Here is a 57,671-nt window from a genome sequence, read left to right on the forward strand (position 1 = left end):
ACGCTCGCCCATGCCATGCGGATCGACCGAGACCGTGGTCAGCGCCGGCACCGCGGTCTTGGCCTCGATCACGTCATCGAAACCGATCACCGCGAAATCCTCGCCGGGCTCCAGCCGGCGCGCACGCAGCCCGTCGCAGACGCCGAAGGCGACGGCATCGTTAAAGCAGAGGGCCGCGGTCGGCCGCTCCTTCAGCATCATCGCCTGCTCGATCGCCGTCACCCCGCCGGCGCGCGAGGGCGCCGAACCGATGACCAGGTCGTCTGAGACCTGGAGGCCGGCCTCCCGAAGGGCATCGCCATAGCCGCGCATGCGCGCTTCGAAGACCGCGGTATCGGCGAAGCCTCCGAGGAAGGCGACGCGGCGATGGCCACGCTCGACCAGATGGCGCACGGCGGCAACGGCGCCGGCATGATTGTCCGAAGTCAAAGAGGATACACCGGCGCCGGGAATGTCGCGCACGACGAGCACGACCGGAATGCCGGCGGCAACGAGCGGCGCGAGATCCGCGGCTTCCGTTCCGCGCGCCGGGGATATGATGAGCCCCGACACCCCGTGCTCGCGCATCGAGGCGATGACCTCGCGCTGGCGGTCGAGCTTTTCGCTCGTATTGGCGAGGAACTGCACGAAACCGGCGGCCTGCACGACCTCATCGACGCCGACCGCGAGCTCCGCAAAGAAGCTGTTCGTGAGATCGTTGACGACGATGCCGATGATCTTCGATCTCGCCTGGCGCAGATTGGCGGCGCTGCGATTGTACACGTAGCCGAGCTCACGGATCACTGCATTGACCTTAGCCCTCGTCGATTCGTTGACGAGCGGACTTGCCTGCAGGACGAGCGACACGGTCGACTTCGACACGCCGGCGGCGCGCGCGATGTCGACAACCGTCACCCGCTCCTTCCCCATGAACATCCTCCCCGAATTTCGTCTCTCTCCTCCTTAATAATTGGAACGTTCCAATTACGTCAAGAGGCGCCTGTTCACATTTTTGCCGACGCCCTGGCAACGCACGGCACTGCAGTGCTCCCTTAAGTAGCTGTTATAACTAACCCGAGAGGATTACCTCATCTCGAAAAGACAGCGATTCCCCGAGGGAGCGCCCCTGCTGCAATGAGAGAGTTAAATTTTCGTCTTGTAATTTGGAACGGTCTAAATTATTCGATGCGATGAGTTAGAGGAGGACAAAAAGCCGATGACCAGCGTTTTTCTGCCGCGCCAGGACGGTTCGCTCGAAGAGTACCGGCTTCGGGGCGAACCGATCACCCGACCCCGAGCGGCCCCGACCTTCAACCGCATCGCCTATGCGGCCGCGCATGTGGTTTCCGATCCGCTTCGCGATAGCGATCCCTGGGGCAATCCGGCAATCGACTGGGAAGCGACGATGGCCTTCCGCCATCACCTGTGGGGCCTCGGCTTCCGGATCGCCGAGGCGATGGATACGGCGCAACGCGGCATGGGACTTACATGGGCGGCGGCGCAGGAGCTGATCCGCCGCTCGCTCGCCGAAGCGCGAAGCGTTCCGGGCGCCGATCTCGCCTGCGGCGCCGGCACCGACCACCTTTCGCCGGCCGACGCGCGCTCGATTGACGATGTCATCGCGGCCTATGAGGAGCAGGTCGGCTTCGTCGAAGCCGAGGGCGGCCGCGCGATCATGATGGCGAGCCGGGCGCTCGCGCGCGTGGCGCGCTCCCCCGACGACTACCGGCGTGTCTACGGCCGCATCCTGTCCCAGACCAGGGACAAGGTCGTACTCCACTGGCTGGGCGACATGTTCGACCCGCAGCTCAAAGGCTATTGGGGCTCGGAAAACTTCGGGCAGGCACTCGAAACCGTGCTGGCCATTATCGGCGAGAACAGCGCCAAGGTAGAGGGAATCAAGATTTCGCTGCTCGACAACGCCAAGGAATTGGCGCTGCGCAGCCGGCTACCCGAGGGCGTGCTCTGCTTCACCGGCGACGATTTCAACTATGCGGAACTGATCGAGGGCGACGGCAACACGTACAGCCACGCACTGCTCGGCATCTTCGACGCCGTCGCGCCGTCGGCCTCGAAGGCGCTCGCGGCCCTCGCCGAAGGCGATCTTGCGACCTTTCGCGGCGTCATAGAGCCGACCGTGCCGCTCTCGCGCAAGATCTTCGAGGCGCCGACGCAATATTACAAGGCCGGCGTCGTCTTCCTGGCCTGGCTGAACGGCCACCAACGGCATTTCACCCTGCCTGCCGGCCTGCAATCGGCTCGCGGATTGCTCCACTATGCCGATATCTTCCGCCTGGCGGATCAGGCCAATGTGCTCGACAAGCCGGAGCTGGCTACTGAGCGGATGCACAATCTGCTGGCTGTGCTGGGGGTGGAGCAGGCGTAGATCTCACCTGCCTTCATCGGGCCGGTTGTGCCCCCTCGTCGCCTTCGCGACCTTCTCCCCGCAAGCGGGGCGAAGGGGCGACGGCGCGCGCGGTCCCCCTCCACACCATAGGCGTAGCCGCAATGAGATCGCCCGTGTGGCGCGTCCCCTCCCGCCGCTTGCGGGGAAAGGATCGGGGGCAATCACCCCCTATATTCTCAAAGACAAGACCCTAAGCCGCCAGCCCCTTCTTCGCCAGCATCGCATCCGGGCTCGGCAGCTTGCCGCGGAAGGCCTTGTAGGCGTCTTCCGGATCGACGGACCCGCCGACCGAGTAGATATTGTCCTTCAGTCTGGCCGCCATCGCCGGGTCGAAGGGATCGCCGGTCTCCTCGAAGGCCGCGAATGCATCGGCGTCGAGCACCTCCGACCACATGTAGGAGTAGTAGCCGGCCGAATAGCCGTCGCCGGAGAAGACGTGAAGGAAATGCGGGCTGCGGTGGCGCATGACGATCGACTGCGGCAGGCCGATCTTCTCGAGCGTCGCCGCTTCGAGCGCCATCGGATCGCCGACCGCTTCCGCCGTGTGATAGGCCATGTCGACGAGCGCCGAGGCGGTAAACTCGACCGTCGCGAAACCGGAATTGAACGTCCGCGCCGCCAAGACCTTGTCGAGCAGCGCCTGCGGCATCGGCTCGCCGGTCCTGTAGTGCACCGCATATTTCCTGAGAATGTCCGGCACCGTCAGCCAATGCTCGTAAAGCTGCGAGGGCAGCTCCACGAAATCGCGCGCGACACCGGTACCCGAAACCGAGGGATAGGTGACATTGGAAAGCATGCCGTGCAGCGCATGTCCGAATTCGTGGAAAAGCGTGCGGGCGTCGTCGATCGAGAGGAGCGCCGGCTTGCCCTCGGCGGGCTTGGCGAAGTTGCAGACATTGTACACGATCGGGATTTCGCCAATTGTGCCGTTCCCGAGCTTCAGCCTGTGCTGCGACTGAAAGGAGCTCATCCATGCGCCGGAGCGTTTCGAGGAGCGCGCGAAATAATCGCCGAGGAAAAGGGCCGTAAGTCTGCCTGAGGCGTCGCGTATCTCGAAGACGCGGACGTCCGGGTGATAGGCGGGAACGCCGTTCTTCTCGGTTGCGGTGATGCCGAAGAGGCGGCCGGCGACGGCGAAGCAGGCGTCGATGATCTTCTCCAGCTGCAGATAGGGCTTCAGTTCGCTTTCCGAAAAGCTGAATTTCCGGGCCCTGAATTTTTCCGCATAGTGTCGCCAGTCCCAAGGCATGACCTCGTGGTTGCGGCCCTCTTCGGCAATGAGCGTGGCGAGTTCCGCCTCCTCTTCCCGGGCCCGCGCCACCGCCTTTTCCCATACCTGCATCAGCAGGCCGTTCACGGCTTCAGGCGTCTTCGCCATGGTATTGTCGAGCTTCAGCGCCGCATAATTCTCATAGCCGAGCAGTTTCGCCTTCTCCGCCCGGAGAGCCAGCGTTTCGGCGATGATGCCGCGATTGTCGGTCTCGCCGCCATTTTCGCCGCGCGCCGTCCAGGCCCTGAAAGCCTGTTCGCGCAGTTCCCGCCTTTCGGAGAAGGTCAGGAACGGCTCGATGATCGAACGCGACAGCGTGACCGCATATTTATCTTCCTCGCCGCGCTCGCGCGCAGCCGCCGCCATCGCATCTCTCAGGAAATCCGGAATCCCCGCCAGGTCCTCTTCGCTCGACAGGATGAGCGCCCAGCCCTTCTCGTCGGCGAGAACGTTCTGCCCGAACCTGGCACCGAGGCCGGCGAGCTTCTCGTTGATCGCCGCGAGACGCTCCTGCTCGGGCTTGTCAAGCTTGGCGCCCGCCTTCACGAAGCTCTTCCAGTGCCGTTCCAGAACGCGCATGGCTTCGACATCGAGGCCGAGCTCTTCCCTTTTCTCCCAGAGTGCGTCGATGCGGCCGAAGAGTGCCGGGTTGGTGCCGATCTTCGAATAATGGCGCGACATTTTCGGTGCGATCTCGCGCTCCAGCGCCTGAATCACCTCGTTCGTATGGGCGCCCGCCTTGCTCCAGAAGAGAGCGGAGACGCGCGAAAGTTCATCGCCGGCGATTTCCAGCGTGGCGACGGTGTTGTCGAAGGTGGGCTCCTCCGGATTGTCGGCAATGGCCTCGATCTCCGCCTCGTGACGCGCCAATGCCGCATCGAAGGCAGGCGCGAAATCCTCGTCCATGATCGCCTCGAACCGGGGCAGGCCCTCGTGTCCGGTCCAGTTGACGAGGGCGGGATTGAGCGAAGCGCTGTCGGTCATCAGGATTCCTTTCGAATGCGGGAGCGCGGCGAAAACCGCAAAGCAGGTGCTTGAAGTGGTCGATCGGCGCCGGACCGTCAAGGTTTGCGCAGGGCGAAAAGGCCGGGCGCTGCGTGCCAGACCGCCTGCGGAAAGGCACCGAAAAGAAGCGTTTCCGACATGGTGAAATCCCCGGTTGAGTTCAGCCATTCGAGCGCCGGCGCGCGATTCCGTCAAGCGGAAACAGGGTAGCGGTGACACCGGAGCACGCACAATTCTTTCGCAGACGCAATTTCCCTTGATACGAAGTTGCGCTAAGAACCCGGCCGAGTTTTCACGCGAGAAGGACTATCCATGACTGTGCGCAATCTCTTCCTTCTGCCCGGCGACGGCATCGGCCCGGAAGCCATGGCGGAAGTCCGCAAGATCATCGCTTACATGAATGCCGAGCGAGACGCCGGCTTCGTGACGGACGAGGGGCTTGTGGGTGGCTCGGCCTATGACGCCCATGGCGCGGCGATCTCCGAAGGGGATATGGCGAAGGCGCTTGCCGCCGATGCGGTGCTCTTCGGCGCCGTCGGCGGACCGAAATGGGATGCGGTGCCCTATGAGGTGCGGCCGGAAGCCGGGCTCCTGCGCCTGCGCAAGGACCTCGAGCTTTTCGCCAACCTTCGCCCCGCCATCTGCTACCCGGCGCTTGCCAACGCATCGTCGCTGAAGCCCGAGCTGGTCGAGGGCCTCGACATCCTCATCGTGCGTGAGCTGACGGGCGGCGTCTATTTCGGCGAGCCCAAGGAGATCATCGATCTCGGCAACGGCCAGAAGCGCGGCATCGACACGCAGGTCTACGACACCTACGAGATCGAGCGCATCGCCGGGGTCGCCTTCGAACTCGCCCGCACCCGCAACAATCGCGTCTGCTCGATGGAAAAGCGCAACGTGATGAAGTCGGGCGTGCTCTGGAACCAGGTCGTGACCGAGACGCACAAGGCGAAGTATTCCGACGTCCAGCTCGAGCACATGCTGGCGGATGCCGGCGGCATGCAGCTCGTGCGGCAGCCGAAGCAGTTCGACGTGATCGTCACCGACAACCTTTTCGGCGACATGCTGTCCGACGTCGCCGCCATGCTGACCGGCTCGCTCGGCATGCTGCCCTCCGCCTCGCTCGGCGCACCGGATGGCAAGACCGGCAAGCGCAAGGCGCTTTACGAGCCGGTGCACGGCTCGGCGCCGGACATCGCCGGCAAGGGCGTCGCCAATCCGATCGCCATGATCGCTTCCTTCGCCATGTGCCTGCGCTACTCCTTCAACCTCGTGAAGGAAGCCGACGGCCTGGAGAAGGCGATCGCCAACGTGCTCGATCAGGGCATCCGCACCGGCGACATCATGGCGGAAGGCTGCCGGAAAGTCGGTACGGCCGAGATGGGCGACGCGATCCTCGCCGAGTTCAAGAGCCTTTCGGCCTGACGACTGCGCATTCGCTCGCGCCCGAATAGTCAAACCGCACCTCCGGCCTTGCCGGGGGTGCTTCGCGTTTACGGGGTCTTGATTTTGCCGGCCGAGCCTTCACATCCATAAGGCGAAGGAAGGAGCAAAATGAACCGAGCGCTTTCACTGACCGTCTGGATCTGGCTGATGACGGTCGTCCTCGTCGTCGCCTTCACCCCTTTCGACCCGCATCTTTCCGAATGGGCGCAAGGTCTGCCGAAGGAGATCGTCGGCTTCAACCGCGCCATCACCGATATCGGCACCTTCGCCTGGATGATCTACAGCTCGGCCCTGCTGCTGCTGATCGCCTTCGTCGTCCGCCGATCCTCCGCGCGCGACACCTTGCGGCAGAGGGCGCGCGCGGCGCGCAATCTGTCCGCCTATTTCCTGCTGACGATCGGCACGGCGAGCGCGCTGGTGCATGGCCTGAAATTCCTGATCGGCCGCGCCCGTCCCGAGCTCCTTGCAGATTACGGCCCCTACAGCCTCACGCCGTTTACCGGCGACACGCTGTTCGAAAGCTTCCCGTCGGGACATTCCACGGCGGCCGGCGCCTTCTTCGGCGCCTTCGCGATGGTGATGCCGCAGCTTCGGCCGCTGTTTCTGCTGCTGGCCCTGCTCGTCGGCATCTCGCGCGTCGTGGTCGGCGCGCATTATCCGAGCGATGTCGCCGCCGGCCTGCTGCTTGGGCTCTGGGTCGCGCTGATGATGGCTTTCCTCTTTGCCCGGCAGGGCTGGCTGTTCAAGCGCGGTGCGGCCGGCTGGCCTGTGTTGAGGCATGTGGAGCACAAGGCCGAGGAAAGGGGAGCCGAGTAGATCGAAAAAAGCCGGCGCGGAAGCCGCGCCGGAGTCAGGAGAGCTGTTGAGATGGCGGAATGGGAAACACGCTCCCATCCCGCTCCCGTAAGCCGGCTCACTCCATCGTGTGGATATCCCGGTCCTTCGTCTCGGGCAGGAACAGAAGACCGATCACCAGCGTGATGCCCGCGAAAACGATCGGGTACCAGAGGCCGTAGTAGATATCGCCCTTTGCCGCGCTCATCGCGAAGGCCGTTGCCGGGAGCAGCCCGCCGAACCAACCATTGCCGATATGGTAGGGCAGCGACATGCCGGTATAGCGGATGCGGGTCGGGAAGAGTTCGACGAGCAGCGCCGCAATCGGGCCGTAGACCATCGTCACATAGATGACGAGCACGGTCAGTACGGCAATGATCACCGTCCAGTTGACGCGGGCCGCGTCGGCCACCATCGTGAAGGCGCCGCCCTTGTCTATGCTGTAGACCGCCATTTCGGTGGCGCTGCCGACTTCTTCCTGGGTGAGCAGCTTGTCGGCGACGAGCTTGTCGGCCGGCACCATGGCCTTTTCCCCGGCGCGCACGGCAGCGGCGTCGAGGGCAAGTTCCGGATTGGCAGCGACGAAGGCGTCGAGCTTCGATTCCGGAACCTTGGCAACACCGCGCACCAGCGGATAGCCGGAGGCCTGCAGCGCCATGTTGATCTGCTTGCCGAAAGCCGCTTCCTCGGCCTTGGCCCTGTCGCCGGCCGCAATGGCGTCGAAGCTGGTGATCGTCGTTTCGCCGATCTTCACCGTCGCCGGCGTACCCGCAGCCGCCGTGGTCACGACGTCATAGGGAACCGAGTTCTTGGTCAGGAAGGCGGTGGCGATGTCGCAGGAGGTGGTGAACTTCGCCGTGCCCGTCGGGTTGAACTGGAACTTGCAGTCGCCCGGAGCCGCGGTGACGGTGGCGCGAACGTTCTGCTGCGCTTCCGCAAGCGCGGGGTTGCCGGCCCAGGTCATCGCCTTGAACAGCGGGAAGTAGGTGAGCATGGCAAGCAGGAGGCCCGCCATGATGATCGGCTTGCGGCCGATCTTGTCCGACAGCCAGCCGAAGAAGACGAAAAAGCCTGTGCCGAGAAGGAGCGAGGCGGCAACCATCAGGTTTGCCGACTGGCCGTCGATCTTCAGAATGCTCTGCAGGAAGAACAGCGCGTAGAACTGGCCGGAATACCAGACCACAGCCTGGCCGACGACCGCGCCGAAGAGCGCCAGAAGGGCGATCTTGGCGTTGCGCCACTGGCCGAAAGCTTCCGTCAGCGGCGCCTTCGAACCCTTGCCCTCTTCCTTCATTTTCTTGAAGGCAGGAGACTCGTTCATCTTCAGGCGGATCCAGACGGAGACGCCGAGCAGCACGAAAGAGAGCAGGAAGGGTATGCGCCAGCCCCACTCGGCAAAAGCTTCCTTGCCCAGCATGTACTGGACCAGAAGGATAACCACCAGCGAGAGGAAGAGACCAAGGGTCGCCGTCGTCTGGATCCACGAGGTGAAATAGCCGCGGCGGCCGTGCGGCGCATGCTCTGCCACATAGGTTGCGGCGCCCCCGTATTCACCGCCGAGCGCAAGACCCTGCAGGAGGCGGAGCACGATCAGGATGATCGGAGCCGCAATGCCGATCGAGGCGGCACCGGGCAGGACGCCGACGAGGAAGGTCGACAGGCCCATGATCAGAATGGTGACGAGGAACGTGTATTTGCGGCCGACGAGGTCGCCCAGGCGGCCGAAAACCAGCGCGCCGAACGGCCGGACAAGGAAGCCGGCGGCGAAGGCGAGAAGCGCAAAGATGTTGCGCGTGGTCTCGGGATACTGGCTGAAGAAGGTTGCACCGATATAAACGGCAAGCGAACCGTAAAGATAGAAATCATACCATTCGAAGACGGTACCGAGCGACGAGGCGAAGATGACCTTCTTCTCCTCGCCGGTCATCGGGCCGGCTTTTGTGCCGCCCGCTGTCACGACGTTTGCCATTTTGATATCCTCCACTCCAAAATCGGTCTATTGGAGCGCCCATTCCCCGGTCCGGACATTCCTCCCTGAACGTCGGGTCCCCTTTGACATCCGGGCGTGGTGCGCCTCGCAACAAGATGTCAGAAAAGTGGCACGTGAGGCAGGGATGCTTTGGGCTTATGACTTTCGTCTAATGCCGGGATCCCACGCTCGCGCCCCGCACCTCATGAAGTCTTCCCTCGTGCGGCCGCCAGCGCTGCCTTCCGTGCCGACCACTAGGGAGGCTCCGCGGCTTGACTCTTGCCGAAAAGCCGGTAAGAGCAGCGGCGAACGAGGAAACCGCCATGGGACCGAAGGGTTCGTCCATCGCTGCGCTGAATTTGCCGGCCCATACCGCCGGGCGGATCAGCCATTTCTCGCTCGCGCGCAAAACCACGGCCAAAACGACGACGAAAACCGTCTGACGTCTCTGGCCTCCGCTCTCTCCCCGGTAAGGCCGGGGACAGGAACTTCGCGGTCGCACCGCGCAGTTTCCCCCTCCACCAGACGAGGAGAGACAGAAAGAGAGCTTAGACCATGGGTTTCAAAATTGCTGTCGCAGGCGCCACCGGCAATGTCGGCCGGGAGATGCTGAACATTCTTTCCGAGCGCGGCTTTCCGGCCGACGAAGTGGTGGCGCTCGCCTCCTCGCGCTCGGTCGGCACCGAGGTCTCCTACGGCGACAAGACGCTGAAGGTGACGAACCTCGACACCTATGATTTCTCCGACACCGACATCTGCCTGATGTCGGCCGGCGGCGCCGTCTCGCAGAAATACTCGCCGAAGATCGGCCGGGAGGGTTGCGTCGTCATCGACAATTCCTCGGCCTGGCGCTACGACGCCGATGTTCCGCTGATCGTACCGGAAGTGAACGCGGACGCGATCGCGCAGTTCTCCAAGAAAAACATCATCGCCAATCCGAATTGCTCGACGGCGCAGCTCGTGGTGGCGCTGAAGCCGCTGCACGACCATGCCAAGATCAAGCGCATCGTCGTTTCCACCTATCAGTCGGTTTCCGGCGCCGGCAAGGACGGCATGGACGAGCTCTTCAACCAGACCCGCGCTGTCTTCGTCGCCGATCCGATCGAGAGCAAGAAGTTCACCAAGCGCATCGCCTTCAACGTCATTCCGCACATCGACGTCTTCATGGAGGACGGCTACACCAAGGAAGAGTGGAAGGTACTGGCCGAAACCAAGAAGATGCTCGACCCGAAGATCAAGGTGACCTGCACGGCCGTGCGCGTTCCGGTCTTCATCGGTCATTCGGAATCGGTCAATATCGAATTCGAGAACGAGATCACCGCCGACGAGGCGCGCGAGATCCTGCGTGAAGCGCCGGGCTGCCTGGTCGTCGACAAGCATGAGAACGGCGGCTATGTGACGCCTTACGAATGCGCCGGCGAGGACGCGACCTACATCTCGCGCATCCGCGAGGATGCGACGGTCGAAAACGGCCTCAACATGTGGATCGTCTCGGACAACCTGCGCAAGGGCGCGGCGCTCAACGCGGTGCAGATCGCAGAGCTGCTGATCAACCGCGGCCTGATCAAGCCGCGCAAGCAGGCGGCTTGATCGGCCTCGGCCGGGCAAAACTTTAAGCCCCGCCTGCCTCGTTACGGCGACAGGCGGGGTTCGCAGTTCGTCGGCGGCCAATGGATTCACGTGAAACCATCGTGCCGGCGGCGAGCGGATGACGAAGCGGCATTTCGAAGGCAACAAATTCGGGCAATCGACGGGGTAATCCATGCATAGGGTGAAGAGCGCAGCAGCGGGCCTGGCGGCCCTGATCTCAACCGTAATTCTTCCGGCGGACGCCTCTGCGGCGCAGTGCGGCAATGACGGCAGCGGCTTCTCCGCCTGGCTGTCGGAATTCAAGCGCGAAGCCGCCGGGAACGGCATCAGCCCTTCGGTGATCGACCAGGCACTCGCCAACGTCTCCTACAGCAGGGCGACGATCCGCGCCGATCGCGGCCAGAAGAGCTTCAAGCTGTCGCTCGACCAGTTCATGCAGAAGCGCGGCGGTCAGGTGATCATTTCGCGCGGCAAGAAGCTGCGGGCGCAGAACGCCAAGCTCTTCCAGAGCATCGAGCAGCGCTACGGCGTTCCCGCCGGCCCACTGATCGCCATCTGGGGCATGGAGACCGGCTTCGGCTCGTTCCTGGGCAAGGAACACACGCTTTCCGCCGTCTCGACGCTCGCCTATGATTGTCGCCGCTCCGACTATTTCACCAACCAGCTTTACGCCGCCCTCCAGCTCGTCGAGCGCGGCGACCTCAGCCCGGCCGCCCGCGGGGCGGCGCACGGCGAGATCGGGCAGACGCAATTCCTCCCGGTGAACGTGCTGAAATACGGCGTGGACGGGGACGGCAACGGCCATGTCGACATGGTCCGCTCCAAAGCGGATGCGCTTGCCTCAACCGCAAATTTCTTGCGCGGCCATGGTTGGCAGCCGGGCGGCGGCTATCAGCCGGGCGAGGTCAACTTCGCCGCCATCCAGGGCTGGAATGCCGCCAGCGTCTATCAGCAGGCGATCGCCATCATCGGCGCCGAAATCGACGGCAGGTGACAGTGCGTTTGCCCCTCAGCCCGCTGCCGCGACTTCTCTCCCGCTAGCGGGGGGAGAAGGGACAGGCGGGCGGATGAGGGGCCTGAACGGCGACCGTTACGTTCCCGGTCGGGAAAAATCGCCGGTCTTCGCGTCCATCACCCAGAGCTCGCCGGTCGAGATGTCGAACCATGCGCCGTGGAGACGAAGCTTTCCCTTCGACTCCAGAACGTTCACGCAGGGGAACGTCCTCAGATTGGCGATCGAATTGCGGATCGAGACCCGCTCGAGCGCACGCTGTCGTTCCGCCGGAGTCATCACGTCATTGCTCTGGATCTGCTCGGCGGCCGGTTTCAGGAGGTTCATCCAGCGGCCGATGAAATCGCCCGGGGAGAGGGGCTCGGCGTCCGGGTCGAGTGCCGCCTTGATGCCGCCGCAGCGCCCGTGGCCCATGACCACGATGTTGGTGACCCGCAGCGACTGGACCGCGAATTCGAGCGCGGCCGAGGTCGAATGATAATGTCCGTCCGGTTCATAGGGCGGCATCATGTTGGCGACGTTGCGCACGACGAAGAGTTCTCCCGGGCCGGCATCGAAGATCGTTTCGGGCGCGGCGCGGGAGTCGCAACAGGCGATGACCATCGTCCTCGGTTTCTGACCGCTCTCGGCGAGGGTTTTGTAGCGCTGCTGCTGTTCGGTGAAGCGCCCGCTCATGAAATTGCGGTAGCCGGTCAGAAGATGTTCCGGAAAGCCCTGTATATCCATCGGTAACCCCGTTTCATCCACTCGTTCCTGCTGCATCGTCCTGGTGCTCCTGTCTTTGATCGGAATTCAAGGAAACATGCGGGTAGCGTGTCTGAAAGACGCACCGGGAACCATGAAGCGTCGAACTGTTACAGCGTGCTCCCGCCATCCGAAAGGGCGAAATGCGTCTATGAGGCAATTCTTCCATATCTGACGCTATTTCTTCCGCGCCTGGCTCGGATGCATGAGGCGGCGCATCTGCACCATTGCCATCGGCGTCGCCAGGCTCGATGCATCCTGTTCGAGCGTCAGCTCGTCGGAATCGCGCTTACGGCTTCTCGCAATGATCTCGTAGACGCTGGCGGTCGCCATCTGCAGCGCGCGTTCCTCCGGAAGCCCTTCCAGCAGGCGCGCCAGGAATACGGCCGAGAGCAGATCGCCGGTGCCGTTCGGAGGATTGTCGATCAGGCGGTGCTCGGCAAGCAGCGCATGGCGTCCGGACAGGTAAAGATTGCCCGTGCCGCCGCTCATCATCGGTATCGCCGATGTCACCAGCACGCGTGACGGCCCGAGGTCGACCGCCGCGTCGAGGATGGCCGCATTCGTCTCGAGCGAAGCACCTGCCAACCAGGAAAGCTCGAACCGGTTGGGCGTGGCCAGCGTCGCAAGCGGCAGCAGCAGGTCGCGGATGGCGCTGGCGATCTCCACCGGGACGTAGAGGCCACCCGCATCGCCAAGAATCGGATCGCAGGCATAGAAGAGCGCGGGATTGCGCTGGCGCAGCGCCTTCACGAGGCCGGCAACGACCGCCGCCTGTTCGGGGGAACCCAGATAGCCGGACAGCACCGCGCGCACCTCACCGATCCAGGGCGCAGCGACGAGATCGTCGATGATCGAGCGGAAGTCCTCGTCCGGCATGGTCACCCGCGTCGACCGACCGTGTCCCGGATGCCAGGGAAGCACGACCGTCGGCAGGGCCCAGACCCGGTGGCCGAGCATTTCCAGCGCGAAGACGGCAGCGCGGTTGCCCACCGCGCCGCGCACCACATGACTCGAAATGACGATGACGGCACCGGGCGCGGCAGGCGTGTCGGACATTGGGAGACCCCGTTATTCGCTTTCGAAGTGTGATCGCCCGCCCCTCACGGACTGTCAACTGCCGCTCGTGCAGACCCACGTGACAGAAACTTCGGCGTTTTCGTTCGTTTTTGCGGTTTTTCGGGAAATTTTTGCAAAATCGGCTTCGATTTAAATGGATTTAGGTCGAATCTACGTGATTTTCTCCAAAATCCGGCTCGATTTTGCCGAAATCCATCATAAAAACGGTCGCCATTGGGCATGGTTCTGCTAGGTTCAACCATCATGAGTGGAGAGCGATTTCATGGGCGTGAAGCATAATCCGAAGCGGGACCGGCACATCGATGCGGCCCGGGCGGCAGGGTCCAGATTCGGGGCCGAGACACTGCCACCGGAAATCCTCTTCGGCGGAGCGAGCAACGACGACCTCGACCGTTACACGCCTGAGATGCTGGCGCTCACCGCTGCCCACGCACGCAGCGAACTCGCACGCTGGGACGGCGGCAAGCCGCAGGTCTCGGTGGAGACGGTGGCAGGGGTCGCACCGGGCGGTATCGAGGTTTCGATCATCGCGATCACCGAACGCAACATGCCCTTCCTTTACGATTCGGTGATGGGAGAGGTGACGAGCACCCACCGCGACATCCACCTGGCGATCCATCCGATTCTGGTGATGGAGCCCGGCAAACCCGTGAAGCTGTTCGATCCGGACGAGGAAAGCGCGCCCGAACACCGCGTCAGCCACATTCAAATCCACTTGAGCAGGCTGACTCCGCTGGAGGCACGCTCATTGAGCAAGCGCATCTCGGATGTGCTGGAGCAGGTTCATCAAGCCGTACACGACTGGCCGGCGATGACCGCTCTGCTCGACCAGGCAATGCGGGAGCTCGAGGACTACAACGCTTCCCGCAAGAAGAGCGACCGCGACGAGGCGCTGGCGTTCCTTCGCTGGCTAAGGGATAGCAACTTCACCTTCCTCGGAATGCGGGAATATACCTATTCCGGCAAGGGCGAACGGGCGACGGTCGAGCGCGGCAAGGGCAGGGGCCTCGGCATCCTGTCCAATCCGGACGTGCGGGTCCTGCGCCAGGGCAAGGATGCGGTGCTGACCACCCCGGAAATCCTCGCCTTCCTCGAGGGGCCCGACTTCCTGATCGTCACCAAGGCCAATGTGAAGTCGGTCGTCCACCGGCGTGCCCACATGGACTACATCGGCATCAAGCGTTTCGACGCCTCCGGCAACGTCGTCGGCGAACTGCGCATCGTCGGTCTGTTCACCTCGACGGCCTACACGCGGCAGGCGTCGGAGATCCCGCTGCTCAGGCACAAGATCGAGAAGATCGTCGATCATTTCGGCTATGATCCGCAGAGCCATTCCGGCAAGACGCTGGCCAACACGCTGGAGGCCTATCCGCGCGACGATCTTTTCCAGATCGATATCGGGCTGCTCGCCGCGTTCTGCGAACAGATCAACGAGCTCGGCGACCGGCCGCGGGTGCGGGTGCTGCCGCGCATCGACCACTTCGACCGCTTCGTCTCGGTCATCGTGTTCGTGCCGCGCGAACAATACGATTCCGACGTCCGCGAGAAGATTGGCGACTATCTGAAAACGGTCTATGACGGCCGGGTCTCGGCCTATTACCCGGCCTTTCCCGAAGGCGGGCTTGCACGCGTCCATTTCATCATCGGCCGCTCGGGCGGCAAGACGCCACGGGTTCCCCAGGCGAAGCTCGAAGAGGCGGTCCGCGCCATCGTCACCCGCTGGATCGATCGGTTCAATCTGCTCGCCCGCAAGGAGGGCAAGGAGATATCGGTCGGTGAAGCCTATCAGGCGGCCTTCACACCCGCGGAAGCCTATGCCGACCTCGGAGACATCGCCGCCTGCACGGCCGGCGACCCGATCCGCATCTCCTTCTACCACCGGCACCAGGAGCGGCCGGATACGCTGGAACTGAAGATCTTCCATGCCGACACCCCCGTTTCGCTGTCGCGCCGCGTGCCGCTTCTCGAAAATCTCGGCTTCCGTGTCATCAGCGAGCAGACCTACGACATCGGCGTGCACGTCCATGGGGACGAGCCCCGCGAGGTCGTCCTTCACGACATGGAGCTGATCCATCGCGACGGGCACACGCTCAATCTCGCCAGGATCGGCCCCGCCCTGGAGGAGGCCTTCCTGGCGGCCTGGAACGGCACGACGGAGGACGACAACTTCAACCGGCTGGTCCTGCTTGCCGGGCTCACCGCCCGCGAAATCACGGTGCTGCGCGCCTATGCGCGCTATCTGCGCCAGGCCGGCATCACCTATTCCCAAGGCTATATCGCCGATACTCTGAACAAGTATCCGACGATCGCCGCCGACATCTTCCGCCTCTTCTCCACGCGCATGGATCCGACGACGGAGGGGAAAGCGCGCACCAAGAAGTGCAACGCCTTGCTGTCGGGCATCGAGGAGGCTCTGTCGGCCGTGCCCAGCCTCGACGAGGACAGGATCCTGCGCCGCTACGTCAATGCGGTCCAGTCGACGCTCCGGACGAACTATTTCCAAAAGGACGCCGAAGGCAGGCCGCGCGCGGTTCTTGCCTTCAAGCTCGATCCGAAACAGCTCGAAGGCCTGCCGGAACCGCGGCCTTTCCGCGAGATTTTCGTCTACGGCACGGAAGTGGAAGGCGTCCATCTGCGCTTCGGCAAGGTGGCGCGCGGCGGCCTTCGCTGGTCCGACCGGGCGCAGGATTACCGGACCGAGGTGCTCGGCCTCGTCAAGGCGCAGCAGGTGAAGAACGCCGTCATCGTTCCGGTCGGCGCCAAAGGCGGCTTCTATCCGAAGCAGCTGCCCGTCGGCGGCAGCCGCGACGAGGTCTTCAAGGCGGGAACGGAGGCGTACAAGACCTATATCCGCACGCTGCTCTCCGTCACCGACAATATCGTCGGCCAGGACGTCGTTCCCCCGGAGGACACGCTGCGGCTCGACGGCGACGACCCCTATTTCGTCGTTGCCGCCGACAAGGGAACGGCAACCTTCTCCGACACGGCGAATGCGCTCGCCCAGGAAGCGGACTTCTGGCTGGACGACGCCTTCGCTTCAGGCGGCTCCGCCGGCTACGACCACAAGAAGATGGGAATCACCGCGCGCGGCGCGTGGGAGGCCGTCAAGCGGCACTTCCGCGAAATGGACGTCGACATCCAGACGACGCCCTTCACCGTCGCCGGCGTCGGCGACATGTCGGGCGACGTCTTCGGCAACGGCATGCTGCTTTCGGAAAAGATCCGGCTGATCGCCGCCTTCGACCACCGCGACATCTTCATCGATCCCGAGCCGGATATCGATCTCTCCTTTGCCGAGCGCAAGCGAATGTTCGCGCTTTCGCGCTCCAGCTGGCAGGATTATGACCGTAAGGCGCTCTCGCCCGGCGCGATGATCATTTCGCGTTCGGAAAAACTGGTGACACTCACCCCCGAAGCGATGGCGGCGATCGGCATCGACAAGCCGAAGGCGACGCCCTTCGAGATCATGAGCGCAATCCTGAAGAGCCCGGTCGACCTGCTCTGGTTCGGCGGCATCGGCACCTATGTGCGCGGCACCAACGAGACGGATGCCGAGGTTGGCGACCGTGCCAACGACGCGATCCGCGTCTCCGCCGAGGATGTGCGGGCGCGCGTGATCGGCGAGGGGGCCAATCTCGGCGTCACCCAGAAAGGCCGGATCGGCTTCTCGCTCAATGGCGGGCGTTGCAACTCCGATGCCATCGACAACTCGGCCGGCGTCAATTCCTCCGACGTCGAGGTCAACATCAAGATCGCGCTTGCCTCCGCCATGCGCGAAGGCCGCCTGACCCGGCCCAAGCGCAACACGCTTCTGGCATCGATGACGGACGAGGTGGGACATCTCGTGCTGCGCAACAACTACCAGCAGTCGCTGGCGATCTCGCTCACCGAGATGCAGGGCCTCGCCAACCGCACCCCGCTGGCGCGGCTGATGGCGCGGCTGGAGGCCGACGGCCACCTCAACCGCAAGGTCGAGACCCTGCCGACCGACCAGGCGATGAGCGAGCGCTACCAGGCGGGCCGGCCGCTCACGCGCCCGGAGATCGGCGTGCTGCTCTCCTATGCGAAACTGGTGCTCTTCGACGAGCTGCTCGTCAGCGAGCTTCCGGACGACCCCTATTTCACGGCGACCCTGGAGCGCTACTTCCCCGCAAAGATGCGCAAGGCCTATGCCGGCGACATTCACGGGCACCGGCTGCGCCGCGAAATCATCGCGACCGTACTCGCCAACGAAACGATAAACCGCGGCGGCCCCGCTTTCGTTTCGACGCTGACGGATGCCACCGGCTTCCTCTCCGCCGATGTCGTGAAGGCAGCGGTGCTGGCCCTGGATGGCTTCGATCTGCCGCGCATCTACGGCGAGATCGACGCGCTCGACAACAGGATCAGCGGCGTGATCCAGAACCGGCTCTATCACGAGGTGGGGCGTATCTTTGCGCTCGTCGCCGAACGGGCGCTGCGCACCCGCGCCTCCGAGGGCTCCGTGGCCGAAGCGGTTGCCCGGCTTCGCGACGGGCTGCAGAAGCTGCGCGGCACCATGCGGGCGGCGATATCCAGGGAGGGTGCCGAGGAAGCTCGCCTGAGGGCGGCCGGCTTCATCGAAAACGGCGTGCCGGCAAAGCTTGCCGAGGAAATCGCCGAACTGTCGCTCATGACCCTGGTCCCTGAGATCATGCAGATCGCCACGGTAACCGGCGAGCCGCTGAGCCGCACCGCCCAGGCCTATTTCACCGTCACCGAAAGTCTGAGAATCAACCGCCTGCTGGCGGCCGCCGACCGCGTGCCCGCCACCGAGCAGTTCGAGTCGATGGCGCTCTCGCGGGCGGTCGGCGATATCGGCACCGCACGCCGCGATATCACCATCGCCGCCCTGGTCGAGCATAAGGGCGAGCGAAACCCCGTTCTCGCCTGGCAGGATCGCGATCGCCAACGCGTCGCCACTGTCGGCGACCAGCTGAGGCTCCTGACCGAAAAGGGCGAAACGACGCTCGCCAAGGTCACTGTCGCAGCCGGTCTCCTCAGCGATCTTGCACGCGGCTGGACGAAATGACACAGTCCCTCCGGCCATAACTCGGCCGGAGGAACCAATTCCGCTCCGGTCGAAGGTTGTTCTTCATTGCCCTGCCCGCCGCCCCCGAACGCGGCGCGCTTGCGCAAGTGCCGGGGAGGGATGAAGTGGATATCGCGGCTGGGCGAATGGAGGAGCGGCCTCGGACTTCCCGTCTCGGCATTGCCGGCTGGATGCTGTTCGACTGGGCCGCGCAACCCTTCTTCACCGTGATCACCACCTTCATCTTCGCGCCCTATTTCGTTTCCCGGCTAACGGCCGATCCCGCCCAAGGGCAGGCGGTCTGGGGCTATACGCTGACCATTGCGGGGATCGTGATCGCTCTGCTTTCGCCGGTCCTCGGCGCCATTGCCGATGCGGCCGGCCCGCGAAAGCCGTGGATCGCCTTTTTCGCCGCCGTGAAGATCATCTCGCTCGCCCTGCTCTGGAACGCGGCGCCGGGCTCGTCCCTGATCTATACGGCGGTCTTTCTTGCGCTGGCGACGGTGGCCGCCGAATTTTCCATCGTCTTCAACGATTCGATGATGACGCGGCTCGTGAGCGAAAAGGAAGTGGGGCGCATCTCCAACATCGCCTGGGGCCTCGGCTATCTCGGCGGCATGATCGTGCTGATCGCCGTGGTCGCGCTGATTGCCGGAAGCCCGCAGACCGGCAAGACGGCGATCGGACTCGAACCTCTGTTCGGGCTCGATCCGGCAAAGGGCGAAGACGCCCGCATCACCGGCCCCATTTCCGCCGCCTGGTACATGGTTTTCATCCTGCCAATGTTCCTCTTCACGCCGGACGCGACCAGGGCAACGATGTCGATGGCGAAAGCAACCGCTCGGGGCTTCGAGGAACTGAAGGGCACGCTTGCCGAACTCAAGGAGAGGGCCGGCATCTTGCGGTTCCTGATTGCCCGGATGATCTTCCAGGACGGCGTCAACGGACTGCTCGCGCTCGGCGGCACCTTCGCGGCCGGGATGTTCGGATGGCAAACGATGGAACTCGGGCTCTACGGCATCATCCTGAACGTCGTGGCGATTTTCGGCTGCCTTTATGCGAGCAGGCTCGATGCACGGCTCGGCTCCAAGACGATCGTCATCGCAAGCCTCGTCTCATTGACGATCGCCACGCTCGGCATCGTCTCCACGGGGCCCGGTTTCACGCTCTTCGGGCTTGTCCCGCTTGGCTCGACGGACTCGGGCGGCCTCTTCGGCACCGCCGCCGAAAAGGCCTATATTCTTTACGGCCTGCTCGTCGGCGTCGCCTTCGGGCCGGTCCAGGCCTCGTCCCGATCCTACCTCGCGCGCAGTGTTTCGCCCGACGAAGCCGGGCGCTATTTCGGTCTTTACGCCCTTTCCGGCCGCGCCACCTCGTTCCTGGCGCCCGCCTCGGTCGCGACGATCACGCTTATGACCGGTTCGGCCCGGATCGGCATGATGGCGCTGGTGGCCTTTTTCGCCGTCGGTCTCGTGATCCTCCTGCGGACTCCCTATCCGGCGCACCGGCCGCGATAGGAATGTCGAGCAGGAGGCCGGAGCGGGATGCGGTTTCCTCCGCATCCGGCGTCTTAACGGCTTGGAATCGATCGCGTTCATGTTTCAGGTCGAAACGGCCTAAGGAGGGTTGCAATCTCTCCTCATCCTCATCCCTGTGCTCGTCACAGGGATGAGAGCAGCGCCGCGTCTGCGGCGCGGGAAGCGTTCTTTCAGCCCAAGGACTTGGTCTGGCTGGATTCCTGTGACGGGCACAGGAATGAGGAAATCAAATAAGCCGCGGCGGTATCTTAGGGCCTTAGAGCACTTCCAGGTGTCACGGTTTTCCGCCCGGAAGTGCATTAGACAAAAGGCCTCTAGTGCCGGAAATGCCGCATGCCTGTGAAGACCATCGCGACATTGTGTTCGTCCGCCGCCGCGATCACTTCTTCGTCGCGCATCGAACCACCCGGCTGGATGACGGCGGTTGCGCCGGCCGCGATGGCTGACAGAAGACCGTCGGCGAAGGGGAGGAAGGCTTCCGAGGCGACGGCCGAACCGCGCGTCAGCGGCTCGGCGAGGCCGAGCGCCTTGGCTGCTTCTTCCGCCTTTATGGCAGCGATGCGCGCGGAATCGACGCGGCTCATCTGGCCGGCGCCAATGCCCGCCGTCTGGCCGTCCTTGGCATAGACGATGGCGTTGGACTTGACGTGCTTCGCCACCTTGAAGGCGAACTTCATGTCTTCGAGCTCCTGCGCCGTCGGCGCGCGCCTGGTGACCACCTTGAGCGTCAGGTCCTCTACCATACCGTTGTCGCGCGTCTGGACGAGCACACCGCCGGCGACCGTCTTCGCCGTCAGGCCGGGCGTGCGCGGATCCGGCAGGCCGCCGGTCGCAAGCAGCCGCAGGTTCGGTTTGCGGGCGATGACGGCTTTCGCCTCGTCGCTGACCGACGGCGCGATGATGACCTCGGTGAAGAGTTTGACAATCTCTTCCGCAGTCTCGGCGTCCAGTTCCTGGTTGAGCGCGATGATGCCGCCGAATGCCGAGGTCGAATCGCAGGCGAGCGCCCGGCGATAGGCTTCCGCGAGCGAGGACGCGGTCGCAACGCCGCAGGGATTGGCATGCTTGATGATGGCGCAGGCCGGTGCCTTTTCCGGCAGGAATTCCGCCACCAGTTCGAAGGCGGCATCGGTATCGTTGATGTTGTTGTAGGAGAGCTGCTTGCCCTGCAACAGCGCCGCCGTGGCCACTCCCGGCCGTTTCTCGCCGGTCACGTAGAATCCGGCTTTCTGGTGCGGGTTTTCGCCGTAGCGCATCTCCTCCTCGAGCACGCCGCCGAGAACCCGGTGGCGCGGCATGGGCGTGTCGAGCACCTCGGCAAACCAGTTGGAGATCGCCGCATCATAGGCGGCCGTGCGGGCATAGGCCTTGGCCGCCATCTTCTGGCGGAAGGCGTAGCGCGTCGTCCCGTCTGCGATTTCCTCGAGCAGCGGCGAATAGTCCGCCGGGTCGGTGACGATCGTCACATAGGCATGGTTCTTGGCCGATGCCCGGATCATTGCGGGGCCGCCGATATCGATATTCTCGACCGTCGTCGGATAGTCGCCGCCTTTGGCGCGGACGTCTTCGAAGGGATAGAGATTGATGACGGCGAGATCGATCGCGGTGATGCCGTGCGCGCTCATGGCGTCCGCATGCTCCGCGTCGTCGCGGATCGCGAGAAGACCTCCATGGACGCCGGGGTGAAGCGTCTTGACGCGCCCGTCCATGATTTCCGGAAAGCCGGTCAGCTCCGAGACGTCGCTGACGGGAAGGCCGGCATCGGCAAGCGCCTTGTGCGTACCGCCGGTCGATACCAGCCGTATGCCCTTGTCGTTGAGGGCGCGGGCGAGTTCGACGATGCCCGTCTTGTCGGAGACCGAAAGGAGGGCGGTTTTGATCCGGACCTCGTCCGGGGCGGGGATTTTCTTGGAGGCGACAGCCATCGACCTTGCTCCTTTGGCAGCGCCGGACGCGTGGGCAAGAGGTTCCGGCGATTGGGATGGCTGCCCGTTAGCATAGCTTGTTGCCGGAAGGAACCTTCGGCGCCGCAACAACCGGAAAATAGGCCCGGCGCAGTTTCGACGTCATCCCTCCCGCGTGAAAGTCCACTGGATCTCCGGCTGCGAGGCGGCGGAGAAGGTCACGCTTATCTGCGACGAGGCGCGAACGCCGGAGGGATCGGCGAAGAAGATATCCTCCTCGATCGCGAGCGCACCGTCGCGACAGGCGAAGAGCCATGTCTCTCCGTCGGGCGCCGTCAGATATATCTCGCTCTCGCTGTGCCGGCGCATGCCGATTGCCGGGTGGATGTGGAAACGGGCGACCGCGGCCGCGTCGTCGTCATTTGCCGGATCGCTGCCATCCTCCAGCAGCAGGCGGTCGCGGCCGCGGATCAACCGCCCGCCATTGAGAATTCCGATGTCGCGCTCGTGGATCAGGCCGAAGGGCGCAAGGTAGCCGTCGTGACTCGCTTTGACCTGCTCGATGCTTCCCGGCTCGTCCTTTCTCTCGACCGCGACGCGCGAAGGGCCGCTGATCATGATCGGGCCCAGAAACCGCGACTGCGAAAAGCGGCAGGAAGACGTGTCGTCGACGGTGACGGTGGAATGCGCGGCGGTCGTGCGCGCCATCTGCCTGAATCGTTCGCCGGCGAATTTCGGCGCACCGGAGTTGACGACGAAGCGATTCCTGCCGGAGGACATCTCGAAGGAGAGGCAGCCGGCATGGGCGGTTCGCGACAGGTCGACCGAAAGCGGACGCCCAGTGTCCATGATGATGACCGTATCGCCCATCGACAGGCGTTCGTAATGGGCGTGCGGCAACGACCGGAACGGCTCGCCGGACGTCTCGTCATATCTGAGCACCGAGGCGAGCTCATGGGCGAGAACCGATGTCGCGCCGTTGAAGAGGGCGAGCTCCCCGCTCTGGTGGCGAAAGAAACGCAGCGCCGGATACATGCGGTCGATGCAGGGAATGAGCCTCGAGGGCACGTCGTGGCCGAGATTGACATAGGTCTGGCGCAGCGGAAGCAGATCGAGCAGCAGCTCGAGCCCGGCCCGGGGGTTTCGGGAGAAATGCGCCCCGTCAGGCAGAAGCTGCCGCTCCAGCTCCAGATCCAGATTGCGCGACGCCTTGCGGATAGCCGAAGCCGTAGCCGGCATCGAAACGGAGGCCATGGCGAGTGCCAGGCGAACCCTCAGGCGCGCCTCTCCGTCGGTCACGGTGTCGGCGACATTCCGGAGGTAGCGGACCTGAAGGGCAAGGCTTCTCAGGAAGCGGCGATAGAAACCGTGCTCGGCATTACGCAGCACCACCGGCGAATGGGACAGCCAGGCGATGACGCGCTGCGCGACCACATCCGCTTCCCACGAGATTTCGCCGATGCTTCGGCCATGGCAGCCGATCCAGTCGTCCATGATCTGGCGCAGCCTGATAGAGCCTGCTTCGTCCTGAATCGCCCGCATGTGCCGCAGCCAGCCGAAGGAATGAAGGCGAACCGCGAACTCGTGCGACGGCAGGTCGATTTCGAAAGGCGACTCGCCTTCGGTATCCAGAACGCGGCCGGCGAGCGGAAAGCGACCCGCGAGAATCTCTTCGGCGGCGAAGGGATCGATGGCCCGAAGATCCGTGGGTGCGACGATCAGACGGGCGGGCGTGGAGCCTGCAACGCGCAGCGCCGCCGTCTTCCCGCGCGAAAGCAGGCGCGCCAATCGGCGTTGGCCTTCGCGCAAATACAAATATAGGAGCCTGGTTTTACTGGAAAACGGCATCGGCGCCCGTGGGTTTCCTCTTCAACCGGAGCCGATTCGAGGATCATGCAGAAGATCGGAATCGTGCGGGAAAGATCATTAAATATTTATCAACCCTGTCGCCATTGATAGGCGGGCCGTCCGAGGGCGTCAATTGTCACAGCAAAACAGTCTGTTGATGAGCGCCCTCAGGCTCCCGCACGGCGCAGCACGGCGGCATAAAAGCCATCGAGGCCACCGGCGAAGGGCGGTTCCAGTGGAAGCATCGCAGGTGTCGTGCGGAACTCTCCAAGCGCGGTGATCGCCTTTTCGAGCCCCGGCCAATCGGCTGCGTCGATCGGCACCCGTTCGCATCCGCCGTCGGCGACGACGCGGGCGACGACCTCCTCGCCCTCCAGAGGGTCGAGCGAGCAATTGGAAAAGACGATGAGGCCGCCGGGCTTTACCAGGGTAAGCGCATGCCGCAGCAGCCGTTCCTGCAGCCTGGCAAGCTTCTCGACGTCCGGCGGGCCTTTCGTCCAGAGCACGTCGGGATGCCGCCGGGTGGTGCCCGTCGAGGAGCAGGGGGCGTCGAGAAGGGCCGCGTCAAAGAGCTCTTCCGGCCGGAACTCGGCCATGTCGCTCTCCTTGGTCCGGGCCTCGAAGCCCAGCCGCTCGAGGTTCGCCTTGAGCCGCCGCAACCGGCTTGACGACTGATCGAGCGCGGTCACCTCCGCCCCCGCGAGGACGAGCTGCGCCGTCTTGCCGCCGGGCGCAGCACAGAGATCGACCACCTTTTTCCCGTGGACATCGCCGAAAAGGCGGGCCGGAATGGAAGCGGCCGCGTCCTGGACCCACCAGGCGCCTTCCGAAAAGCCTGAAAGCGACGGGATCGAACCGGAGAAGTCCTGAAGACGAACGGAGCCGGTCGGCAACACGGTGCCAGCGAGCCGTTCCGCCCAGGACGCCGCATCGGATTTCACGGTCACGTCGATGGCGGCGGGTACGAGCTGCGCCTCGGAGATGCGCTCGGCCTGGTCGGGACCGTAACAGGCGACGAGCCTGTCGAAGAACCAGCCGGGCATCGCCGGCACTTGCTGCAGCTTTTCGAGAATTTCGTCCTTTTCACGCGAAAGCCGCCGCAATACGGCGTTGACGAGGCTTGCGAAACGGCGGTTGCGCGGGTCGGACTGGGCCTGTTCCACTGCGAGATCGACCGCCGAATGATCCGGAACGTCGAGATAGAGAATTTGCGCGGCGGCAACGGTCAGCACGTGTTCGAGAGCCCGCGCACCCTCGGGCAGAGGCGTTTGCAGAAGCGAGTCGATGGCCGCGCGAATGCGCGGCAGATGGCGGAGTGCCGAGTTGAGAATGGCGCGCACCAGCGCGCGGTCTGCTTCGCTCAACTCGCGATAGGCCGGGTTCCCGCGCTCCGGATCGAGCATTCCATCGAGCGGCGTCTTGCGGTCCACCACCGCCGCCAGGATCTTGGCAGCCGCCTGGCGGCTCTTCAGGCCCGGTTTGGCCGCGGCATCCGCGCCGGGCCGGGCTCCCCCCGCTCCGGAGCGGTTGCGCTCGCGGGATCGTTTCGGACGTGAATCGTTCTTGTTGTTTTCGGGCATCAGGACCAGGGGCCTTTCGGCGGTTCGGAACCACCGCGACCCCAGCCGGTTCTCGGGACAGAGCGCGATTTGCGCCCTGCATTATCAGGGCGGACCGGCGCCGTCGAGCCCGTGGACGTCTCGCGGGCCATTCTCTCCAGAGCCGCCACCCGGTTCTCCGTGTTCGGATGGGTCGAGAACAGATTGTCCATCCGCTCGCCCGAGAGGGGATTGATGATGAACATATGCGCCGTCGCCGGATTGCGCTCGGCGTCATTGTTAGGGATGACCTGCGCGGCTCCGGCGATTTTGCGAAGCGCCGAGGAAAGCCAGAGTGGATTGCCGCAGATCTCCGCGCCGCGGCGGTCGGCGGAATATTCGCGTGTACGGCTGATCGCCATCTGTACCAGCATGGCCGCGAGCGGGGCGACGATCATCGCGATGAGTACGCCGATGAAGCCGAGCGGATTGTTGTTCTCGCGGTTGCCACCGAAGAAGAAGGCGAAATTGCCAAGCATGGAAATCGCACCGGCGAGCGTCGCCGTCAGTGTCATCGTCAAAGTGTCGCGATACTGGATATGGGCGAGCTCATGCGCCATCACCCCGGCAACTTCCTCGTAGGAAAGCGAATGCAGCAGTCCCGTCGAAGCGGCGACCGCAGCGTTCTCCGGGTTGCGGCCGGTGGCGAAGGCATTCGGCTGGGGGCTGTCGATGACGTAGACGCGCGGCATCGGCAGGCCGGCATTCTTCGCCAGATCGCGGACGATCCCGTAATATTCCGGCGCGCTTCGCTCGTCCACCTCCTGCGCCCGGTACATCCGCAGGACCATCCGGTCGGAATTCCAGTAGGAGAAGAAATTCATGCCCGCGGCGATGACGAGGGCGATCATCATGCCACCGCGGCCGCCGATGACATAGCCGACGGCCATGAAGAGGACGGTCATGAAGGCAAGCAGCATTGCCGTGCGCATGAGGTTCATGAATGAGCTCCAACCATATCGGTGTCCTTTCCGCGCCTCCTGGAAAGCCGCTTGCAGCCGCTTCGTTCCATTCGGTACGCGCAAAGGTTTCACGTGAATCAAGCTTTTCCGTTCACACGGAAGTGCCTATATGATGGGTATAGACGGCCAGCTCTTCAATATCGTTACGGAAACCGCGACCGGTATGCAGAACGACAACGACAATTCTCCCGACCGCCCCAAACGTCCGCTTTCCCCGGCAGCGCTGCGCGCTCTGAAGGAGGCCGAAGAGAGACGACGTGCCGAAGCGCCGAAGGAAATGCCGGCGGAACTCGGCGGACGCGGCGGCCTCGACCCGGCTCGCTTCGGCGATTGGGAGATCAAGGGCCGCGCGATCGATTTCTGAGGGCAGGTCGTTTCTATTTCGTTTCGGTAGCGAATCGAGCGCTGCGTTCGCGGCTGGTAGAGGGCGGGATTGAGCCCCTCATCCTAACCTTCTCCCCGCAATGCACCTTCGCCCCGCTTGCGGGGAGAAGGTGCGGCAGCGGGATGAGTGGCTCTCGCCACCCAGCTCACATCACGCGCGGTTCTGACGATTGGCGATCAGGTCGTCGACGACACCTGGATCTGCGAGCGTCGACGTGTCGCCGAGCGAACCGAAATCGTCCTCGGCGATCTTGCGGAGAATCCGGCGCATGATCTTGCCCGAGCGTGTTTTCGGCAGGCCGGGCGCGAACTGAATCTTGTCCGGCGTCGCGATCGGCCCGATCTCCGAACGGACGTGCTTGACGAGCGCCTGGCGCAGTTCGTCGTCTCCGACCTCGCCGGCCATCAGCGAAACGTAGCAATAGATGCCCTGACCCTTGATCGGATGCGGATAGCCGACGACCGCCGCCTCGGAAACGAGGTTGTGCGAGACGAGCGCCGATTCCACTTCCGCCGTGCCGAGCCGGTGGCCGGAGACGTTCAGCACGTCGTCGACACGGCCGGTGATCCAATAGTAGCCGTCCTCGTCGCGGCGGCAGCCGTCGCCCGTGAAATACTTGCCCTTGTAGGTGGAGAAGTAGGTCTGGATGAAGCGTTCGTGGTCGCCATAGACCGTCCGCATCTGCCCGGGCCAGCTGTCGGTGATGCAAAGGTTGCCGTCGGCCGCGCCCTCTACGACCTTGCCGTCGCTGTCTACGATCTGCGGCTGGACGCCGAAGAAAGGCCGTGTCGCGGAGCCGGGTTTGAGATCGGTGGCCCCCGGCAGCGGCGTGATCAGTATGCCGCCGGTTTCAGTCTGCCACCAGGTATCGACGATAGGGCAACGCTCGTCGCCGACAACGTGATAGTACCACTCCCAGGCTTCCGGATTGATCGGTTCGCCGACCGTTCCGAGCAGGCGCAGCGAAGAGCGTGAGGAGCGCCTGACGAAATCGTCGCCCGCTCCCATCAGCGAGCGGATCGCGGTCGGCGCGGTGTAGAAGATGTTGACCTTGTGCTTGTCGACCACTTCCCAGAATCGTCCCGCGTCGGGGAAGTTCGGCACGCCCTCGAACATCAGCGTCGTCGCCGCGTTGGCGAGCGGCCCGTAGACGATGTAGGAGTGGCCGGTGACCCAGCCGACATCGGCCGTGCACCAGTAGATGTCGCCGTCCCGGTAGTCGAACACGTATTGATGCGTCATCGAAGCGTAGACGAGATAGCCGCCGGTCGTGTGCAGCACGCCCTTCGGCTTGCCGGTAGAGCCGGACGTATAGAGGATGAAGAGCGGGTCCTCCGCGTTCATCTTTTCCGGCGGGCAATGCGGCTCCACCGTCGCGGTCTCCTGATGATACCAGAGATCGCGGCCCGGAGCCCAGCCGACTTTGCCGCCGGTGCGGCGCACGACCAGGACCTTGCTGACCATTACGTGCTGCTTGGCAGCGATGTCGACCGCCGTATCGGTATTCTCCTTGAGCGGAATCGGCTTGCCGCCGCGCAGGCCCTCGTCGCAGGTGATCACGAAGGTGGACTCGCAATCGACGATTCGGCCGGCCAGCGCCTCGGGCGAAAAGCCGCCGAAAACGACCGAATGGATCGCGCCTATGCGCGCGCAGGCGAGCATCGCATAGGCCGCTTCGGGGATCATCGGCATGTAGATGGTGACCCGGTCGCCCTTCTTGACGCCGTGCTTCTTCATGACGTTGGAAAGCCGGCAGACCTTGTCGTACAGCTCGTTATAGGTGATCTTCTTGTCGAGATAGGGATTGTCTCCCTCCCAGATGATCGCCGTCTTTTCGCCGTGCGTCTTCAGATGGCGGTCGATGCAATTGTAGGACACATTGGTCAGCCCGTCTTCGAACCACTTGATCGAGACATCGCCCTCGAAGGAGGTATTCTTGACCTTGGTATAGGGTTCGAACCATTCGATCCGCTTGCCGTGCTCGCCCCAAAACTTCTCCGGATCGGCAACGCTCTCGCGATACCATTCGAGATAGGTGGCATTGTCGAGCAGCGTGCGGTTCCTGGCCGCTTCTAGGACCGGGTAGGTCTTGACGTCCATAATTTTCCTCCCTGCGCATTTCTGGTCAGATCATGGGCGGATACCGGCGGAAAACTGCGCACAGAGTTCCTCATTCCGCCCTGGATCGGCTCCCACCGGTCCTTTGCGACAATTCATAAGCAGGTCGCTTCCGGTCCGCAATTAGACAAAAGCACATTTGAAAGTGAAGAATTGCAATTTCGAGACAAGAACGGTATAGAACCCCCAATTCCCGGAAATGAGTGGTAGACTCCACGGCCCGCGACACCGGCGCGGACGGACAAAAGGACTATATCCATGGCTCAGCAACTGCTTATGCCCAAGGCAACAGCCGTCTGGCTGGTTGACAACACCGCACTCTCGTTCGACCAGATCGCGCAGTTCTGCAAGCTGCACCCGCTCGAGGTCAAGGCGATTGCCGACGGTGAATCGGCGCAGGGTATCAAGGGCCTCGATCCGATCGCTACCGGGCAGCTTTCGCGCGACGAGATTGCACGCGCCGAAGGAAATCCGAATCACAAACTCAAACTTTCGGAGCCGAAGGTCCGCGTCCCGGACTCCAAGCGCAAGGGCCCGCGCTACACGCCGGTCTCCAAGCGTCAGGACCGCCCGAACGCCATTCTGTGGCTGGTCCGCAACCATCCGGAACTGAAGGACGCGCAGATCTCGCGTCTTGTCGGCACGACGAAGGCGACGATCGAGCAGATTCGCGAGCGCACCCACTGGAACTCCGCCAACCTGACGCCGATGGACCCGGTGACTCTCGGCCTCTGCTCGCAGATCGACCTGGACCTGGAGGTCGAGCGCGCCTCCAAGGGGCGCCCGCTTCCTTCCGCAGCCGAGACCGGCGCGACGCTCGAATCCGCGCAGGAGACCGAGAAGCTCGACTACGGCCACGATCGAGAAGAGGAAAAGGAAATCGACGCCGATGCCGTCTTCGCCAAGCTGAAGTCGCTGAAGTCGGACCGCAAGGACGACGAGGAAGACGACTACTGATCGCTTCGCCATCTGCGAGATGAGAAAACCCGGATCGCAACATCCGGGTTTTTTATTGACCGTCGTCGACCGGATCGACGCGGGCGACGCGGATTGGCGCTTTTCATCCGATCCAGAGCATTTGATTCAACGCACTTCGGACGGGAAACCGGTACACACTTTTCCTGGAAGTGCTCTAAGCGCCAATCCCCTTTGACCGCAACAGTTCGGTAATCTCGTCGAGGATCGCCGGATCGTCGATCGTCGCCGGCATCGTCCAGGGCTGGCGGTCGATGATCTTCTGGATCGTCGAGCGCAGGATCTTGCCGGATCGCGTCTTTGGCAGCCGCTTGACGCAGACCGCCGTCCTGAAGGCGGCGACCGGTCCGATGCGCTCGCGCACGAGACCGATGACCTCCTTCTCGATTTCTTCTGTTTCACGGGAAACATTGGCGTTGATGACCAGGAAGCCCGCCGGCACCTGCCCCTTGAGGGGATCGGCGATGCCGATCACGGCGCATTCGGCGACGTCCGGATGGCTGGCGCAAACCTCTTCCATGGCGCCCGTCGACAGCCGGTGTCCCGCAACGTTGATGATGTCGTCGGTCCGCGCCATGATGAAGATATAGCCGTCCTCGTCGAGATAGCCGGCATCCGCCGTTTTGTAGAAGCCGGGATATTCCTCGAGATAGGCCGCATGGAAGCGGTGATCGGCATTCCAGAGCGTCGGCAGGCAGCCGGGCGGCAGCGGCAGCTTGATCACGACATTGCCGAGCGTGCCGGTTTCCACCGGGTGGCCCGCGTCGTCGACGACCTGCACGTCGTAGCCGGGGAGGGGAACCGCCGGGGAACCGTATTTTACCGGCAGGAGGCCGAGACCCAATGGATTGCCGGCGACGGGCCATCCTGTTTCCGTCTGCCACCAGTGATCGATCACCGGAACCTTCAGCGCCCGTTCCGCCCAGCGGATCGTGTCCGGGTCGGCCCGCTCGCCCGCAAGATAGAGCGCCCGGAACCGCGACAGGTCGTAACGGCCTGCATGGGTCGCTTCCGGATCCTCTTTCCGGATCGCTCGCAGCGCCGTCGGCGCGGTGAACATGACCGCGACGCCGTGTTCGGAAATCACGCGCCAATAGGTTCCGGGGTCGGGCGTCCCGACCGGCTTTCCTTCGAAGAGGATCGACGTGCAGCCGTTAAGGAGCGGCCCGTAGACGATGTAGGAATGACCGACCACCCAACCGATGTCGGAAGCCGCCCAGAACACGTCGCCGGCATTGACGCCGAAGAAGTTCTCCATCGACCATTTGAGCGCGACCATATGGCCGCCATTGTCCCGCACGACGCCTTTCGGCTGGCCGGTCGTCCCGGACGTATAGAGGACATAAAGCGGATCGGTGGAGGCAACCGGCGTGCAAGAGGCTTCCTCACCGGCGTCTCTGGCCTGCGCGAGCGCCTCGGCGAAATCGATGTCGCGGCCGCGAATCATCGAGGCGGCGAGCATATCGCGCTGATAGATCAGGCAATGGGCCGGCTTGTGCCTGGCCGTTTCGATCGCCTGATCGAGCAGAGGCTTGTAGGCGACGGTCCGACCGGGCTCCAGCCCGCAGCTTGCCGAGACGACGAGCTTTGCCTGGCAATCATCGATGCGCATGGCGAGTTCGTTGGCGGCAAAGCCGCCGAAAACGACAGAATGCACCGCGCCGATCCGCGCTGCCGCGAGCATGGCGATCGCCGCCTGCGGAATCATCGGCATGTAGATGATGATGCGATCGCCCTTGTCGACGCCCAGCTTGCGGTAGATTGCAGCCATCGCCTTCACATCGGCGAGCAGGTCCGCATAGGAGATCCTCTCGATCCGGCCGGTGACGGGGCTGTCATAGATAAAGGCCGGCTGCTCGCCTAGGCCGGCATCGACATGCCGGTCGAGGCAGTTGTGGCAGGTATTGGTGACGCCGTCCGGAAACCAGTGGCCATAGGTGCCGCCGGCAGGCTCGAAAATGCGCGCCGGCCGCTCGAACCAGTCAATCGCCGATGCGGCATCTGCCCAGAAGCCGTGCGGATCGGCCTTCCACGCGGCATACACTTCGGAATAGCGGCTCGCCATATCCGTTTCCTCCCACTCGCTCTCCGGACGAGAAGCCCGGTTCCTCCACTTCGCAAGATAGGCGAACGGAGGTAAACGGGAACCCCGACGAAAGGGTAATGGGATTGGAACTCAGCGTGCTCCGAAAATGGCGGAGCCTACCCGCACGCCGGTGGCGCCGAAGGCGATTGCCGTTTCGAAATCGCCCGACATGCCCATGGAGAGCCTGGAAAGGCCGCACTGATCGGCAAGCTTGGCGAGCAGGGCGAAGTGCGGTCCCGGATTTTCGTCCAGCGGGGGAATGCACATCAGTCCTTCGATGTTCAGAGCCAACTCGTCACGGCAGAGCCTGACGAAGGCGGCCGCGTCTTCCGGCGCGATGCCAGCTTTCTGCGGCTCGAGACCCGTGTTCACCTGAACATAGAGGCGGATATCGCGCCCCTGGCGCTGCATTTCGGCGGCGACCGCGCGCGCGATCTTCTCCCTGTCGATCGTCTCGATGACGTCGAAGAGCGCAACGGCGTCTGCAGCCTTGTTGGATTGCAGCGGACCGATCAGGTGCAGCTCGATGTCCGGGGTCTCACGCTTGAGCGCGGGCCATTTGGCTTGCGCCTCCTGCACGCGGTTCTCGCCGAAGACGCGCTGGCCAGCCTCGATCACCGGCCGGATCGTCTCGGCGTCGAAGGTTTTCGACACGGCCACCAGACTGACGGCATTTTCCGAACGCTTGGCCGACTTCTCGCTTGCGCGAATCCGGCTCAGCACTTCGTTCAGCCGTTCCTCGACTTCCATTCCACGCTCCCGTTCAAGATCGTCTAAACATCTTCGCTTGCGGCCTATTGAAACTTGCAACGCTTGCCAAGTCCAGCGCAAGCCGGAGCGGGGCGGGTTCGCCCTGGCCGCGGCGTTATCCTTCCCGCGCTTGAAATGCCAAATCGAAGGGATCGCCCGGCGAATCCTTCAAAACTTGACGCTTGGGGCGTTTCGTGGTGAAGGTCACGCCAGCTATCACGCGCGGGCGCTCGCGCCCGGCAGAATTTCCGGAACATCGACAAAGACATGGCTACCGAACGATATAATCCGCGCGATGCCGAACCGCGCTGGCAGCACCAATGGGAAGCGGGCAAGGTCTTCGAGACGAAGAACGACGATCCGCGCGACAAATATTACGTCCTGGAGATGTTCCCCTATCCGTCCGGGCGGATCCACATGGGTCACGTGCGCAATTACACGATGGGCGACGTGGTCGCCCGCTACAAGCGCGCCCGCGGCTTCAACGTGCTGCACCCGATGGGCTGGGACGCCTTCGGCATGCCGGCGGAAAACGCTGCCATGGAGCGCGGCGTTCATCCGGCGAGCTGGACCTACCAGAACATCGCCTCGATGAAGGCGCAGCTCAAGGTCATGGGGCTTTCGCTCGACTGGAGCCGGGAGTTTGCGACCTGCGATCCCGAATATTACCAGCGCCAGCAGCATCTTTTCCTCGATTTCCTGGAAAAAGGCCTGGTCTACCGAAAGCAATCGAAGGTCAACTGGGACCCGGTCGACAATACCGTGCTCGCCAACGAGCAGGTGATCGAAGGCCGCGGCTGGCGCTCCGGCGCGCTCGTTGAACAGCGCGAGCTGACGCAATGGTTCTTCCGCATCACCGACTTCAGCCAGGATCTGCTCGACGCGCTCGACACGCTCGACGAGTGGCCCGAAAAAGTGCGGCTGATGCAGAAAAACTGGATCGGCCGTTCGGAAGGACTGTCGGTGCGGTGGGAGCTCGATCCGGCGACAGTCCCCGGCGAGGAGAAGGAAGTCACCGTCTATACGACGCGGCCCGACACGCTGTTCGGCGCCTCCTTCCTGGCGATCTCCGCCGATCATCCGCTCGCCAGGGATGCCGCAGCCAAGAACGCCGAGATCGAAGCATTCTGCGAGGAATGCCGGCGCGCGGGCACGTCGCTCGCCGCATTGGAGACGGCAGAGAAAAAGGGCATCGACACCGGCATCCGCGCGCGGCACCCCTTCGATCCGAACTGGGAGCTGCCGGTCTACGTCGCCAATTTCGTGCTGATGGACTACGGCACCGGCGCCATCTTCGGCTGCCCTTCGGGCGACCAGCGCGACCTGGACTTCGCCCGCAAATACGATCTGCCGGTCGTTCCGGTGGTGATGCCGAAGGATGCCGATCCGCAGACCTTCACGATCGGCGACGAGGCCTATGACGGCGACGGCGTGATGATCAATTCGCGCTTCCTCGACGGGCTCTCGGCGCAAGAGGCGTTCGAGACCGTCGCCTCCAGACTCGAAAACGATCTGCTGAACGGCACGCCGCGCGGCGAGCGCAAAGTCAATTTCCGCCTGCGCGACTGGGGCATTTCCCGCCAGCGCTACTGGGGCTGCCCGATCCCGGTCATCCATTGCGACGACTGCGGCGTCGTTCCGGTGCCGAAGGCAGACCTGCCCGTTACGCTGCCGCCGGACGTGACCTTCGACAAGCCCGGCAATCCGCTCGACCGTCACCCGACCTGGCGTCACGTCGCCTGCCCGCAATGCGGCAAGGACGCACGCCGGGAAACCGACACGATGGATACCTTCGTCGATTCCTCCTGGTACTTCACCCGCTTCACGGCGCCCTGGGAGGACAACCCGACGGATCCGAAAGCGGCCAATCACTGGCTGCCGGTCGACCAGTATATCGGCGGCATCGAGCATGCGATCCTGCATCTGCTCTATTCGCGCTTCTTCACCCGCGCGATGAAGGCGACCGGCCACGTGGCGCTGGACGAGCCTTTCAAGGGGCTGTTCACCCAGGGCATGGTCGTCCACGAGACCTATAGCCGCGGCGAAGGCGCGCAGCGGGAATGGATCACGCCCGCCGAGATCCGCGTGGAGGAAACAGACGGACGGCGGCGCGCGGTCCACATCGAGACCGGCGAGGAAATCGCCATCGGATCGATCGAGAAGATGTCGAAGTCGAAGAAGAACGTCGTCGACCCGGATGACATCATCGGCTCCTACGGGGCCGACACTGCACGTTTCTTCGTGCTCTCCGATTCGCCGCCGGATCGCGACGTTATCTGGTCCGAAGCAGGCGTCGAAGGCGCCCATCGCTTCGTGCAGCGCGTCTGGCGTCTTCTGACCGAGGCCGCGGAGAAGCTGCGTGCCGTCGATGCCGCACCGGCAAGCGGAGGCGAGGGGCTGGCCGTGTCCCAGGCCGCGCATCGCACTCTCAAGGCGGTAGAGGCCGACTATGACAAGCTCGCCTTCAACAAGGCGGTCGCTCGCATTTACGAACTGGTGAACGCCATGGCCGCCCCGCTGACGCAGGTCGCGAGCGGCAAGGCGGACAACGCTCTGACTGCTGCGGTAAAGGACGCCGCCACGATCCTGATCAACCTGATCGCGCCGATGATGCCGCATCTTGCGGAAGAATGCTGGCGCGAGATCGGCGGCAAAGGTCTGATCGCCGAGAAGGCCTGGCCGAAATTCGATGCTGCGCTCATCGTCGAGAACGAGATCACGCTGCCGGTCCAGGTCAACGGGAAAAAGCGCGCCGATTTGACAATCGCGCGCGACGCAGATCAGAGTGCGATCGAAAGCGCCGTGCTCGCTCTCGACGCCGTAAAAGCCGCGCTCAACGGCGGCAGCCCGAAGAAGATCATCGTCGTGCCTCAGAGGATCGTCAATGTCGTTGTCTGATATAGCTGGCTTCCGTCTTCGGTCCTTGGGCTTCGTAGCCGGCGCATTGTCGCTCGCGGCACTTGGCGGCTGCCAGGTCAGGCCCCTTTATTCCGACGGTCCTACCGGTTCGACCTCTGTCGCGCTTGCCGCGATCGAGATTTCGGAAGCCAACGATCGCGTCGAGCAGGAAGTCCGAAATGCCCTCGTCTTCCTGACGTCGCGTGGTCAGGGCGAACCGGTCAATCCGCAATATCATCTGGCGCTCAGCGTCTCGCACCGGACGATGGGCGTGCTCTACGAGAGCACGGATCTCGACAATGACGACGACGACGCCGGAGCCGGCCGCATCGTCGTGAAAGCGGACTACAACCTGACCAAGACCGCCACCGGCGAGACCGTGAAGTCAGGGAACCGGACGGCCGTCGCTTTGGTCGACTTCCCCCAGCAGGAATTCGCCAAGATACGCGCCGTGCGCGATGGCGAGAATCGCGCCGCCAAGGAACTGGCGGAGATCATCGGGGCCGACCTCGCAGCCGCTCTCGGCCGCTGATCCGTTCGTCAGATGAGCGAGGTCAAGTCGCACGAATTCGATAATTTCCTGCAGCGATCTGCGGCGATCTACCGGCTTTTCCTGCTCTACGGTCCCGATCGCGGCCTCGTCTCGGAACGCGCGTCCGAACTCGCCGGCAGCTTCGGCCTTCCTCTCGATGATCCTTTCGCCGTCGTCAAGCTTGATGCCGGGTCATTGCAGGGCGCGGGAAGCGTGCTGGACGAAGTCAATGCCATCGGTCTTTTCGGCGGCGATAAGCTGGTCTGGGTGCGCGGTGCGTCCGCTGAGAAAGCGCTCACCGAAGCGCTGCAGATTCTCGCGACCGACCCGCCCGCCGGCGCCCGGCTCATCATAGAAGCGGGCGACCTGAAGAAGGGGGCGGCGCTCAGGAAAGTGGGCGAGACTTCCCGCTCCGTCGCTTCGATCGCCTGCTACAGCGACGACGCCAGGGGCCTGCAAGCACTTGTCGACAAGGAACTTTCGGAAGCGGGCCTGCGCATCGGTCCCGCCGCGCGCGAACGTCTGGTGGAGGCGCTCGGGGGCGACCGTATGGCTTCGCGCAACGAGCTCCGGAAACTCGCCCTCTATTGCCGTGGCAAGGATTTGGTCGACGAGGACGACGTTCTCGGCATCGTCGGCGACGCCAGCGCCATTTCGGTCGATGATGCGGTCGATGCGGTATTGAAGGGCGACGCCGACGCGCTGCTGCATGCGATGAAGAAGATCACGACATCCAAGACGCCGCCTTTCCTCGTGCTTCAGGCCTGCCTGAGGCAATTCCAGCAGCTCGACGTGATGCGTGCCGAAATGGATGCGGGCCGCCAGTCCGCGGGCCAGGTTGTCGCAAGCCTTGGCCGCGGCCTCCACTTCCGCCGCAAGCCGGTTGTCGAAGCGGCGCTGAAACACTGGACCGCTCCGGCGATCCGGCGCGAATTGGGCCGCCTGCAGGCGACGATCTATCAGAGCCGCAGCCGCCAGAGCCTCGAGGAGAGCCTGGTGATCCAGAATCTCCTGGCGATCACGATCCAGTCTGCGCGGCGTTGAGGTTATGCGTCAACGCCGCTCGAGCAGCCGGCAAATCTCTTCCAACTGGTCGAGCGTCTTGTATGTAATCTTGAGGTGCCCGCCACTGGCCTTGTGGTTGACACTCACTTCCAGGCCGAGGCTATCGGACAGGGTGCGCTCCAGCGCCAGCGTATCGGCGTCCTTCTCCTCGCGCTGGCGGCCCTTTGCGTAGTTGGGATCGTTCTGCGACTTGATGTCGTTCTGCGCCAGCCGTTCGGCCTCGCGGACCGAAAGACCTTTCGAGACGACCGCACGCGCCAAGGCCACTGGGTCCGATGTGGGTATAAGGGCGCGGGCATGGCCCGCGGAAAGGCTGCCATCGGAAAGCATGTCGCGCACGGGCTCCGGCAGCTTCAGAAGGCGAAGGCTGTTCGCAACATGGCTCCGGCTCTTGCCGATGATGTCGCCGAGATCGTTCTGCGTGTAGCCGTGTTCCGCGATCAGTTGCTCGTAGCCCAGGGCTTCTTCGAGGGGATTGAGGTCGGAGCGCTGAACGTTCTCGACGATGGCGATCTCGAGCGCTGTCCTGTCGTCGACATCGCGCACGATGACCGGTATTTCGGTGAAGCCTGCAAGTTGCGCCGCGCGCCAGCGCCTTTCACCGGCAATGATCTCATAGCGGTCGTGACCGACGGTGCGCACGACGACCGGCTGAACGATGCCGTGCTGGCGGATCGAGCTTGCAAGGTCCTGCAGCTCAGCTTCGTCGAACTGCCGGCGGGGGTTGCGAGGGTTGCGGGAAACGAACTCGATCGGGATCCGCCGATCGGCGCTGATGGCGGCGGCCGGAGCCGCGCCGGTGTGCAGCGGCTGGTCCATTTCGCCGATCAAGGCGGCAAGGCCGCGGCCCAGACGCCTCTTGGAGCTGTCATCGTTCATCTGACACCTGATTAGTTACGCTACCGAAACGATTAAGCGGCCTTCCGCTGCCTCTCGCGCTGAATGACTTCCGAGGCCAGTTGGAGATAGGCCTGACTTCCGGCGCATTTGAGATCATAAAGAATGGCCGGCTTGCCATAGGAAGGGGCCTCGGACACCCGCACATTGCGGGGAATGAGGGTATGATAAACTTTATCTCCCAAATGCAAGCGAACGTCGCTGACAACTTGCTGGGCGAGATTGTTCCGAGAATCGAACATGGTCAGCACGATGCCCTGAATATCGAGGCCCGGATTCACCGTCTGCCGCACCTGATCGACCGTCTCCAGCAGCTGGCTCAAGCCTTCTAGCGCAAAAAACTCACACTGCAATGGTACGAGAACCGAATGCGCGGCTGCCATTGCGTTCATCGTCAAAAGATTGAACGATGGCGGGCAGTCGACCAGCACATAGGAATAGGCAAGAGCGTCCACCGAAGCCAAAGCCTTACGCAGCCTGAAAACCCGATCCGATTCCTTGGAAATCTCCATCTCGACGCCGAGCAGATCCATGGTCGAAGGCACGATGGCCAGATTTGGCACCGCCGTATCCTGAGCAATCTTGCCGATCGAATGGGTCCCCATCATCAGCTCGTAGGAAGACAGATGCCGGGCACGACGCTGGATACCCAGCCCGGTGCTCGCATTGCCTTGCGGATCGAGATCGACGATCAGCACCCTTTCACCGATGGCGGCGAGCGCCGTAGCAAGATTGATGGCCGTCGTCGTTTTGCCGACGCCGCCCTTCTGATTGGCAATAGTGATGATCCGATTCTTTGGGCCAAACATGTTTCGCTCGCCTATCACTTCGTCCGACGTGAAAGATTTGCAATCTCGAGCACAACCGAATCCGGCTCGACGACACTTGCATGTTTTATCAGATCGAATTGAAAGCGGCTAACGGCTTTGTCGACTTCCTGCTGATAATCCCGCCCTTTGTGAAAGAATGCCACCGTTTTGGAGCGTTCCAAGAGCATCCATGGGGCGCAATGATCGAGCAATTGGCTCAGATCGGCGAGCGCACGCGCCGAAATCGCGTCGCAATGCGGGATTTCAGCGGGTGCCGCTTCGATTCGAATCGGGTGAACGGAACCCCTGGCACCGGTTTCCCTGAGCGCGACGCGTAAAAAGGCGGCCTTCTTGTTATTGCTCTCGACCAGGTGAACCCATCCGTTCTCTGCCTCGGAAAGACAAATGGCCGTAATGACACCGGGAAATCCACCGCCGCTTCCAAGATCGACCCAAGTCTTCGGGGCAGGGGAGAGTTGATAGAGCTGGAGGCTATCAAGGATATGGCGCTGCCATAGATCCCCCAGCGTCGAGGGGGCGACGAGGTTGATCGATCGCGCCCATTTCTGGAAGAGAGAGGCAAAATGCTCGAGTTTTTCGACGGTTTCACGTGAAACACGCAATCCGTTCAGTGCCGGAACTAGACTCGCTTGCATTGTATACCCTATCCACCCACACGTTGTGCCCGGCGATCCTGCCTTCGTAGCCAGGACAGAATGAGAGATATAGCCGCGGGCGTCACGCCATCGACCTTCATAGCCTGGGCAAGGTTCCGCGGCTTGTGTTGTGCCAATTTTTGCTTCAGCTCATTCGAAAGCCCGGGCAGCACGTCGTAATCGAAATCATCCGGTATGGTCGTATTTTCGTCTCGCCTTACACCGGCAATGTCAGTTGCTTGGCGCTCCATGTAGACAGCATAGGCGGCATCGATCTCCAGCGCCTCGACCACCCTGGCCGGAATGTTTTGAAGCTCAGACCATACCGGTTTCAGAGCGGCGATCGACTGATCCGGGTAAGAGAGGATATCGAAAGCGGTACGACGCTGGCCATCCTGATTGAGCTTCAGGCCGAAACGCTTGCCCTCGCTCGGCGTGACCGAAAGTGACTGCAGGAGCCTGCGTCCCGTCTCGAAGGAATGCTTCCATGCCTCGAAGCGTTGACGACGTGCGTCGCCGACACATCCGAGCGCAATGCCCGCTGGCGTCAGCCGCATATCGGCATTATCTGCGCGCAACGACAGCCTGTATTCCGCCCGCGAAGTAAACATGCGATAGGGTTCGATTATGCCCCGCGAAGTCAGGTCATCGATCATCACGCCGATATAGGAGTCCGTGCGGCTGAAGACATAGGGGGCCCGTCCGCTCGCGCGAAGCGCGGCATTCAAACCGGCAACGAGCCCCTGAGCTCCGGCTTCTTCATATCCCGTCGTCCCGTTTATTTGACCCGCAAGATACAGTCCGGGCATTTTGCGCACGCCCAAGGAGAGTTCCAGCTCCCGCGGATCGACATGATCGTACTCGATCGCGTAGCCCGGCTGGAGAATCTTGACCTGCTCCAGACCGGGAATCGTACGAATGAAGGCGTCCTGCACATCCTCGGGAAGGGAGGTCGAAATCCCGTTGGGATAGACGGTGTCATCGTCTAGTCCCTCCGGCTCCAGAAAGATCTGGTGACCATCTCTCTCGCCGAAGCGGACGATCTTGTCCTCGATAGAGGGGCAGTAGCGTGGGCCAACCCCTTCGATCTGTCCCGAATACATCGCGGACTGGTGAATGTTATCGGCGATAATCTTATGCGTCGCATCCGTGGTCCGCGTCACGCCGCAAGCAATCTGGCGATTGATGATTGCATCGGTCATGAAGGAGAACGGGACTGGATTTTCGTCCGGACCTTGCCGCCCGACGCGGTCCCAGTCGACCGTGCGTCCGTCCAGGCGCGCCGGCGTGCCGGTCTTCAATCGACCAAGCTGCAGGCCGAAGCGCCGCAGTGTCTCAGAGAGACCCAGGGAGGGTTCCTCGCCCACTCGACCGGCGGGTATCTTGCGCTGGCCGATATGAATGAGGCCATTTAGAAACGTGCCGGTCGTGAGAACGACGGCTGATGCGCGAAAGACTCGGCCATCCTTCATAGTCACGCCACGAACCACACCGTCTTCGGTCAACAGGTCGAAGGCATCCCCTTCGATCACCGAGAGGCGCTCGATCCCGCCGATCTCCCGCTGCATCGCCTCGCGATACAGCTTGCGGTCTGCCTGAGTACGGGGTCCGCGCACTGCAGGCCCCTTGCGCCGGTTGAGAAGCCGGAACTGAATACCCGCGGCATCGGCCACACGTCCCATGAGGCCGTCGAGCGCATCGATCTCCCGAACGAGGTGGCCCTTGCCCAACCCGCCGATCGCGGGGTTGCAGGACATTACTCCGATCGTATTCCTTTTATGTGTGATGAGAACTGTACGGGCGCCGAGCCGCGCGGAAGCAGAGGCAGCTTCGCAACCTGCGTGGCCTCCACCAATCACAATGACATCATAGTCCATCTCAGACATGCTCCAGCCTAGCTTGCTCAGCTTCCGCTTGATTGTCAGTTCATGCCGTCGAGTCAAGGGCGTTTCACGTGAAACGCCCGAGGCGACTCGCCTGCGTTGTATCCGTCGAGTTATTTTCCGATACAGAACTCGGAGAATATCACGTCCAAAAGGTTCTCCACATCGACCCGCCCGGTAATCTTACCCAGGGCATCTCCTGCTTGCCGAAGCTGCTCAGCACGCAGTTCGAGTTCGGAAGAACTCAGGCTCCGCTCCAGCGCCGAACTGGCCTGTCGCAGACAATCGACGTGGCGCTTCCGGGACGGCATCGCCAGGGCTGTCTTACCGGCCAGATCGGGGAGATGCGACTGCAGTGCCGTCAATAGAGCGGCCATGCCCTCACCGGTCCTCGTGGAAAGAAAAATGTCCGCATCCGATGGAGCCCAACTTGAGGGGCGGTCGACCTTGGTTGCGACCCGAATGACGGGGACCTTTTCCGGAAGAGCCTCATCAAGCCGGAATGATCCCGGTTTTTCCGATAGCAGAAGGACAAGATCGGCATCGGCGATAACCTGCCGGGCTCTCCGAATACCCTCCCGCTCCACAAGCTCATCCGTTTCACGAAGTCCCGCCGTATCGAAGAGTTTAACTGAGAATCCGGCTAAGGAAAGGTCTACTGACAGAACGTCGCGTGTCGTTCCCGCGACCTCCGTCACGATCGCGATGTCCCTTCGGGCCAGTGCATTCAGCAAGCTCGACTTGCCTGCGTTCGGCTCACCGGCAATGACGATCTTGAGCCCGTCCCGGATGATTTCGGCCAGGCCGGCGCGCGCGATATGTTCATCGATTTCCTGGCGGAGCCTGCCGATATCCTCCCAGATCGCGGCGCTGACGGAACCCGGCACATCGTCTTCATCCGCAAAGTCGAGCTCTGCCTCGATCATTGCCCGCGAATGGGTCAGCCGTCGGGCCCAACCGGCATAGAGTGCGGATTGTCCGCCGCCGGAATGCTCTATGGCGAGACGACGCTGCATTTCCGTCTCTGCAGCAATCAGGTCGGCCAGCCCCTCCACCTCCACCAGGTCCAGTTTGCCGTTCTGAAAGGCCCGCCTTGCGAACTCTCCGGCCTCCGCATGCCGTAGCCCCTCAGTTGCGGCGAGCTCCTCGAGGATGGCGCTTACCACGGCTCGTCCGCCGTGAACCTGCAATTCGCAGCAATCTTCACCGGTGAAAGACGCCGGCGCCGGGAAATAGAGCACCAGGCCGCTGTCCAGCGTCTCACCGTTTCGAGTCCGAATCGTTCTGAGCGCCGCGATGCGTGGCGCAGGCAGGGCTCCGCAAAGTCGCACCAGCGCATCAGCGGTCGCCGGACCGCTCACACGTATAATGGCAACGCCTGCAGGCAGCGAGCCGCTCGAAAGAGCGTAGATCGTATCGGTGGATGGCATCGGCTTACCGGTTTACGCAACGACGAGCAGGTTTGACGCCGGCCATACCCGCCATTTCGGCATATTGAACATTGGGGATCGGGCAGAGCCTCGGAACCGCAATTGGTGCGACACTCGTCCGGCTATTGCGAAGCCGCCTTATGCACCGAGCCGCGCTCGAAATCAAGTGTCGCTCTGTTTGGGCGCATATCCACCCCGGCGTTTCACGTGAATCACTCCCGTCCAGGGATCACGGTCGATAGGGGAAAATGGCGGCAGAAGGAAGTGCTCCATCCCGGATACGCGAGAGGCCGGCGCTGGGCGGCGCCGGCCTCTCGGCTGAGAAAGAGAGTCTCGATCTTACGTATTCATCGAGTCGAAGAAGTCGCCGTTGGTCTTCGTCTGCTTCAGTTTATCGATGAGGAACTCGATCGCGTCGGTGGTGCCCATCGGCGCGAGAATGCGGCGCAGCACGAAGATCTTCTGCAGGTCCTGACGCGGGACCAGGAGGTCCTCCTTACGCGTGCCGGACTTCAGAATGTCCATGGCCGGGAAGATGCGCTTGTCGGCGACCTTGCGGTCGAGGACGATTTCCGAGTTGCCGGTGCCCTTGAACTCTTCGAAGATGACTTCGTCCATACGGCTACCGGTGTCGATCAGAGCCGTTGCGATGATCGTCAGCGATCCGCCTTCCTCGATGTTGCGGGCCGCGCCGAAGAAGCGCTTCGGACGCTGCAGAGCGTTTGCGTCGACACCGCCGGTCAGTACCTTGCCCGATGAGGGAACGACCGTGTTGTAGGCGCGGCCGAGACGGGTGACGGAGTCGAGCAGGATTACCACATCGCGACCGTGTTCCACGAGGCGCTTGGCCTTTTCGATCACCATCTCGGCGACCTGGACGTGGCGCGTCGCCGGCTCGTCGAAGGTCGAGGACACTACCTCGCCCTTGACCGAGCGCTGCATGTCCGTGACTTCCTCCGGCCGCTCGTCGATCAGGAGGACGATCAGGTAGCATTCCGGATGGTTCGCCGTGATCGAATGCGCGATGTTCTGGAGAAGCACCGTCTTACCGGTGCGCGGCGGCGCGACGATCAGGCCACGCTGGCCCTTGCCGAGCGGCGCGACCAGATCGATGACGCGCGCCGAGAGATCCTTGGACGTCGGGACCTCGAGTTCCATCTTGAAGCGCTCGTTCGGATAGAGCGGCGTCAGGTTGTCGAAGTGAACCTTGTGGCGGATTTTCTCCGGATCGTCGAAGTTGATCGTGTTGACCTTCAGAAGCGCGAAATAGCGTTCGCCTTCCTTCGGCCCGCGGATCGGGCCCTCGACCGTGTCGCCGGTCTTCAATGAGAAGCGGCGGATCTGCGACGGCGAAATGTAGATATCGTCGGGACCGGGGAGATAGTTCGCATTCGCCGAGCGCAGAAATCCGAATCCGTCCTGCAGGACCTCGACGACGCCCTCGCCGATGATCTCGATCTCCTGCTGAGCCAGCATTTTGAGGATCGCGAACATCAGCTCCTGCTTGCGCATCGTGCTGGCATTCTCCACCTCGAGCTCTTCGGCAAAGGCCAGGAGGTCGGTCGGCGTCTTGTTCTTAAGTTCTTGAAGCTTCATTTCAGCCATGAAGGGTCCGTGCTTGATAGGGGATTGGGAGCCGGCGCGATTTGTCAGGGAGCTGCGAGGGGGGAAGAGGCAGGCTCTAAAACTTCGTCACAGGCCACAGGAAGAAGGAGATGAGGGAAAATAGCGATTCACGTGAAGCGCCGCAAGGGGTCGCGGCAAATTAGCAGCAACTATTGCAACTGCGAATCGATTGAATTCAAAATGGTTTCACCACGACGAGGATGACGATGGCGATCATAAGCAGGGTTGGCGCCTCGTTCATCAGCCGCCAATAGCGCGCGTCGCGGCGATTCTCGTCCCGCTGGAAGGCTTTCACCGCGCGGCTGAAATGCACATGCACCAGCGTCAGCAGAAAAACGCAGAGAATCTTCGCATGCAGCCAGCCGCCCATAAAGCCGTAGACGCTCCAGGCGAGGTAAAGTCCGAGCACCCAAGAGATCATCATGGCCGGATTCATGATGACCTTGAGCAGTCGCTGTTCCATCATCTTGAAGGTCTCGGACTGTTCCGATCCGGGCGCTGCATCGGTGTGATAGATGAACAGACGCGGCATGTAGAGCAGCGCTGCCATCCAGGAGATCACCGCGATGATGTGGAGCGCCTTGATCCACAGATAGAGGTCGTCCGGCTGCCCGGCGAAGAGGCCGATCAGCAAAGCCGCAAAGGCCGCTACCGCGATCGCCGCACGAAGGCGCGCCCGTTTACCCGGAACGCTGTCGGTTTGGCGTTCCCCTCTCATAGCTGCCCTTTCATCGCGATCCTCGAACGCGGGCGACGAGTGCGGCAACGTGATCCGGATCGGCGTCCGGCGTTATGCCGTGGCCGAGATTGAAGATCAGCGGCCCCTGGCCGAGGACGTCCAGGATGCGATCGGTTCCATGCTCCAGCGCCGCGCCACCTGCCACGACCCGTACCGGATCGAGATTGCCCTGAACGGGACCGTCCTTCTGCAATTCGGCGGCGAAGGAGAGCGGCACCGACCAGTCGAGGCCGATCGCATCCGCACCGGTCGCCTGCCGATAGTTCTTCAGCAGAAGGCCCGCACCCTTCGCGAAAGCGATGATTTTCGCCGAGGGGCGGCGCGCGCGGACGGATGCGATCATCCGCCGGACGGGCTCGATCGCGAAACGCTGAAACTCCTCCTCACCAAGCACACCGGCCCAGGAATCGAAGATTTGCACCGCATCGGCGCCGGCATCGATCTGCTCTACCAGATAGTCGGCGGAAATATCGGCGAGCAGCGTCAGAAGCCGCTCGAAAGCCTTGGGATGACGGTAGGCGAAAAGACGCGCAGGCGCCTGGTCCGGCGTCCCGCGGCCGGCGATCATATAGGTCGCCACCGTCCAGGGCGCCCCGCAGAAACCGAGGAGCGTGGTCTCCGTCGGCAGTTCGCGTCTCAGCCGGGCGACCGTCTCGAAAACCGGAGCCAGGTGAGCGATGACGCCATCGGGGCTCAGCCGGCCAATCCCGTCCTCGTCGATCGGATCCATTCGTGGACCCTGTCCCTCTTCGAAGCGGACATTGCGCTTGAGCCCATCGGGCACCACGAGAATATCGGAGAAAAGGATCGCGGCGTCGAAGCCGTAGCGGCGGATCGGCTGTAAGGTCACTTCGACCGCGAGATCCGGCGTGTAACAGAGGTCGAGAAAGCTTCCGGCCTTCGCACGCACCGCCCTGTATTCGGGGAGATAGCGTCCTGCCTGTCGCATCAGCCAGATGGGGGGAGGGGTGAGCGTTTTGCCGCTCAAAACCTCCAGCACTTTGCGATGCGTTCCGCTCACTTGCCGCTTCCTAATCTAAAAATAAAACTGAATTTATAAGTTTCTATTTCTTAGAGTCGGTGGGTATCAAGGATTAAAATCGATCCTCATCCTATCCAGTCCGCCTCAATCTCCCGCAAAAAGGCGGGAGGGATTCCGGCCAATTTGCGCGTTGAGCGGGGAAACCCGGGAAAACACTGCAGAGTCAGTCCTTTGCCGGCGGTCGGGAGTTTGCGGTTCCTGTGGATGAGGAGTCGATCCGCGTGACAATTTGTCGTGGCCATGAGTCTTGTCCACATGCCCCGGCAAGAGATTTCCGGTTCGGTGTCAGATGTGAACAAGTCGCCGCTTTTCCACTTGCCTGAAGCCAGGCGCCGCCGTTAGCTGTTTTTGTCCCGCCTTATCAACAGACCGCGGAGAATTGCGTGGAGAACCGCAAAAACTACTTCCATCTGCATCTGATCTCCGATTCGACCGGCGAAACTCTGATCGCCGCCGGTCGAGCCGCTGCAGCGCAATTCCAGACCTCCCATGCGCTGGAACACGTCTATCCGCTGATCCGCAACCGGAAGCAGCTGATGCAGGTCATGGACGCGGTCGACGGGGCACCGGGAATCGTCCTCTACACGATCGTCGACCGGGAACTTGCCGGCCTCATCGATCAGCGGTGCCGCGAGATCGGCGTGCCCTGCGTCTCGGTCCTCGACCCGATCATCGAACTTTTCCAATCCTATCTCGGCTCGCCCTCGCGCCGCCGCTCGGGCGCGCAGCATGTCATGGATGCCGAATACTTCGCCCGTATCGAGGCGTTGAACTTCACGATGGATCATGACGACGGTCAGATTCCCTCCGATTTCAACGAGGCGGATGTGGTCCTTGTGGGTGTGAGCCGCACGTCGAAAACACCGACGAGCATCTATCTCGCCAATCGCGGTATAAAGACGGCGAACATTCCGATCGTGCCGGGCGTGTCCCTGCCCGATGCGCTCCTGAAGGCGACGAAACCGCTCATCGTCGGGCTCATCGCTTCGGCCGAGCGCCTCTCCCAGGTGCGTCAGCATCGCGTGCTCGGAACGACGCAGAGCTTCCACGGGGAAGACTATACCGACCGGGCGGCGATCGCCGAGGAGCTGAAATATGCCCGCTCGCTTTGCGCGCGCAACAACTGGCCGCTGATCGACGTGACGCGGCGCTCGATAGAGGAGACTGCCGCCGCAATTGTTGCCCTGCGGCCGCGGCTTAGATAGAGCGAGCCGCAAGAACAGCTTGCAGACCGCGAACACGGAACCGGAAAAATGAAATCCTTGCTCGTATTGGCCTCGGCCAGTCCTTTTCGTCGCACTCTGCTTGCCAATGCAGGATTGGCCTTCGAGGCCCGGGCCGCCGCGATCGACGAGCGTGCGCTCGAGCAGCCGCTGGAAGCGTCTGGTGCGTCGCCGGCCGATGTCGCCCTGGCGCTTGCCGAGGCCAAGGGGAAGGATGTCGCACGGTATTTTCCGAACGCCCTTGTCATCGGTTCGGATCAGACGATGTCGCTTGGAACCCGCGTCTATCACAAGCCCCGCGACATGACGGAAGCCGCCGAGCATCTCCGGTCGCTCTCGGGCAGGACGCACAGTCTCAACAGTGCGATCGTTCTCGTGCGCGACGACGAGGTCGTTTGGCGGCACGTCTCGACTGCGAAGATGACCGTGCGGCCATTGAGCGACGGCTTCATAGATCGACATCTTGCAAGGGTGGGCGAGAAGGCGCTGACAAGCGTCGGCGCCTATCAGCTCGAAGGCGAGGGCATCCAGCTCTTTGAGACCATCGAGGGCGACTACTTCACCATACTCGGCCTGCCGATGCTGCCGCTTCTCTCCAAGCTCCGCGAACTGGGTGCGATCGATGCATGATTCACGTGAAACATTTGTTAACCATGCCTTTGTAACCGGCTATCCGGTGAAGCATTCGCGATCGCCGCTCATTCATGGCCATTGGCTGAAGCAGTTCGGAATTCGGGGAAGCTACCGGGCCCACGAGGTCACGCCCGAGGCCTTCCCCGATTTCATGCGGCAGATCAAGGAAGGAAGAACCGATTTCTGCGGCGGAAATGTCACGATTCCGCATAAGGAGACCGCCTTCCGGCTGGCCGATCGGCCGGACGAGCTCAGCGCCGAACTCGGAGCGGCCAACACCCTCTGGCTCGAAAATGGAGAAATCCGCGCGACGAACACCGACGGGCGTGGCTTCGTCGCCAATCTGGACGAGAACGCCAAAGGATGGGACCGCATCTCGGCCGCAGTGATTCTCGGTGCCGGCGGCGCCAGCCGGGCGGTGATCCAGGCGATCCGCGACCGCGGGGTCAAGACGATCCATGTGGTGAACCGCACGCCCGAGAGGGCGAGGGAACTGGCCGATCGTTTCGGCACGGCGGTGCACGCACATTCGATGGCGGCGCTTGCCGAGGTCGTTTCCGGCGCCGGGCTCTTCGTCAACACGACGTCGCTCGGCATGAACGGCGAGCCGGCGCCGGCAATCGACTTTTCGGGCCTGGCGCCAGAGGCCGTCGTCACCGACATCGTCTACGTGCCGTTGAAGACGCCGCTGTTGCGGCAGGCGGAAGAGCAGGGCTTCCGCACCGTCGACGGACTTGGCATGCTTCTCCATCAGGCAGTGCCCGGATTCGAGAAATGGTTCGGTCTGAGGCCGGTCGTCGACGAAACGCTAAGACAGATCATCATCAGCGATATGGACAGGCACGCATGATCATCGTCGGGCTTACCGGCTCCATCGGAATGGGAAAATCGACCGCTGCGGGCATGTTCCGGGAACTCGGCGTGCCGGTGAACGATGCCGACGAAGTCGTGCATATGCTCTATAGCGGTGAAGCGGTGGCTCCGGTCGAAGCGGCCTTTCCGGGCGTTGCCAAGGGCGGCGTCATCGACCGGGCCGAGCTTTCGCTTCGGCTTGTTGCGGCGCCCGAGCGGCTCGCCGAGCTGGAACGGATCGTCCATCCGCTGGTGCGCGCCAAGGAGCAGGAGTTCATTGCGCGGCACAGAGCGGACGGTGCGCCTTTCGTGCTGCTCGATATTCCGCTCCTCTACGAGACCAAGGCGGAAGCGCGCCTCGACCGCATCGTCGTCGTGACCTGCGATCCGGAGATGCAGAGGGAACGCGTCATGAAGCGCCCGGGAATGACCGCCGAGAAATTTGCGATGATCCTCGAGCGGCAGGTGCCCGACAGCGAGAAGCGCGCCCGCGCCGACTATATCGTCGACACCAGCGACAGCTTCGACGTCACACGGCAGCAGATCCGTGCGATCGTCGATGATTTGCGGGCGGCTTAACCTTCGCAAACGTCCCTGGCCCTAGCCGTCTCCCAAATGGGGGGAGAGGGAACGAGTACGACGCTGCCGCGAGTTTCCTTCGCCCCGCTTTCCGGGAGAAGGTGGCCGGCAGGCCGGATGAGGGGCGGCGATGGCCTTCAATTGCGCAGCAAATGACATTAAGAATGGAGGTCAGCTTCGGGTGATTCGTCCCGAAACATCGTCCACAGGGCTCCCGCATGCGTGAAATCATCTTCGATACGGAAACGACCGGCCTCGACAATCGCGACGACCGGGTGATCGAGATCGGCGGAATCGAGCTCGAGAACCAGTTTCCGACGGGGCGCACGATCCATATCTATATCAATCCGGGGGAGCGCAAGGTTCACCCGGAAGCTCTGGCCGTCCACGGCATCACCGACGAGTTTCTGAAAGACAAGCCGCCCTTTGCCGATGTCGCCCGGGAGATCGTCGAGTTCTTCGGCGATGCCCGTTGGGTCGCCCACAACGCCACCTTCGATATCGGCTTCATCAATGCGGAGTTCGAGCGGCTCGGCCTGCCGCCGATCGGCAGCGACCGGGTTATCGACACTCTGGCTCTTGCCCGCCGCAAGCACCCGATGGGACCGAATTCGCTCGATGCGCTCTGCCGCCGCTACGGTATAGACAACTCCCATCGAACCAGGCACGGGGCCCTGCTCGACTCCGAGCTGCTGGCCGAGGTCTATATCGAGATGATCGGCGGCCGCCAGGCCGCGCTTGGTCTGGTGATGACGGAGACGGATGGCCGGTCGATGGAGGCCGACGACGGACCGGTCGTCGTCATCAAAAGGGAGCGGCCCTTGCGGCCACGATTGACGGAGGCAGAAATCGCTGCCCATGCGGCGCTCGTCGCGAAGATCGGCGCGAATGCGATCTGGGAGAAATACAGCGAATCCGACTATGCCCTCAGATCGGAAGCCGTTTAGAGCACTCCCAGGAAAAGTGTCTAACGGTTATCCGTCCGCAAGTGCGTGGGATCAAATGCTCTAGGCCTGTCCGTATCGCGGCGCCCGCGGGTCTCTCAAGCGAATCGCGCAGGCCGGGCATAAAAAACCCGGCTCGGTGAGCCGGGTCTACCAGTCATTCGGACCGATCAGTTGGCCGTGTCGTTGGTATTGGCCACCTGCGCGCGGACCTTTTCCTCAGCCATGCGCTGGGCAAACATCTGCGCGAAATCGATGGGATCGATCATCAGCGGCGGGAAGCCGCCGTTGCGGGTGGCGTCGGCTACGATCTGGCGCGCGAAGGGGAACAAGAGGCGCGGGCACTCGATGAAGAGCAGCGGCAGCATGTGCTCCTGCGGGAAGCCGGCGACGCGGAAGACGCCGCCATAGGCGAGTTCGACGTTGAAGAGCATCTTGTCGCCGTCCTTGGCCTGGGCGCTCAACGACAGGACAACGTCGAAATCATTCTCCGCCAACGGATTGGCATTGACGTTGACATTGATGTTGATCGACGGGGAGCGGTCGCGAGCCTGCAGCGAACGCGGTGCGCCGGGGTTCTCGAAGGAGAGGTCCTTGACGTACTGGGCCAGGATATTGAGCGACGGGCTCTGCTGCTGCTGGGCACTGCCGTTGCCGTTGGATGCGGTATCAGTCGTCATAAGAGTTTCCTCGGACTTCGAAATGGTGAGGCCATCTAACATTTAGGGCTTGGGCTTACAACCCTCGTGGCCCGGCCCGGCCCGACGCAAGAGCACATCCGGCCCTTCTTTGGAAACCGGATTATAGACCCGATTGGAGCCGGGATCAGAAAAAGTGAAGCTCGGATCAATGAGGCAGACGATCCGGCGGCGGCGGGTCGTCTTCGTCCTTTTTCTTGCGCGAAAATTCGTCCTCGTCGAGATCGATCGTCAGCGGCCCGCGGCGCTCCTCGCGAGGGGTGCCAGCGGACCGGGGCCCTGCGGATTGAGGGCCAGAGGACCGGGAACCGGAGGATTGGGGCCTCGAGGCACGATAGAAGCCGGTTGCGCTGCTCAGAATCGTCATCCGGCTGCGCAGGAAGTCGGCTATGGCGCGCCGGACCGGGGGCAGAAAGATCAGAAGGCCGACGAGGTCGCTGATGAAACCGGGCACGATCAGGAGGATAGCGGCGATGAAGATCAGCACACCGCCGAGAACGTCCAGCCCCGGATCGTTGCCAGTCCGTGCCGCCTCCTGAACGCGCCGGAGCACGCCGAAACCCTGAATGCGCAGGAGCATGATCCCGGCGACGGCACTTGCGAAAACGAGAAGAAGCGTCATCGCCACGCCGATCTCGCGCCCGACGGCGACGAAGCCAGCGATTTCCGCAAGCGGCAGCCCGAGAATGACGAGCGGGATCAGGAAACGCATCGCCCGTGCTCGCAAGAAGGTGAGTGCAATTGTCCGGTCTCCGGTTTATGGGTGCGACATCGTCGTTTGAATGGTCTATCCTTCCGGACTATATGGAACAGTACGAGAAATTCTAACAGCGGTTCCGGGTGGAAATGGGCTCTTTTGATTTCATCACATTTTTTTTCCTGATCGCTGCCGTGGTCATCTTCCTGCAATTGCGTAGCGTTCTAGGTCGCAGGACCGGCAGCGAGCGGCCTCCTTTCGATCCCTACTCTCCACGGGATATCGCCCAAGGGCCGGAAGCCAAGGATAACGGCAAGGTCGTTCAGCTTCCCCGTCGCGAGACGGCGGAAGACGAGTCGCGCTATGCCGCGATCGAGACCGTCGCCAAGGCCGGGACTCCGCTGAACGCCCAACTCCGGGCGATGACCGACGCGGATCCCAACTTCAATCCCACCGAATTCCTCAACGGTGCGAAGATGGCCTACGAGATGATCGTCATGGCCTTTGCCGATGGCGATCGTAAAACTCTCAAGGGTTTGCTGTCCCGCGAAGTCTATGAGGGTTTCGAGGCCGCGATTGCGGAACGCGAGGCCAAGGGCGAAGTCGTCAAGTCGACCTTCGTCGGCATCGACAAAGCCGATATCGTGCACGCGGAGATCAAGGACGCCGAGGAAAACATAACGGTCAGGATCATCAGCCAGCTTATTTCCGCGACCTACGACAAGCAGGGCAAACTGGTCGACGGAGACGCCGATTCGGTTGCCGAAGTGAACGACCTGTGGACGTTTGCGCGCGATATCCGTTCACGCGACCCGAACTGGAAGCTGATCGCCACCGAATCGGAAAACTGACCGGGAAGCGGGCGGCCATGACTTTTCATCTCGAGCCGGTCTCCTATTCGGAGCTGCCCGGCTGGTCTGCGGACGACCCGGCGCCGGTGATCGCTTCGCTTCGGCGCTGTCACCGGCATGTAACGGAGGTGAAGCCGTACAAGACCGGCTCGCTCGGTATTTCGGTCGCCGACCTCCTGCCCGCCTTCGACGCGGCAGGCAGCGATTTTTCCGATGCGGCCGCCGCACGCGGATTTTTCGAGGCGCAGTTCGTTCCGTTCCGAATCCGCCCGGAAGAGAAAAGGACCGGCTTCGTCACCGCTTTCTACGAACCCGAGGTCGAGGTACGGGCTGAGCCGGATGCGGAGTTCCGATTTCCCTTTTACCGGCGTCCCTCGGACCTCGTCGAGGTCGACGACATAAACCGGCCGGCAGGAATGGACCCATATTTCGCCTTCGGCCGCTGTCGCGACGGCAGGATCGAGGAATATCCGGACCGCCGCGCGATCGAAGAAGGATTTCTCGCCGGCCGCGGTCTGGAAATCGCCTATGCCCGCGACAAGGTCGACGTGTTCTTCGTCCATGTGCAGGGCGCCGCGCGGCTGATCTATCCGGACGGATCCCGCCGCCGCATCACCTATGCCGCCAAAACCGGGCATCGCTTTTCCGCCGTCGGGAAGCTGTTGATCGATCGCGGCGAGATCGACGCCGCCACCGTGTCGATGGCGAGCATTCGCGACTGGCTGGCGGCCCATGCCGACAAGGCGGACGAGGTTCTGTGGCACAACCGGTCCTTCATCTTTTTCCGCGAGGCGCCGGTCGAGGAAGAGGGGCTCGGCCCCGTGGCGGCTGCCAAGGTGCCGCTGGAGCCGGGACGCTCGCTTGCTGTCGACCGCCTCATCCACACCTTCGGCGTTCCTTTCTACGTCGCGAGCGAAACCCTGCTCCATCTCGACGGCGGACATCCCTTCGGGCGTCTGATGCTCGCGCTGGACACCGGTTCGGCCATCGTCGGCCCGGCGCGCGGCGATATCTTTACGGGCTCCGGCGACCGGGCGGGGAAACTCGCGGGTTCGGTGCGCAACGACGCAGACTTCTTCATTTTCGTGCCTCGCGCGGCCGCAGTCCGATATCTCCAGCAGTCCAGCCATGGCTAAGGACAGGAAGCTTTCCACCGAGGACCGCATTCTCTGGGGGAAGGTCGCGCGTTCGGCGCGGCCCATGCCCGGGCGGTTGGACGCTCTCGAGGAGCTGCTGGGCGGGACCGCGGAAATCAAGGCTGTACCCGGCCCGGAGGCGACGCCTCCCTCGAGCACGCCCGAAAAGCCCGGCAAAGGCTTTTCACTCAGCCGCGACAAGGCAGAACACCCCCCTCATCATCCGCTGGAGCGGCCGGTCAAACGCAAACTGGCGAAGGGCCGGCTGACGCTCGAGGCGAGGATCGACCTGCACGGCATGATTCAGAGCGAGGCGCACGGACTGCTGCTGCAGTTCCTCCTGAGGGCGCGCGACCGCGGCTTGAGGCATGTCCTCGTCATCACCGGCAAGGGGACGTCGCTCGGCAGCGACGGAGCCCTGAAGCGAGCCGTGCCGCTCTGGTTCTCGCTTCCCGAGTTCCGGCCCTTGATATCGTCCTACGAACCGGCAGCCCGCAATCACGGCGGCGAGGGCGCGCTCTATGTGCGGCTGGCGCGGGCGAAGGGGGGCGCATCATGACTCCCTTCGGCGAGGCCGTGCGCGAACTTCGCCGGCGCAAGGGCGTGTCTCAGAAAGAGATGGCGGCTGCAATAGGGGTTTCGCCCGCCTACCTCTCGGCTCTCGAACACGGCAAGCGGGGAGCGCCGAGCTTCGACTTTCTCCAGCGCGTTGCCGGCTATTTCAACGTGATCTGGGACGAGGCCGACGAACTCTTCCGGATAGCGCATCTTTCAGATCCGAAAGTCGTGCTCGATACGTCCGGCCTTCCGCCCGGTCACACTGCCTTCGCCAACCGTTTGAGCATGGAGATTCGCGGCCTGTCGGCGGAGACGATTCGGGCACTGGAAGATGTTTTGGAAAAAGCCACATTTCCTGATAAGGACAGGGGATGAAAGCCCATCCCGGCCGCGATCTTCGCGTCGGGATTTGGAACAATTGGACAAATTTTCTATAGTCCGCGAGGCATCTCGCGCTGTGATTCGCAATGAATCGCGACGTCCGAAAACCTGGAAAGATCTGAGCCCGAATGACCGATATTTCTGAGACCGAAGCCGGCGCAATCGCCGAATATGGTGCCGATTCCATCAAGGTGCTGAAAGGCCTCGATGCAGTGCGCAAGCGCCCGGGCATGTATATCGGTGACACCGACGATGGCTCAGGTCTGCACCACATGGTCTACGAGGTCGTGGATAACGCGATCGACGAGGCGCTTGCCGGCCATGCGGACATCGTAACCGTCACGCTCAATCCCGACGGTTCCGTCACGGTGACGGACAACGGTCGCGGCATACCGACGGACATCCACCGGGAAGAAGGCGTCTCGGCGGCGGAAGTCATCATGACGCAGCTTCATGCCGGCGGAAAATTCGACCAGAATTCCTACAAGGTCTCCGGTGGCCTGCACGGCGTCGGCGTTTCGGTCGTCAACGCCCTCTCCGTGTCGCTGAAGCTCAAGATCCGCCGGTCGGGCAAGATTCACGAAATGAGCTTCACCCACGGCGTTGCCGACGGGCCGCTCAAGGTAACGGGCGACGCCGGCGGCGAGACCGGAACCGAGGTCACCTTCACGCCGAGCGAAGAGACCTTCTCGAACATCGAGTTCGAGTTCGGTACGCTCGAGCATCGCCTGCGCGAGCTCGCCTTCCTGAATTCCGGCGTCCGTATCGTGCTGACCGACAAGCGCCATTCCGACATTCGTCGGGAAGAAATGATGTATGACGGCGGTCTCGAAGCCTTCGTCGCCTATCTGGATCGGGCGAAGAAGCCGCTCGTGCAGAAGCCGGTGTCGATCCGCGGCGAGAAGGACGGCATCACCGTCGAAGTGGCAATGTGGTGGAACGACAGCTATCACGAGAACGTGCTGTGCTTCACCAACAACATTCCGCAGCGCGACGGCGGCACGCATATGGCCGGCTTCCGCGGCGCGCTCACGCGTCAGATCACCTCCTATGCCGACACATCCGGCATCACCAAGAAGGAAAAGGTATCGCTCACGGGCGACGATTGCCGCGAGGGGCTGACGGCTGTGCTTTCGGTGAAGGTTCCCGATCCCAAATTCTCCTCGCAGACCAAGGACAAGCTGGTGTCCTCGGAAGTCCGCCCGGTCGTCGAAAGCCTGGTCAACGAGGCCCTGAGCGTCTGGCTCGAAGAACATCCTTCGGATGCCAAGATTCTCGTGGGCAAGGTCGTGGAAGCGGCCGCCGCGCGCGAAGCCGCGCGCAAGGCACGCGAGTTGACGCGCCGAAAAGGTGCGCTCGACATCTCGTCGCTGCCGGGCAAGCTCGCCGATTGCTCCGAGCGCGACCCGGCCAAATCCGAACTCTTTCTGGTGGAGGGCGACTCGGCAGGCGGCTCGGCCAAGCAGGGCCGCTCGCGTGAAAACCAGGCGATCTTGCCACTGCGCGGCAAGATCCTCAACGTCGAGCGCGCGCGTTTCGACAAGATGCTGTCGAGCCAGGAAATCGGCACGCTGATCACCGCGCTCGGCACGTCGATCGGCAGTGACGAGTTCAACGCCGACAAGCTGCGCTATCACAAGATCATCATCATGACGGACGCCGACGTCGACGGCGCCCACATCCGCACGCTGCTGCTCACCTTCTTCTTCCGGCAGATGCCGGTGCTGATCGAGCGCGGCCACCTCTATATCGCCCAGCCGCCGCTCTACAAGGTGGCCCGCGGCAAGTCCGTCCAGTATCTCAAGGACGAGAAGGCGCTTGAAGATTATTTGATCAACATGGGCCTCGAGGAGGCTTCGCTCGAACTCGCTTCGGGCGAAGTGCGCGTCGGCCAGGATCTCCGCGAGGTCATCAACGATGCGCTGCGACTGCGCTCGCTGATGGATGGGCTCCACTCCCGCTACAATCGCTCGGTCGTGGAGCAGGCTGCCATCGCCGGAGCGCTCAACGTGGAACTCAACGGCGAGCGCGACGAATATCAGTTGATCGCCGCCGAAGTGGCCCGCCGGCTGGATGTCATCGCCGAGGAGACCGAGCGCGGGTGGGAGGCAACGGTGACGGCGGAAGGCGGGCTGAAGCTCGAGCGCATGGTGCGCGGCGTCAAGGAAGCGGCTGTGCTCGACATGGCGCTGATCGGTTCTTCGGATGCACGCCATATCGATCAGCTCAAGGCACGCCTGAAGGAGGTCTATGGCGCTCCGCCGGTGCTGCGCCGCCGCGACGGCACGCAGGAGATCAGCGGTCCGCGCGCCCTCCTCGACGCGATCTTCGCCGCCGGCCGCAAGGGGCTCACCATGCAGCGCTACAAGGGCCTGGGCGAAATGAACGCCGAGCAATTGTGGGAGACGACCCTCGATCCGAACGTCCGTTCGCTGCTGCAGGTCAAGGTTACCGATGCGACGGATGCGGATGGTCTGTTCTCGCGCCTGATGGGCGACGAAGTGGAGCCGCGGCGCGACTTCATCCAGGAAAACGCACTGAGCGTTGCCAATCTCGACATCTGACGCGCAAATATAGCCGCGGCACTTTGATATGGTTCCGACGAGAGCAGGGCGGTCCTCCGCCCTCCTCTCGTCTTACGGAAGCTCGATCGCTCGCGTATCATTCGCCCGTGAAACGTCCTTCGAAGACGAATTCGCTGACGGGCTTGCGCTGGCTTGGTTTTTCGCGTTCCCGCAGATCGTCCGGCAGGGTGGAAGGATCTGCAATCCTGCCGATCGCGACGGCTGCCTCGACCCGGTAGTGCTCCGGAACACCGAGCACCTGCATGGCCTTCTCCCTGTCGACCCCCGCCATCGCATGGGCATGCCATCCGGCGAGCTGCGTCTGCAGCGCGAGCGCGAACCAGGACGCTCCCGTGTCGAAGGCGTGCGTATAGGCCGGCCTCAGCTCGCCGGTCGATGTGACCCTGTGGGTCTTCGAAAGGATGATC

The 57,671-nt window shown here is 62.8% G+C and carries 46 protein-coding genes (2 of these 46 only partly in view); 23 read left to right on the top strand and 23 right to left on the bottom strand.

Annotated features, from left to right (window positions below):
• Positions 1-909, bottom strand: the 5' portion of a protein-coding gene (locus AC6CIG_RS20765) for a LacI family DNA-binding transcriptional regulator (RefSeq protein ID WP_100672658.1). 135 nt of this gene lie to the left of the window's left edge; the window shows 909 of its 1,044 coding nt (coding positions 1-909); its start codon is at positions 907-909; its stop codon lies beyond the left edge, outside the window.
• A 286-nt stretch (positions 910-1,195) separates the two neighbouring features.
• Here AC6CIG_RS20765 and AC6CIG_RS20770 point away from each other — a divergent pair, with 286 nt between their 5' ends.
• Entirely contained in the window at positions 1,196-2,365 is a 1,170-nt protein-coding gene (locus AC6CIG_RS20770; RefSeq protein WP_127710461.1) for a dihydrodipicolinate synthase family protein, read from the top strand.
• A gap of 211 nt (positions 2,366-2,576) precedes the next feature.
• On the opposite strand, the gene AC6CIG_RS20775 is transcribed toward AC6CIG_RS20770, so the two are convergent.
• The gene (locus AC6CIG_RS20775; protein WP_127710463.1) at positions 2,577-4,640 is read right to left on the bottom strand and encodes a M3 family metallopeptidase; all 2,064 of its coding nucleotides are present in this window, start codon (positions 4,638-4,640) and stop codon (positions 2,577-2,579) included.
• A gap of 333 nt (positions 4,641-4,973) precedes the next feature.
• Here AC6CIG_RS20775 and leuB point away from each other — a divergent pair, with 333 nt between their 5' ends.
• Both leuB and AC6CIG_RS20785 read left to right on the top strand, forming a co-directional pair.
• On the top strand, positions 4,974-6,086 hold the full coding sequence (leuB, locus tag AC6CIG_RS20780; protein WP_127710465.1) for a 3-isopropylmalate dehydrogenase: 1,113 nt from the start codon (positions 4,974-4,976) through the stop codon (positions 6,084-6,086).
• Positions 6,087-6,215: 129 nt separating this feature from the next.
• The gene (locus tag AC6CIG_RS20785; protein WP_127710467.1) at positions 6,216-6,923 is read left to right on the top strand and encodes a phosphatase PAP2 family protein; all 708 of its coding nucleotides are present in this window, start codon (positions 6,216-6,218) and stop codon (positions 6,921-6,923) included.
• A 97-nt stretch (positions 6,924-7,020) separates the two neighbouring features.
• On the opposite strand, the gene AC6CIG_RS20790 is transcribed toward AC6CIG_RS20785, so the two are convergent.
• Positions 7,021-8,910: an MFS transporter gene (locus AC6CIG_RS20790; protein WP_127710469.1), complete on the bottom strand. Its 1,890-nt coding sequence runs from the start codon at positions 8,908-8,910 to the stop codon at positions 7,021-7,023.
• A 272-nt stretch (positions 8,911-9,182) separates the two neighbouring features.
• Between AC6CIG_RS20790 and AC6CIG_RS20795 the strand changes: the two genes are divergently transcribed.
• From AC6CIG_RS20795 to AC6CIG_RS20805, 3 genes are all read left to right on the top strand, one after another.
• Positions 9,183-9,353 (top strand): hypothetical protein, encoded by a 171-nt coding sequence (locus AC6CIG_RS20795; protein WP_018098718.1) that lies wholly within the window; start codon positions 9,183-9,185, stop codon positions 9,351-9,353.
• 112 nt (positions 9,354-9,465) lie between these two features.
• Complete coding sequence (locus tag AC6CIG_RS20800; protein WP_003531790.1) at positions 9,466-10,500, top strand: aspartate-semialdehyde dehydrogenase; 1,035 nt, start codon at positions 9,466-9,468, stop codon at positions 10,498-10,500.
• A gap of 172 nt (positions 10,501-10,672) precedes the next feature.
• Positions 10,673-11,494: a lytic murein transglycosylase gene (locus AC6CIG_RS20805; RefSeq protein WP_018098717.1), complete on the top strand. Its 822-nt coding sequence runs from the start codon at positions 10,673-10,675 to the stop codon at positions 11,492-11,494.
• A 96-nt stretch (positions 11,495-11,590) separates the two neighbouring features.
• Here AC6CIG_RS20805 and AC6CIG_RS20810 read toward each other — a convergent pair whose 3' ends face one another.
• Positions 11,591-12,274 (bottom strand): carbonic anhydrase, encoded by a 684-nt coding sequence (locus tag AC6CIG_RS20810; protein ID WP_018098716.1) that lies wholly within the window; start codon positions 12,272-12,274, stop codon positions 11,591-11,593.
• A gap of 159 nt (positions 12,275-12,433) precedes the next feature.
• Positions 12,434-13,315: a pyridoxal kinase PdxY gene (gene pdxY, locus AC6CIG_RS20815; protein ID WP_018098715.1), complete on the bottom strand. Its 882-nt coding sequence runs from the start codon at positions 13,313-13,315 to the stop codon at positions 12,434-12,436.
• A gap of 283 nt (positions 13,316-13,598) precedes the next feature.
• Between pdxY and AC6CIG_RS20820 the strand changes: the two genes are divergently transcribed.
• Both AC6CIG_RS20820 and AC6CIG_RS20825 read left to right on the top strand, forming a co-directional pair.
• Positions 13,599-18,386 (top strand): NAD-glutamate dehydrogenase, encoded by a 4,788-nt coding sequence (locus tag AC6CIG_RS20820; protein WP_437408642.1) that lies wholly within the window; start codon positions 13,599-13,601, stop codon positions 18,384-18,386.
• 125 nt (positions 18,387-18,511) lie between these two features.
• Positions 18,512-19,903: an MFS transporter gene (locus AC6CIG_RS20825; protein ID WP_080636749.1), complete on the top strand. Its 1,392-nt coding sequence runs from the start codon at positions 18,512-18,514 to the stop codon at positions 19,901-19,903.
• A 335-nt stretch (positions 19,904-20,238) separates the two neighbouring features.
• Here AC6CIG_RS20825 and purH read toward each other — a convergent pair whose 3' ends face one another.
• From purH to htpX, 4 genes are all read right to left on the bottom strand, one after another.
• The gene (purH, locus tag AC6CIG_RS20830; RefSeq protein ID WP_498323693.1) at positions 20,239-21,849 is read right to left on the bottom strand and encodes a bifunctional phosphoribosylaminoimidazolecarboxamide formyltransferase/IMP cyclohydrolase; all 1,611 of its coding nucleotides are present in this window, start codon (positions 21,847-21,849) and stop codon (positions 20,239-20,241) included.
• 141 nt (positions 21,850-21,990) lie between these two features.
• Positions 21,991-23,676, bottom strand: a complete 1,686-nt coding sequence (locus AC6CIG_RS20835) for a heparinase II/III family protein (RefSeq protein ID WP_018098711.1) — start codon at positions 23,674-23,676, stop codon at positions 21,991-21,993.
• A gap of 167 nt (positions 23,677-23,843) precedes the next feature.
• Positions 23,844-25,256 (bottom strand): RsmB/NOP family class I SAM-dependent RNA methyltransferase, encoded by a 1,413-nt coding sequence (locus tag AC6CIG_RS20840; protein WP_437412614.1) that lies wholly within the window; start codon positions 25,254-25,256, stop codon positions 23,844-23,846.
• Positions 25,256-26,215, bottom strand: coding sequence for a zinc metalloprotease HtpX (htpX, locus tag AC6CIG_RS20845; protein ID WP_127710477.1), 960 nt, complete (start codon positions 26,213-26,215; stop codon positions 25,256-25,258). Before htpX ends, AC6CIG_RS20840 begins: the two co-directional genes overlap by 1 nt.
• 130 nt (positions 26,216-26,345) lie before the next feature.
• On the opposite strand from htpX, the gene AC6CIG_RS20850 reads away from it, so the two are divergent.
• Complete coding sequence (locus AC6CIG_RS20850) at positions 26,346-26,600, top strand: DUF1674 domain-containing protein (protein WP_164866955.1); 255 nt, start codon at positions 26,346-26,348, stop codon at positions 26,598-26,600.
• A gap of 171 nt (positions 26,601-26,771) precedes the next feature.
• Here AC6CIG_RS20850 and acs read toward each other — a convergent pair whose 3' ends face one another.
• Positions 26,772-28,721, bottom strand: a complete 1,950-nt coding sequence (gene acs, locus AC6CIG_RS20855) for an acetate--CoA ligase (RefSeq protein WP_437412613.1) — start codon at positions 28,719-28,721, stop codon at positions 26,772-26,774.
• Positions 28,722-28,997: 276 nt separating this feature from the next.
• On the opposite strand from acs, the gene AC6CIG_RS20860 reads away from it, so the two are divergent.
• Positions 28,998-29,696 carry a DUF1013 domain-containing protein gene (locus AC6CIG_RS20860; protein ID WP_018098706.1) on the top strand — a complete coding sequence of 233 codons (699 nt, stop codon included), beginning with the start codon at positions 28,998-29,000 and terminating at the stop codon, positions 29,694-29,696.
• 175 nt (positions 29,697-29,871) lie between these two features.
• On the opposite strand, the gene AC6CIG_RS20865 is transcribed toward AC6CIG_RS20860, so the two are convergent.
• The gene (locus AC6CIG_RS20865; RefSeq protein ID WP_127710481.1) at positions 29,872-31,779 is read right to left on the bottom strand and encodes a propionyl-CoA synthetase; all 1,908 of its coding nucleotides are present in this window, start codon (positions 31,777-31,779) and stop codon (positions 29,872-29,874) included.
• 111 nt (positions 31,780-31,890) lie between these two features.
• Complete coding sequence (locus tag AC6CIG_RS20870) at positions 31,891-32,550, bottom strand: YggS family pyridoxal phosphate-dependent enzyme (RefSeq protein ID WP_437408639.1); 660 nt, start codon at positions 32,548-32,550, stop codon at positions 31,891-31,893.
• A gap of 267 nt (positions 32,551-32,817) precedes the next feature.
• Here AC6CIG_RS20870 and leuS point away from each other — a divergent pair, with 267 nt between their 5' ends.
• Genes leuS through holA form a run of 3 tightly spaced genes read left to right on the top strand, consistent with a single transcriptional unit; the run spans position 32,818 to position 37,024 of the window.
• On the top strand, positions 32,818-35,448 hold the full coding sequence (leuS, locus tag AC6CIG_RS20875; protein ID WP_127710485.1) for a leucine--tRNA ligase: 2,631 nt from the start codon (positions 32,818-32,820) through the stop codon (positions 35,446-35,448).
• On the top strand, positions 35,435-35,980 hold the full coding sequence (locus AC6CIG_RS20880) for an LPS assembly lipoprotein LptE (RefSeq protein ID WP_018098702.1): 546 nt from the start codon (positions 35,435-35,437) through the stop codon (positions 35,978-35,980). Before leuS ends, AC6CIG_RS20880 begins: the two co-directional genes overlap by 14 nt.
• 12 nt (positions 35,981-35,992) lie before the next feature.
• Positions 35,993-37,024 (top strand): DNA polymerase III subunit delta, encoded by a 1,032-nt coding sequence (gene holA / locus AC6CIG_RS20885; protein WP_100672637.1) that lies wholly within the window; start codon positions 35,993-35,995, stop codon positions 37,022-37,024.
• Between the two features lie 9 nt (positions 37,025-37,033).
• Here the strand turns inward: holA and AC6CIG_RS20890 are convergent, their stop codons facing one another.
• The 8 genes from AC6CIG_RS20890 to hemE form a co-directional block, all read right to left on the bottom strand.
• The gene (locus tag AC6CIG_RS20890) at positions 37,034-37,924 is read right to left on the bottom strand and encodes a ParB/RepB/Spo0J family partition protein (RefSeq protein WP_100672636.1); all 891 of its coding nucleotides are present in this window, start codon (positions 37,922-37,924) and stop codon (positions 37,034-37,036) included.
• Positions 37,925-37,956: 32 nt separating this feature from the next.
• Positions 37,957-38,751, bottom strand: a complete 795-nt coding sequence (locus AC6CIG_RS20895) for a ParA family protein (protein WP_127710487.1) — start codon at positions 38,749-38,751, stop codon at positions 37,957-37,959.
• A 14-nt stretch (positions 38,752-38,765) separates the two neighbouring features.
• Entirely contained in the window at positions 38,766-39,407 is a 642-nt protein-coding gene (gene rsmG, locus AC6CIG_RS20900) for a 16S rRNA (guanine(527)-N(7))-methyltransferase RsmG (RefSeq protein WP_127710489.1), read from the bottom strand.
• An 8-nt stretch (positions 39,408-39,415) separates the two neighbouring features.
• Positions 39,416-41,293 (bottom strand): tRNA uridine-5-carboxymethylaminomethyl(34) synthesis enzyme MnmG, encoded by a 1,878-nt coding sequence (mnmG, locus tag AC6CIG_RS20905; RefSeq protein ID WP_164866956.1) that lies wholly within the window; start codon positions 41,291-41,293, stop codon positions 39,416-39,418.
• A 110-nt stretch (positions 41,294-41,403) separates the two neighbouring features.
• Complete coding sequence (gene mnmE / locus AC6CIG_RS20910) at positions 41,404-42,720, bottom strand: tRNA uridine-5-carboxymethylaminomethyl(34) synthesis GTPase MnmE (RefSeq protein ID WP_498323697.1); 1,317 nt, start codon at positions 42,718-42,720, stop codon at positions 41,404-41,406.
• A 339-nt stretch (positions 42,721-43,059) separates the two neighbouring features.
• Positions 43,060-44,325 (bottom strand): transcription termination factor Rho, encoded by a 1,266-nt coding sequence (gene rho, locus AC6CIG_RS20915; RefSeq protein WP_010970587.1) that lies wholly within the window; start codon positions 44,323-44,325, stop codon positions 43,060-43,062.
• A gap of 196 nt (positions 44,326-44,521) precedes the next feature.
• Positions 44,522-45,064, bottom strand: coding sequence for a protoporphyrinogen oxidase HemJ (gene hemJ, locus AC6CIG_RS20920; protein WP_018098696.1), 543 nt, complete (start codon positions 45,062-45,064; stop codon positions 44,522-44,524).
• 10 nt (positions 45,065-45,074) lie between these two features.
• Entirely contained in the window at positions 45,075-46,106 is a 1,032-nt protein-coding gene (hemE, locus tag AC6CIG_RS20925; RefSeq protein WP_018098695.1) for a uroporphyrinogen decarboxylase, read from the bottom strand.
• A 404-nt stretch (positions 46,107-46,510) separates the two neighbouring features.
• On the opposite strand from hemE, the gene AC6CIG_RS20930 reads away from it, so the two are divergent.
• The 5 genes from AC6CIG_RS20930 (at position 46,511) to dnaQ (ending at position 50,361) form a co-directional block, all read left to right on the top strand.
• Complete coding sequence (locus AC6CIG_RS20930; RefSeq protein WP_018098694.1) at positions 46,511-47,332, top strand: pyruvate, water dikinase regulatory protein; 822 nt, start codon at positions 46,511-46,513, stop codon at positions 47,330-47,332.
• Positions 47,333-47,380: 48 nt separating this feature from the next.
• A complete protein-coding gene (locus AC6CIG_RS20935; RefSeq protein WP_127710497.1) occupies positions 47,381-47,980 on the top strand; it encodes a Maf-like protein in 600 nt (199 codons plus the stop codon).
• Positions 47,973-48,833: a shikimate dehydrogenase gene (locus AC6CIG_RS20940; protein WP_127710499.1), complete on the top strand. Its 861-nt coding sequence runs from the start codon at positions 47,973-47,975 to the stop codon at positions 48,831-48,833. The genes AC6CIG_RS20935 and AC6CIG_RS20940 overlap by 8 nt, the downstream gene beginning before the upstream one ends.
• On the top strand, positions 48,830-49,414 hold the full coding sequence (gene coaE / locus AC6CIG_RS20945; protein WP_127710501.1) for a dephospho-CoA kinase: 585 nt from the start codon (positions 48,830-48,832) through the stop codon (positions 49,412-49,414). The genes AC6CIG_RS20940 and coaE overlap by 4 nt, the downstream gene beginning before the upstream one ends.
• A 218-nt stretch (positions 49,415-49,632) precedes the next feature.
• The gene (dnaQ, locus tag AC6CIG_RS20950) at positions 49,633-50,361 is read left to right on the top strand and encodes a DNA polymerase III subunit epsilon (RefSeq protein WP_127710503.1); all 729 of its coding nucleotides are present in this window, start codon (positions 49,633-49,635) and stop codon (positions 50,359-50,361) included.
• 167 nt (positions 50,362-50,528) lie between these two features.
• On the opposite strand, the gene secB is transcribed toward dnaQ, so the two are convergent.
• Both secB and AC6CIG_RS20960 read right to left on the bottom strand, forming a co-directional pair.
• Positions 50,529-51,038 carry a protein-export chaperone SecB gene (gene secB, locus AC6CIG_RS20955; RefSeq protein ID WP_026169012.1) on the bottom strand — a complete coding sequence of 170 codons (510 nt, stop codon included), beginning with the start codon at positions 51,036-51,038 and terminating at the stop codon, positions 50,529-50,531.
• A gap of 166 nt (positions 51,039-51,204) precedes the next feature.
• A complete protein-coding gene (locus AC6CIG_RS20960; RefSeq protein ID WP_127710505.1) occupies positions 51,205-51,768 on the bottom strand; it encodes an FxsA family protein in 564 nt (187 codons plus the stop codon).
• Positions 51,769-51,902: 134 nt separating this feature from the next.
• On the opposite strand from AC6CIG_RS20960, the gene AC6CIG_RS20965 reads away from it, so the two are divergent.
• From AC6CIG_RS20965 to gyrB, 5 genes are all read left to right on the top strand, one after another.
• Positions 51,903-52,604 (top strand): Tim44/TimA family putative adaptor protein, encoded by a 702-nt coding sequence (locus AC6CIG_RS20965; RefSeq protein ID WP_018098687.1) that lies wholly within the window; start codon positions 51,903-51,905, stop codon positions 52,602-52,604.
• Between the two features lie 17 nt (positions 52,605-52,621).
• A complete protein-coding gene (mltA, locus tag AC6CIG_RS20970; RefSeq protein ID WP_127710507.1) occupies positions 52,622-53,740 on the top strand; it encodes a murein transglycosylase A in 1,119 nt (372 codons plus the stop codon).
• Positions 53,733-54,299, top strand: coding sequence for a Smr/MutS family protein (locus AC6CIG_RS20975; RefSeq protein WP_127710509.1), 567 nt, complete (start codon positions 53,733-53,735; stop codon positions 54,297-54,299). Before mltA ends, AC6CIG_RS20975 begins: the two co-directional genes overlap by 8 nt.
• Positions 54,296-54,673: a helix-turn-helix domain-containing protein gene (locus tag AC6CIG_RS20980; protein WP_003531717.1), complete on the top strand. Its 378-nt coding sequence runs from the start codon at positions 54,296-54,298 to the stop codon at positions 54,671-54,673. The genes AC6CIG_RS20975 and AC6CIG_RS20980 overlap by 4 nt, the downstream gene beginning before the upstream one ends.
• 134 nt (positions 54,674-54,807) lie before the next feature.
• Positions 54,808-57,243: a DNA topoisomerase (ATP-hydrolyzing) subunit B gene (gyrB, locus tag AC6CIG_RS20985; protein ID WP_018098684.1), complete on the top strand. Its 2,436-nt coding sequence runs from the start codon at positions 54,808-54,810 to the stop codon at positions 57,241-57,243.
• Between the two features lie 97 nt (positions 57,244-57,340).
• On the opposite strand, the gene AC6CIG_RS20990 is transcribed toward gyrB, so the two are convergent.
• Positions 57,341-57,671, bottom strand: the 3' portion of a protein-coding gene (locus AC6CIG_RS20990) for a nitroreductase family protein (protein ID WP_127710510.1). 266 nt of this gene lie beyond the right edge of the window; only the last 331 of its 597 coding nucleotides appear in the window; its start codon lies off the right edge, out of view; it ends in the stop codon at positions 57,341-57,343.

It is taken from the genome of Sinorhizobium sp. GQ132 (genome assembly GCF_059758575.1).

Bases quoted from the DNA above. Each gene is read 5' to 3' on its own strand.
- AC6CIG_RS20770 (WP_127710461.1), top strand. From the start codon at position 1,196: ATGACCAGCGTTTTTCTGCCGCGCCAGGACGGTTCGCTCGAAGAGTAC.
- AC6CIG_RS20775 (WP_127710463.1), bottom strand. From the start codon at position 4,640: ATGACCGACAGCGCTTCGCTCAATCCCGCCCTCGTCAACTGGACCGGA.
- leuB (WP_127710465.1), top strand. From the start codon at position 4,974: ATGACTGTGCGCAATCTCTTCCTTCTGCCCGGCGACGGCATCGGCCCG.
- AC6CIG_RS20785 (WP_127710467.1), top strand. From the start codon at position 6,216: ATGAACCGAGCGCTTTCACTGACCGTCTGGATCTGGCTGATGACGGTC.
- AC6CIG_RS20790 (WP_127710469.1), bottom strand. From the start codon at position 8,910: ATGGCAAACGTCGTGACAGCGGGCGGCACAAAAGCCGGCCCGATGACC.
- AC6CIG_RS20800 (WP_003531790.1), top strand. From the start codon at position 9,466: ATGGGTTTCAAAATTGCTGTCGCAGGCGCCACCGGCAATGTCGGCCGG.
- AC6CIG_RS20805 (WP_018098717.1), top strand. From the start codon at position 10,673: ATGCATAGGGTGAAGAGCGCAGCAGCGGGCCTGGCGGCCCTGATCTCA.
- AC6CIG_RS20810 (WP_018098716.1), bottom strand. From the start codon at position 12,274: ATGCAGCAGGAACGAGTGGATGAAACGGGGTTACCGATGGATATACAG.
- pdxY (WP_018098715.1), bottom strand. From the start codon at position 13,315: ATGTCCGACACGCCTGCCGCGCCCGGTGCCGTCATCGTCATTTCGAGT.
- AC6CIG_RS20820 (WP_437408642.1), top strand. From the start codon at position 13,599: ATGGGCGTGAAGCATAATCCGAAGCGGGACCGGCACATCGATGCGGCC.
- purH (WP_498323693.1), bottom strand. From the start codon at position 21,849: ATGGCTGTCGCCTCCAAGAAAATCCCCGCCCCGGACGAGGTCCGGATC.
- AC6CIG_RS20835 (WP_018098711.1), bottom strand. From the start codon at position 23,676: ATGCCGTTTTCCAGTAAAACCAGGCTCCTATATTTGTATTTGCGCGAA.
- AC6CIG_RS20840 (WP_437412614.1), bottom strand. From the start codon at position 25,256: ATGCCCGAAAACAACAAGAACGATTCACGTCCGAAACGATCCCGCGAG.
- htpX (WP_127710477.1), bottom strand. From the start codon at position 26,215: ATGAACCTCATGCGCACGGCAATGCTGCTTGCCTTCATGACCGTCCTC.
- AC6CIG_RS20850 (WP_164866955.1), top strand. From the start codon at position 26,346: ATGATGGGTATAGACGGCCAGCTCTTCAATATCGTTACGGAAACCGCG.
- acs (WP_437412613.1), bottom strand. From the start codon at position 28,721: ATGGACGTCAAGACCTACCCGGTCCTAGAAGCGGCCAGGAACCGCACG.
- AC6CIG_RS20860 (WP_018098706.1), top strand. From the start codon at position 28,998: ATGGCTCAGCAACTGCTTATGCCCAAGGCAACAGCCGTCTGGCTGGTT.
- AC6CIG_RS20865 (WP_127710481.1), bottom strand. From the start codon at position 31,779: ATGGCGAGCCGCTATTCCGAAGTGTATGCCGCGTGGAAGGCCGATCCG.
- AC6CIG_RS20870 (WP_437408639.1), bottom strand. From the start codon at position 32,550: ATGGAAGTCGAGGAACGGCTGAACGAAGTGCTGAGCCGGATTCGCGCA.
- leuS (WP_127710485.1), top strand. From the start codon at position 32,818: ATGGCTACCGAACGATATAATCCGCGCGATGCCGAACCGCGCTGGCAG.
- AC6CIG_RS20880 (WP_018098702.1), top strand. From the start codon at position 35,435: ATGTCGTTGTCTGATATAGCTGGCTTCCGTCTTCGGTCCTTGGGCTTC.
- holA (WP_100672637.1), top strand. From the start codon at position 35,993: ATGAGCGAGGTCAAGTCGCACGAATTCGATAATTTCCTGCAGCGATCT.
- AC6CIG_RS20890 (WP_100672636.1), bottom strand. From the start codon at position 37,924: ATGAACGATGACAGCTCCAAGAGGCGTCTGGGCCGCGGCCTTGCCGCC.
- AC6CIG_RS20895 (WP_127710487.1), bottom strand. From the start codon at position 38,751: ATGTTTGGCCCAAAGAATCGGATCATCACTATTGCCAATCAGAAGGGC.
- rsmG (WP_127710489.1), bottom strand. From the start codon at position 39,407: ATGCAAGCGAGTCTAGTTCCGGCACTGAACGGATTGCGTGTTTCACGT.
- mnmG (WP_164866956.1), bottom strand. From the start codon at position 41,293: ATGTCTGAGATGGACTATGATGTCATTGTGATTGGTGGAGGCCACGCA.
- mnmE (WP_498323697.1), bottom strand. From the start codon at position 42,720: ATGCCATCCACCGATACGATCTACGCTCTTTCGAGCGGCTCGCTGCCT.
- rho (WP_010970587.1), bottom strand. From the start codon at position 44,325: ATGGCTGAAATGAAGCTTCAAGAACTTAAGAACAAGACGCCGACCGAC.
- hemJ (WP_018098696.1), bottom strand. From the start codon at position 45,064: ATGAGAGGGGAACGCCAAACCGACAGCGTTCCGGGTAAACGGGCGCGC.
- AC6CIG_RS20935 (WP_127710497.1), top strand. From the start codon at position 47,381: ATGAAATCCTTGCTCGTATTGGCCTCGGCCAGTCCTTTTCGTCGCACT.
- AC6CIG_RS20940 (WP_127710499.1), top strand. From the start codon at position 47,973: ATGCATGATTCACGTGAAACATTTGTTAACCATGCCTTTGTAACCGGC.
- coaE (WP_127710501.1), top strand. From the start codon at position 48,830: ATGATCATCGTCGGGCTTACCGGCTCCATCGGAATGGGAAAATCGACC.
- dnaQ (WP_127710503.1), top strand. From the start codon at position 49,633: ATGCGTGAAATCATCTTCGATACGGAAACGACCGGCCTCGACAATCGC.
- secB (WP_026169012.1), bottom strand. From the start codon at position 51,038: ATGACGACTGATACCGCATCCAACGGCAACGGCAGTGCCCAGCAGCAG.
- AC6CIG_RS20960 (WP_127710505.1), bottom strand. From the start codon at position 51,768: ATGCGTTTCCTGATCCCGCTCGTCATTCTCGGGCTGCCGCTTGCGGAA.
- AC6CIG_RS20965 (WP_018098687.1), top strand. From the start codon at position 51,903: ATGGGCTCTTTTGATTTCATCACATTTTTTTTCCTGATCGCTGCCGTG.
- mltA (WP_127710507.1), top strand. From the start codon at position 52,622: ATGACTTTTCATCTCGAGCCGGTCTCCTATTCGGAGCTGCCCGGCTGG.
- AC6CIG_RS20975 (WP_127710509.1), top strand. From the start codon at position 53,733: ATGGCTAAGGACAGGAAGCTTTCCACCGAGGACCGCATTCTCTGGGGG.
- AC6CIG_RS20980 (WP_003531717.1), top strand. From the start codon at position 54,296: ATGACTCCCTTCGGCGAGGCCGTGCGCGAACTTCGCCGGCGCAAGGGC.
- gyrB (WP_018098684.1), top strand. From the start codon at position 54,808: ATGACCGATATTTCTGAGACCGAAGCCGGCGCAATCGCCGAATATGGT.